This is a genomic window from Paenibacillus sp. sgz302148 (genome assembly GCF_056120465.1).
The window spans coordinates 1-51,005 of sequence record NZ_JBVYOJ010000033.1; the positions used below are offsets into that span (position 1 = coordinate 1).

Consider the following 51,005-nt stretch of genomic DNA (forward strand, 5'->3'; position numbering starts at 1 on the left):
TTCCGTGTATTGGTTACGTTGTTGCTTTTCCATGTGGGACACCCCTTCTCGTAAATACCATTATCCTAATTCACTTAACGGGTGTCCACTTTTTATTCTAGCTACAAACCTACAGTTAATTTTTTGACTTTCATCTGAAAATTGGGAAAGTAGTAGAAATAACTACATGTTTTCCATGTAATGAACCCAAAAAAGCGAAAACTGGTGAAAATAAGTACATGAATTCCAGTTATTCTTGAAATTCATTCCTTAACTAGTTACCTTCAACACCTCTGACCTTGATCCCAACCGTCAGCAATCAACGTACTCACGCCCCACTCGCCGAGCCCCACCAACCGAGCCCTACCCGCCGAGCCCTACCCGCCGAGCCCCACCAACCGAGCCCCACCAACCGAGCCCCACCCGCCGAGCCCTACCCGCCGAGCCCTACCCGCCGAGCCCCACTCGCCGAGCCCCGCCAACCGAGCCCTACCCGCCGAGCCCCACTCGCCGAGCCCTACCCGCCGAGCCCCACCAACCGAGCACTACCAACCGAGCCCCACCAACCGAGCCCTACCCGCCCGTACCACCCGCCGCCTGTCCGTTTTCCGTAAATACCGAGTCGTTTTCGGTAAATACAACCTTTACGGTCTTCGTTTATGCTGGGTAGAGTGAGGAGTGATAACTATGTCGAAAGAACAACCATTCGAAACCCGACTATTAAGCTCGCTGGCGAAAGTGTTCGCCGATGAGGATTTGAAAGACCCCGCAATCACACAAGGCTCTGCCTTGCTTGGCGAATCGTACGCTTTTCAGGTCGCATACCGCCGCAACGGCTGGGCGATCCGGCCGCTTCGCGTGCGCGCCGAATCGGCGCTCGGCGATCGCGTGTCAATTCGCGCCGTCGGACTAGTGCCGTCGGAGATGCCATGCTATGCCGATCCCGACGACAACGTCGTACGCACGACGCCGGGATTATATCCCGATCCGCTGTATCCGCTGGAAACGGTAGAGTTATCCGCGAATCCGGGGCAATGGCGCTCTGTGTGGGTAACCGTCGAGGTAACGCAAGACGTGCAGCAGGGCGTTTATCCGATTACCGTCGTATTCGAAACGAACGATGGGGATGCGCTAGGAAAGGAAACGTTCCAACTGAGCGTAGTAGCGGCCGCATTGCCGCAGCAGAAGCTGATTCATACCGACTGGTTCCATACCGACTGCATCGCTTCGGTATATGGTGACGAAGTATTCAGCGAAGCGCATTGGAGCCGCATCGAGCAATTCATCGAAACCGCGGCCAAGCACGGGATGAACATGATTCTGACGCCGCTGTTCACGCCGCCGCTCGATACGGCCGTTGGCGGGGAACGTCCGACCGTGCAGCTCGTCGACGTCAAGCAGACCGGGCCGGATACGTACAGCTTCGGCTTTGATCTGCTGAAGCGTTGGGTAGACCTTTCGCTTGCGCGCGGCATCGAATATTTCGAGTTTTCGCACCTGTTCACGCAATGGGGCGTCAAGCACGCGCCGAAAATCGTCGCCGAGGTAGACGGAGAGACGAAGCGAATTTTCGGTTGGGAAACCGATGCAAGCGGACAGCCGTACCGGACGTTCCTCGGCCAATTTTTGCCGGAGCTCGTAAAGTTCATTAAGCAGCACGGGTTGGAGCAGCGCAGCTACTTCCACGTATCCGACGAGCCGGGCATGGATCATCTGGAAGCGTACCAAAGCGCAAGTGAAATCCTGAATGAATACTTAAGCGAATTCCCGGTCATCGACGCTTTGTCCGATTACGCCTTCTATGAAAATGGACTCGTCAAAAACCCGATCCCGGCGAACAACCATATCGAACCGTTCCTCGCGAACGAAGTGCCGAACTTGTGGACGTATTATTGCTGCTCGCAGTACAAGCAAGTGTCGAACCGTTTCTTCAGCATGCCTTCGGCCCGCAACCGGATTATCGGCTTACAATTGTACAAGTTCAAAATCGCCGGCTTCCTGCATTGGGGTTACAATTTCTACTACTCCCAATACTCGATTCGCCAGATCGACCCGTTCCGCGAAACGGCTGCCGGCAACGCGTTTCCGTCCGGCGACGCCTTTCTCGTCTATCCGGGCGAGAACGGCCCGATCGAATCGCTGCGCCTCGAAGTGTTCAACGAAGCGCTTCAAGACTTGCGCGCACTTGAGCTTCTGGAAAGCTACATCGGCCGCGACCGCGTCGTCGCACTGCTCGAAGAAGGGCTGGAGAAGCCGATTACGTTCAGCGAATATCCGCACGATCCGGAGTGGCTGCTTGCGAAGCGCGAGCAGATCAACAAGTTGATCGCGGAGCACCAATAAACGATAATACCCGACAGCAAAGCAAACCTGCACCGTTCATTCGATGCAGGTTTTTTTCAAACCATATCTTATGATCCTTGATCGGTTTGAAATGATTCAAAAAGGAGTGGGGATGTTGAGCAAAATCATCGGTATTGACGCCGGCAGTACAAAAATGCTGATGACGGCCATGTGGAATGGCGAAACCATCGATCGAACCGTACCGACAGGCCTGAACGTGACACCCGAATATTTGAAAGATGAAATCGAGAAATTTATCGATAGCCTGCCGTTTGAGCCGGAGGGCATCGGGATGGGCGTTGTCGGGCTGGTGGAGGGCAACCTATTAAAAAATAGTCATCTGCGGCATTTATGCGGCATGAAGGCGGAATTTTTCGATACGGAGCATGCAAAGACGTATTTTATCAATGATGTCAAAGCCGCCATGGTCTGCGAGGAGCAATGGTATGACAGGGATACGACATTTGCGCTTATTATGGCGGGTTCGGGTTTTGCCATGTCCGTTCGAACGCAAGGCGTTCACGTATTGGGCCGGAATGGCTGGGCGGGGGAGCTCGGCTCCAATCCGTACCCCATCAACGGCAAAGTCGAAACATTGGATGCAATATCCGGAGGCTACGGCATTCTTAACAAAGCGGGCTGCAGTATCGACGAGCTGCTGGAGGCTCTGGAGCGCGGCGAGAAATTCGCGACGGATGTCATCGAACAGGCCGGGTTTTATTTTGGCCTGGCGCTAAGCGATGTTATCCATACGTTTAATCCGGAATACATTGTCGTCGGCGGCAGTTGCGCCAAATTCAAGGGGTATATGGATAAAGCGATCGAGGTGGCCAAGCAATATACGCTGCAAGAGATGTTTCATTCGTGCAGTATTGTCGGGCCGCGCGACGCCAAAAGAATCGTGGCTCTAGGCGCCATGAAATTTGCGGAAAGCCAGATGAACCCTACCGTTTCGTAAACAAGGTTCATCAATAAATCGAATATGAGTAAAACAAAACCTGCACCGTTCTTCGGAGCAGGTTTTTTACGCTTTTATAGGTGAATCGAATCCGGTTTCGGAAAATAATGCCTACCGCAGAAGCCGTTCATTTCTTGCTTTCTCCACCGCTTCTTCACGTCCTTGAACTTGCATTTTCAAATAGATGGAGGAGATGTAGTTTCGGATCGTCCCTTCGGACAAATACAGCTTCTGCGCTAGCGTTTTGTTGCGAAGTCCTTCGGCTAAGCCTTGCAAAACATCCATTTCCCGCTCGGTCAGCTGATACGGATTATGCTCCGCATTCCCTGCGGCGGCTGGTTGCCCGTGAAACAACCGATGGGCTACATCCTTCGAAATCATCGTTCCTCCGCTGTAGACGAGCCGGATCGTCGCCGCCAATTCTTTGGGGTGAATCGACTTCAACAGGTATCCTTCAGCCCCGGCGCGAAGCGCTTCGGACGCATAAGAAACGTCCTCGATGGTCGTCATCATGATGACACGGATGTCCGGCCATGAATCTTTAATGGCTTTTGTGGCCGCGATGCCATCCATTTCCGGCATGTTAATGTCCATCAATACGATATCGGGACGTTCCTTGCCGCATTGTTCAACGGCTTGTTTGCCGCCTTCGGCAATCCCGACTTGTAAATCTTGTTCTTCCCCTAACAGCAGCCGCAAGCTTTCGCGGATTAACGGTTGGTCGTCAGCCAGCAATATTTTGATTTGCCCGGTTCCCTCGATCGCCTGATTCGGAATCGTGCAGGTTACGATCGTACCCTCGTCCCGCCGGGAATGAATGTAGAGCTTGCCTTGCAGTGCAGAGAGGCGCTCCTTCATGCCGGATAGCCCAAACCCCAATTGAATCTCATCTCGGCCTTCTCCATTATCCTGCACCTGCAGCATGATCTGGGCATGATCGTACTGGAGCAGAACTTGAATCGAGCTTGCGCGGCCGTGCCGGCTCGCATTGGTCAAAGCCTCCTGCAAACAGCGGTATAAAGCGAGCTTGGCTTGCTTCATCACGGGGTACGGTTCGCCCATCGTCCGGAAGACGGTTCCGATGCCGGTATTTGTTTTGAATTCATCGATGATCCCAAGAAGGGATCGGTCCAAAGGCAGGGCCTCTTCGATCGGATCCATCTGATGCACCTGGCGCCGGATATCGTCCAGTCCCGATCTGGCCCGCTTTAGCATGGCTTGCAGCTTGTCGTTTCCTTCTTGCGATTGAATATGCGGGCTGAGCGTCTCCATCCCGAGAATGATCGAAGTAAACGTGTGTCCGATCGTATCGTGCAGTTCGCGAGCCATCCGATATCGCTCTTCAAGCAGCGTCATGCGTTCGATCTGCGAAGAATATTGCTCCAGAATCGTATATTGCTCCTTGATCAATTGCAGCTTTTGTTTAATCGCGTCGATCGAAGCAGCCCCTTTCTGCAGGGCGAAGCTAATTCCATAGAAGACGAGGGCATCCATCAGGCTTTGCCAGAAATAACGCTGAGACAGCGAGGAAGCTGCCGATTCGCCGACGCTGAATACGAACAGCATGACGGCAGCAGGCAGCGAGAGCCAATGCGCCTTGCCGCGGCTATAAAATGCGATCGTAAAGAGCGCGGGGGGAAATAACCGGGTTAGCCCGTACTGGTAAGCAAGGAACAGGGCTAAGCCGCCTGCGAACAAGCACTCCGCAATGATGTAACGGGCATAAGGTCCCTTCACGAATGCGAATGGAATCGTATTGCAAACGAGGAGAGCCGCCAGCACCGCCCATAAAGAAAAATCCGGATTGTTCCTGTACATCAAAATGATGACGGCAACGACCCAGAAGGTACGAATCGTAAATTGGGTCCAATCTTGCCAAGACCACCGACCTTTAAAATAAGACATTGTGCAACTCCCAACTCTCGTCAACAAATTTGAAACGGTCATCATCGGCTGACTGCTTAGAAAGCCCGGTTTTCCTTGTCATATCAACGTTATGACTCTTTGTCACTATGTATTATGACAGCTATTTTGATAGCTTGATGGGGGATGAGACGATCCGAATGAACACGGAAAATTATATCTCATTCACATCTGGAATTAAAGGAGAGATAGCCGTTGAAGCTGCTGCAAATTCGTGATCTGACCAAAAAAATAGGCGGCAAGACCATCGTAGACCACCTATCGCTGGATATGGAAAGGGGCGAAATCGTCGGACTTCTCGGTCCGAACGGAGCGGGGAAAACGACGACGATCCGGATGATCGTTGGCCTGATCTCCAAATCGGGTGGGCAGGTGCTGATTGACGAGGTGGATGCCTCCGCTCATTTTGAAAAGGTGATGAAGCATGTGGGAGTCATCGTGGAAAACCCGGATTTGTACAAATATTTGTCCGGATACGACAATCTGGTTCATTTCGCAAGAATGACCCCGGGCGTAACGGAGCAAAGAATTCGCGAAGTGATTTCTTTGGTAGGACTGGAACAAAGCATACACGATAAAGTCGGGACCTATTCGCTCGGCATGAAGCAACGCCTGGGCCTTGCCGTTGTTCTGGTGCATAAGCCATCCTTGCTCGTGCTTGACGAACCGACGAACGGGCTCGACCCGGCCGGCATCCGCGAATTGAGGGGGCATTTGCGAAACCTGGCGCAGAAGGAAGGCGTTGGCATCTTAATTTCAAGTCATCTGATGGCCGAGATGGAGATGATGTGCGATCGGGTCGCTATTTTGCAGCGAGGGAAGCTTGTTGGCATTCATAACATGTCGGAGCTGGCGGGTGACAAGCAAACGCAGGTCCGATTTGAAGTCGATCGCCCGGATCTTGCCGTACAGGTTCTGCAGGCTTTGATGGCAGGCAAAGAAATCGTCACGGACCGGAAAGAGATCCAGATCGGCATTCCAAAAGCGCGTATTCCGGAAATCAATCAGAAGCTGATGGCGGCCGGAATTCATGTGTTTGGCGTCCAAACGGTGAAAAAGACGCTGGAGGACAAATTTATGGAAGTTACGGGAGGCGAAGAGCGTTGAACCTGTTGATCCGCAACGAAAACATGAAAATATACAAGCGGAAGCGCACCTGGGTCATGGTCGCATTGGCCGTAATCTATGTGTTGCTCCAGATCGTGAATCTGAAAACGTCCGGCGGCGGCGTCGAAAGCGAGCAATGGAGACAGCAGCTGGAGCAAGAAAACATCAGGCTCCATGAAGAAGCGGTGAAGCCGGATGCATTAAATATTGAAGTCAGGCAAGCGGAGAAGAACATACTGCTGAATCAATATGTTCTCAATCACAACATTCCTCCGAAAACGAGCGCATGGAGCTTTGCGGTAAGCCAGGCCGGCAATATCGTGTTTGCGGTGTCCCTCATTTCTATCATTATCGCCGGTGAAATCGTTGCGGCCGAGTTTGTTTCCGGCACGATCAAGCTATTATTAACAAGGTCGGCCAGCCGTACGAAAATTTATTTGTCCAAGTATATTGCCTCTATTGGATTTGCATTATTTCTGACTTTGGCCGGCATTGTGGCATCCATCCTGTTCGGGGGATTTATTTTTGGCTTTGACGGCATCGGCGACAGTTATTTGTTCGTTAAGGATCATGCTGTAAAAGAAGTTCCCATGCTGCAAGCTCTGCTCGGCGGGTTTGCACTCAATTTGCCGCTTATGCTGCTTGCGGTCACGCTTTCGTTTATGATTTCCGCGGCATTCCGGAGCACGACGTTTTCCATTGTCATTTCCCTTCTCGTATCGATTACCGGATTCATTCTCTCCATCGCGATGATTGGCTGGGCCTGGACCCGATATTTCGTGTTTTCTCATACGAATCTAACCCAGTTCGTATTTGGCGATCCTTCGATCGACGGAATTACGCTTGGATATTCCATTGCATTCGTCGGGCTCCATCTCGCGGCGATGCATCTTGTATCGTACCCTTTATTCGTCAAACGCGACGTGGCGTAGAAAGGGGAGTACGAAATGAAAATGTTGCGACTCATGATCATCGGATCGTTGCTGCTGCTTGTCGCGGCATGCGGCACGAAGCAGGAACAATCCGTGACCAAAGAGCTTGAATTGGAAGCGGGTCATCTCACGAAGCTTGTAATTGACAACCGGAACGGGGAGATCGAAATTGTCGGCCGCACGGATTCGGACCAAATTGAAGTGAAGGCTCAAGCGAGGGCTAGCGGCGTTAGTTTGGACAAAGCGAAGCTTGCGCTGGAGGAGCGGGGAGAATCCGCTTATTTAAACGCTTCATTCGAGGCTCAATTTTTTTCGATGGGCTCAGGGTCCGTAGATCTCGAAATCAAAGCACCGAAGCATCTTCGGCTGGATATTTCCCACCGGGACGGCAAGGTCAACATCTCCGGCATGTCCTCGGAAGTGAGGATCGACAATATTAACGGAGACCTGCAGGTGGCTGATACGGCGGGGCCGATTGATATCGGGAACAGAGACGGCGACATTGATGTCCGCGATATCGCCTCGGACGTGAAGATTGATAATATTAACGGGCATATCTCGATAGATCGGGTGGGCGGATCGGCTGAAGTCCATGTCGGCGACGGTTCGCTGGATATCGGTCACGTTGCTAAAGACGCCTCGATAACGCAGTCCGGGAATGGAAAGGTCAACATCGGAGAGGTTAAAGGCAAAGTAACTCAAAATAAATAACAGTAACGTTCGTTAGATTCTACGGGCCAAGCGGGTCGATTCATACAAAATATTAACTAATCGTGTTACCATAATAGCAAAAAGGAGTTGATCCGCATGGTGATAGCGATGGACGACTTGGAGGTCTCCTGTCCGGAATGCAACAGAGAAGGGGAAATCGAAGGGAAACGGTGCGAAAAATGCGAGGGAAAAGGCGTTATCCTGACGGCGCTTGGACAAACTCTTCTTCATTTTGTTAAGAAGCATACCCAGCAATAATTTTCCACAAAAAAACAGTCAAGGCCGTTATTCACGTGCCGGACTGTTTTTTTTGATATGATCCGGCAACGTCCGGCTATAGCCTGCCTCAGCCCGACCGCCACAGCAAAGCGACCGACAGCTTGCAGCACGGGATCGCATCGGAGGTGCTGGAGCTAAGTTCGATCCGGATGCTGTCTGGATTATATTTTACCTCGATATCGGACGCTACTCCTGTTGAACGCAGCAGCCGCTTGACCTCATCGGTTTGACTCCGCTGCGCCGCAACCATGATGCGATGCGACAGATCTTCGGAGCTGGACAGCTTAAGCAGCATTTGGTCAGCCTGTTTCAACAAGTTTTGATGAGTTAGCAGTGCGGAGCGTCGTAAAACCGTTGCATCGACCGGCAGATAAGAAGCCGGAGCCGGGCGGGGGATCAGCGGTCTGAACGGCGTATGCAGGTGATGATGAAAAGGCGCAACCGGACAAGTCGGCCGCACCTGTTGAATGTGATGGGGCGGATCTTGATATAGGCGCGAATAGCGCAACAAGTGGTTGTTCGTGCCATACATGTACGACATAGCGACCTCCTGCGTCAGGCATTCCTATATCGTATGCGGTATGGAACGGGAAGTTAACCGATTCCCGGCATATCGAATTTGCCCGGCGTTACGCCCCTTGCCCTTGTTCCGATGCGCTATGTTCCGAAGCTGCAAGCTTCGTCCGCTTGCGCTTACGGATGACTTCGGCCAATTGCACGAATGCATACGAGGCGAAGATGATCAGGATGAACATGACCGTGTACCCGTAACGCGAGAAGGTCACGAACGGCAAGTAGATCAGAATGAAATAGACGAATGCGAGCATCGTCGCCATAACCGGGATTTCGAAAAATTTCCTTCGCGCGAGCGCGATCGCCATGCCCGCGAAACCGGCAGCAACGAGGATATAGTTGAAAGCGTTCATGACGATGTTGCTGACGCCGAAGATAGGCCGCCAATAAAAGGCGTTTTCGAACAAGCCCATCACTTTGCCGGCGGTGTACCACCATGCGTACTTCAACGGCTCATGCGTGAATCCGTAACGAATAATCCGCAGCGCCGATTCCTTCTGTCCCTTGTCGTAGCCAATGAAGAAGTCGGCCCGTTCCTTATATTGCGGGTATTGATCGAAGAAGCCTTGCGACGGCATGTGCCTATTGACAAAAGCGCCGAGCAGCAGCGGGTTGCCTGACGATTCGGTCAGCAGGACGACTTTGTTGAACGTAACGTAGTTCCTTATCCACCACGGCGACATCAGCGTACAGCAGACTACGGCCATGATGACCCCGTACTTTGCCATCTCTTTGAACGTATATTTCTCCCGCAGCCACATGAACAGGAAAATAACCGGGAAAAATGCGGTTTGCGGCTTGAAGTAACAGGAGGCCGCCCACAGGATCGCCACCACGACGTACAGGCCGGTTCGTTTACCTTGAACCGCGGCGATCGTGAATAGGAGCAGTAGAAGGAAGAGCAATTTGAACGTCGTTTCGGTCAGTATGACCCCGGAAGAGAAATAATCCGGCAAAAACACGACGCTGATCAGACAAGCGCCGATACCGGCCGTACGCCCGGCGATCGCGCGCCCCAGAATGAAAATCAAATACACCGAGAAGGCTTGCATTGCCGCTTGGAGCAGGCGGAACGCGATAACCCCGCTGTCATCTTGGCCGAACAGAAGCATCATGCCCGAAATGAGGAACGGCAAACCCGGCATAATAAACGTTGTCGGCCCTTTGCCGCTGTTATAGGCGAGTGTGTGGTAGTCCAGCAGCACTCTTGCGCTGTTAACGTATTTCACGTCGTCATTGTTTAATTTCTCATACGTTCCGAGCAAAAAATAATCTCCGTACAACAATACGGTGCAGGCGCTTAAAGCAAATACGAACAGCGTGGCCCAAATGACGAGCCGCCGCACCGCTTTGCTTTCGCCGCGCAAGCTAAATAAACCCAGCATGAAATAACTCCCTTTATCCTATATTATCTCGTCTGTGAAAAACTTTAACACAAAATATGACGAGACTCCATGCCCGAAAGTTCCCTTGTTGTACATTTTTCCCTGCCTGGCAGGAAAACAGACATGCGGCGTAGAAGTGAACAGGACTTCACAATAAAGCCGAGGTGTCGAATTTCATGAGTCAAGTTCAAGTTATAGAAACAAACGATTCGCGTTGGGGGGCATGTCTTGCGATTTCCAACGGAACGATCGAAATGCTCGTAAGCGTCGCGTTTGGCCCGCGGATCATGCGGTTTCATTTGGCCGGAGAGCCGAATATGTTTTTTGAGGATGTCGAAGGGGCCATCGGGCAATCGGGAGACCAGTTTGCGCCGGTTGGCGGAGGAGAATGGAAAATTTACGGCGGACATCGCTTATGGACGAGCCCGGAATCGGTGCCGCGGACGACTTATCCGGATAACGAGCCGGTCGAATGGCGGAAGACGGATCGGGGAGTCGTGCTGACCGCTCCGGAAGAACGTTGGAATCAGCTGCGCAAAGAAATCGAAATCGAAGTAACGGGGGATAACGTGGTTCGTCTGACCCACCGGATTACGAACACGGGGCCTTGGGCGGTGCAATTTGCGCCATGGGCGCTATCGGTTATGGCGGCGGGAGGAACGGCGATCGTGCCGCAAGTCAGACGGGAAACCAATTTGCTGCCGAACCGCGTATTGTCCGTATGGCCATATAGCAAAATGAACGATCCTCGCGTCACTTGGGGAGACAAGTTTATTGTGCTTCGCCAAGACACCGAACGGCCGAAATTCAAATTCGGCACGAATAACGAAGCCGGTTGGGCCGCATATTACAACTACAATACGTTGTTCGTAAAAAAATACGACCACGTTTACGGCGGAACGTATCCGGATTACGGCGTTTCGTTCGAGACTTACACGGACGAGCGCATTCTGGAGCTGGAAACGCTGGGCGAGCTGCAATCGGTCGCGCCACAAGCAACCGTCACGCATATCGAGACGTTGTCGCTGCATAAGAACGTGGAACTGCAATTTGCCGATGAAGACGCGCTGGAGCAAGCTCTCGCTAAATATGCATTATAATTTTCATCGTTAGATTGCCCAATCATTCGAGAGCAATCCGGCAGGACGGCAAAAAACCGATTTCCAACCTGATTCGGTCAGGTGAGGAAATCGGTTTTTTCATTTGTCGTCAGGCATATCGTCAAGCCGGCAAGTCAATCAGCATGAAGCGAGTGTCGGCCGAAGCTTGAATATCAAGATTCGTCACTTCATTGATTCTAGCCGAGTCGCGTTTTTGCAAGGTGGCGTCCCCGTTCAGTTTCAGCTCGCCTTCAATGACGAAGACGAAGATGTTGCGGCCCTGGGGCTGCGTGAACGTCAGACTATGGCCTTGATCCAGGTCGGACAAGTATACCGTCATGTTTTGATGAATATGAGCGATGCCTTCTCCGGAGTTATTGGAAACGACCGGCAGCAGGGCGTTTTTCATTTGGCCGACATTGTAGGACGATGTTTCGTAAGAAGGTGCGAGTCCTTTGGTATCGGGATGAAACCACATTTGCAGCAGGTTCATCGGTTCGGTCTGCGAAGGGTTAAATTCGGAATGGTATACGCCGGTGCCGGCGGACATCCGCTGAATTTGGCCGAACGACGTGACCGCCACGTTGCCCAAGCTGTCGCGATGCTCAAGCTGACCTTCGAGCACGATCGAGACGATCTCCATTTCCCGGTGCGGGTGCGTGTCGAAACCGCCGCCCCCTTGAATGATATCGTCGTTCAATACGCGCATCGGACCGAAGCCCATGTTCGACGGGTCGTAATAATCGGCGAACGAAAAGCTGAAATTGGATTGAAGCCAGCCATGGTTGGCGTGGTAGCGAGAATTTGCCGGAAAAGTGCGGATCATAACGATCACTCCTCTACATTGTTTGCGCTACTTCCTATGATACCCTACATCTTACAAAATAGCGTCAATGGAATATTGTCCTGCGCCGATAAAGGCGATGCCAAGCGCGACGACCAACAGGACAAGGTTGTACTCGTAGCCGTTTTTCGTAATCCAGAGACCGTTCGCCGCGTGAACTTTGGCAATCGAGACCAACATTGTTGCGATGATGAACGCTGCCCCGAGAACGGTCCACAATCCTGCGGCGAACAACAAACCTCCGACAATCTCTCCGAGTCCGGCCATCAGCACCATCAGGACGCCGGGCTTCATTCCGATCGATTCGAACCAGCCTGCGGTTCCTTTAATGCCGTATCCGCCGAACCATCCGAATATTTTTTGAGCGCCGTGCCCAATAAACAATAAACCGATGACCAAACGAATAATCAAAATACCTGTGTCCAACATCATAACCTCTCCTTTAGTAACTTTATTTTTGTTTGTAACTTATGAAAGTATCATAAATCATTTGACTTACTTTTGTCAAGTATCTATATTTATTTATGAAAGTGACTTACGTTTTGTAGTTCAGTATGCTACAATACAATTAACGATTAGAGGTGAATTCGTATGGACTTTTCAAGAATGTGCCCCAAATACGAGTCTGCAGTCGATATATTAGGGAAGAAATGGACAGGACTCATCATACGCGTTTTGCTTGACGGTCCGAAGCGCTTCAAAGATATTAAGGAACAAATTCCGGATATGAGCGATAAAATGCTGACGGACCGGATCAAGGAGCTGGAGGGCAATGGCGTGCTGAAGCGCAACGTATATCCCGAAACGCCTGTCCGAATCGAATATGAGCTGTCCGACAAAGGCAAAGACTTGGAATCGGTCATTGAGAAGATTCAAGTATGGGGCGAGAAGTGGATGTAAGTCGGCAGAAATTAAGACGCGAAAACGCGGCAGAGGAGCGAACTCCTTGCCGCGTTTTTTTGTGGCATGCTTATTAGGTTTGTCGCTTATTGCCCTAAGCCACGATGATGAGTTGGATGAGTGCCTGGGAAAGTGTATTTATTGCCGCCGCGACGATGTTGGATGACTACCTGCGAAAGTGCAGTTATTGCCCTAGGTTACGACGATGTTGATTGAATACCTGCGAAAGTGCAGTTATTACCCTAGGTTACGACGATGTTGATTGAATACCTGCGAAAGTGCATCTATTTCGGCGGGAAATTAGCGATTGTGCTAAAACGCTTGAAATTACTGCACATTTGCAGGTATTTGCTTCGAAAGGGGCGTTCCGTCAGAAAAAGAATGCACTTTTGCAGTTATCTAAATTTTGCATCTCTCTAGTATTGCATCTCTCCATAACCACAACGCCTCAGTCCACGTCGAGCACGTACCGCTCGTCCTTGACCTCGGCCTGCAGCGCATGAAGCTCATCCTTCAACGCTTTGACGACGCCTTCGTATTCCGGATGCGCATATACGTTGTTAAGCTCCACCGGGTCATGCTGCAAGTCGAACAATTCCCACTCGGGCTTGTTCGTTTCGTTAAGCGTCCCCGGAACTCCCAAGCCGTCCGCGTAATAATAAATTAGCTTGTAGCGATAGGTCCGCAGCCCGTAATGCGAAAACACGTTATGGTCGATGCGGTGCATCCAATAACGATAATACATCGACGTGCGCCAGCCTTCCGGCCGCTCGCCTCCGAATATCGGCCGCAGGCTGTGGCCCTGCATGTCGTCTGGAATCGGCAAACCGGCATAATCGAGGAAGGTCGGCGCGAAATCGACGTTCAGCGCCATCGTTTCCGTGACCCCGCCCGGCTTGATTTCTTTCGGATAACGAACGATAAACGGCATCCGAAGAGATTCTTCGTACATGAACCGTTTGTCGTACCAGCCGTGGTCGCCGAGGAAGAAGCCTTGGTCCGACGTATAGATGACGATCGTATTGTCCGCAAGCCCCGTCTCGTCCAAATAATCAAGCAAGCAACCGACATTTTCGTCGATGGAAGCGACGCATCGCAAATAATCTTTAATATACCGCTGATACTTCCAGCTTTTTGCTTGCTCCGGCGTCAAATGCTCCGGAGGTTCTTCCTTCAGGTCGATCAGCGTCAAGTCCCGGTCGACGCGCATCGTCGCTTCGGCCGCTGCCGTTGCTCGGGTAGCGTAATCGTCGTTAAATGTTTCCGGTTCGGGAATCGTTTCGTTTTCGTACAGCGTTGCGTATTTGGCGCTTGGCACCCATGGACGGTGCGGCGCTTTATGGTGGCACATCAGGAAAAACGGCTTGTCCTGGTCCCGCCGGTTCAGCCAATCCAATGACAAATCGGTGATGACGTCCGTGACGTAGCCTTCGTAGGCGCGATCCTCGCCCATCTCCGAGAAGGTCGGATTGTGGTATTCGCCTTGGCCCCAGTTGCCGATCAGCACGTTCCAATAATCGAAGCCGGTCGGGTCGTAGTTACCTCCTTGGCCGAGATGCCACTTGCCGATCATGCCGGTTTCGTAGCCGCCGGCTTGAAGCATTTTGGCTACATGGTCCTGTCGGCCGTCGAAGCCTTCATACAATGTACGAACTCCGTTCAGGTGATTGTATTTGCCTGTCAGGATCGTTGCCCGGCTCGGCGCGCAGATGGAATTGGTGCAGAAGCAATTGTCGAAACGGATGCCTTCCTGCGCGATCCGATCGATGTTGGGCGTTTGGTTGATCCGGCCGCTGTAACAGCTCATGGCGTGTGCGGCATGATCGTCGCTCATGATGAACAAAATATTCGGTCTGGCGGTGCTGCTCATATTTGTTTCAACCTCCCAGGGTAGTTTGTGTCTAGCATAATAGAGCTAAAAAATATCTTTCTTACCACAATAGAATTTAAAAGTTTTCCGCAGATAACGAAGTGGATAATAAATTCTATGGCAAGAAAAGCATCCTCTTACGCAGGGTCATTCATCGTGGAAAGGACTCCGAATAGGAGCTTTTCTTACATTATATAGATTTGCACCGCCCGGCACGATGTACGCAATGTCGGTTTCATGTACGAAACAACTGCGATTTTAGAAGAACGAGCCTTAGATGAACGCTTCCCGGTTTGCATGCCAATCGAGAGATTGCTATGCTGGGGTTAGAATTTTCAAGTGGAGAGGATCGTTGCCATGTTTGCGCTGCTGGCGGTACATTATGACGATTGCATACCGGGCTGGAATACGGTACGCGAAGCAATTCCATACCATGTTATCGTTCTTGTAGCGGAAGGAACGGTGGCGTATTCCATTAACGGCGAAACGCATCGGGCGGAGGCGGGCGATTTCTTGGTTATTCCGAGAGGCACGGTCAGAGCGGGAATCAATACCGAAGCGCCGCACAGGAAATATACCGCCTTGTTCAATCCGATAGACGAAACAAGCACCGAAGCCCAACTTTTGCTGCAAAGCCATTTTCTGCGGATGAAAATAAGCAATTACGATTACGCGTACAAACGATTTTCCCGCCTATTCCATGAACGCTGGGAAGCGAAGCCGTTTCATGAGCAGATCTGCCTCGGCATTCTGATCGAGCTGCTTGGAATCGCGAAGCGGGAGTCGGAGAGCCCGGCCGTGGAGCCGATTAAATTTTATTTGGCGCGAAAAATGAAACAGGAGCTTCACCGTCGTTATAGGGAGACTGTTCAAGTAAGCGATCTGGCGGAGCTCATCGGCCGTTCTCCGAACTATACGATCGCCATGTTCAAGGAGGCGATGGGGGTTACGCCCATCGAATACGTTCAACAGCTTCGGGTTCAGGAAGCTAGCCGTTTGCTGCTGGAATCGACCATGTCGGTCACCGAAATTTCCGATTACTTGGGCTTCTACGATACGTCGCATTTCTATCGCGTCTTCAAAAAAATGATGAAGGAATCCCCTTCGGCCTATATCGCCCAGAAGAAGAGCTTCTAAACGGAGCTACGACCATTGGCGGCTGCTCCGTTATCTTGCGTTTCAGCTGTTCTAGCGCTTCCGCCGGATACAAGGTACAATAGACGGTATATTATAGGGCACAACCAGTCCATTATTTCCCGGGTAATGTCGCAATTTGATGAAGCCCGATGCATCACGATCCAAGCCATTAAAAACTTTAATACACAAGGAGCGACACAATCCGTGCAACCTTTGTTCGAAGCACGCGGGTTCATAGGAACGCATAATGACGAATGGTATGACGAAGGTTTCCATACGAATTATTCGCTTGAAATCAGCATCGTCATGGAAGGCCGCGGCATGTTCGAGTGGACGGAGCGAAAGCATTATATCGAAGCCGGGCATGTCATCGTCGTAGCTCCCGGCGTACCGCACCGTTTCGAAGCCGTGACGAAGGTCCGGTTCGGCGTCATCCATTTGGCGAACGTTCCGGCGAGGCTTGCCGAGCTGACGCAGCGGTTGTCCGGAAGCAGCGGCGCTCCCGGCATAACAACGTTATCCCGTCTCGATAAAGAACGATTCGAGCGGTTGTTCCGTGAATGGCTGCGTCTCGCCTCCTCGCCGATCCAAGAGCTGGAGCGGACGCATGCCGCATGGATGGAGGTGCTGCTGCTTTTCTTGCTGGAGCACTTGAAGGCCGATTTGCAGGCGATGACGGTAACGAAGGCCGCAGATTTCATTCGCGAAAATTTGCGTGAAAACGTCCATATGGCGGACTTGGCGACGCTGGCCGGTTTGTCGGAATCAGCGTTTCGCCGGCTGTTCGAGATGACGTACCGGATGAGTCCGAAGCAATATCAGCAGCAGTGCCGAATGAACGAATCGAAATGGCTGCTTAGCGCAACCGACAAAGACATGAAGGAGATCGCCGAGCAGGTCGGTTTTTACCGGCTTCATTCATTTTCCCAATGGTTCAAGGAAACGGAAGGGGTTTCGCCGTCGGTATGGCGGAAGCGTCAGCAAATGAACGACGATATAGCGGCTACGTAAAGCGAGAATCCGTGGATTTCGCGCCGCATACAGCCACGGCCGCGAGCAATGGCGTACGGCGTACAAGCATTGTATAGGACCTAAATAACGGGCTTTCTCAACACGCCGAGGCGGTGTTTAGGGGAAAGCCCGTTTTGCGTAAATTGTTATGCGTTTCCAATAAATACTTTTGCGGCCGAATCGGTTATCTTCGGAGTAGAAGACTCCATACGTTGCGCGTAACAAGGAGCTTCTCATTCGAGGAGGGAATCGGAATGGATCATGTACGAATCGGATTTATCGGCGTTGGCGGAATTGCGGAACACCATCTGAACATGCTCAAAAAAATTGAGCATGCCGAAATCGCGGCGTTATACGACATCAATCAGGAAAGATCGAGACAAATGGCGGAGAGTTATGAAGCGGAGTCGTTCGGGAGCGTCCACGAACTGCTAGATTCCGGCAAGGTCGATGCCGTATTCGTTTGTACGCCGCCATTCGCTCGCGAAGGGCTTGAGGAAGCGATCGCCGAGCGAGGCATTCACTTGTTCGTGGAGAAGCCGGTCGGCCTCGATATGGAAGCCGCCAGGCGCAAGAGCCGCATCATTCAAGAAGCCGGCATCATCAACTCATCGGGCTATTGCCTGCGCTACATGGATATTGTGGAGCAGGCGAAGCAATATTTGGCCGGCAAGAAGGCCGATCTTGTCATGGCAACCCGTTTCGGCGGCATGCCCGGCGTCCGGTGGTGGCGAATGATGGAGCAATCGGGCGGTCAGTTGGTGGAGCAATCGACGCACCAGCTTGATTTGATCCGTTATCTTGTCGGCGAATTCCGGGAAGTGCAGGCCTATCATGAGCAGCGCCACATTCGGGAAATCGACCCGGAAGCGACCGCATATGACGTCGGCACCGTATCGTTCGTGCTTCAATCGGGAGCCGTAGGCAACATCACAAGCACATGCCTTGCCAATTACGGAGGCCGCAGCGATGTGGAGATTTTCGGCCATGACTTCTATGTTTCGATCAACGGCTCGACACTCCGGATCATCGATGCACATCAGAATATTACGGCGACCTCGGAGGTCGATTTTTATTACGAGCAGGATCGCGCCTTCGTTGAGGCGGTGCGCACGGGCGATCAGTCGCTCGTCTTGTGCAGCTATGCGGATGCCGTCGCAACGCTCGAAGTTACGCTGGCCGCGAACGAATCAGCGGATCGCCGGCAGCGTGTGGCGCTGCCGCTTGGGGGAGGGGCTGCCGAATGCTGAAGGGGGTCAACCAGTGGTGTTTCCCCGACGGCATGCCGCTTGACCTGGTGCTCCAGGCAAGCCGCGACGCGGGATATGACGCGATCGAGCTGAATGTGAACGGACCGGGCGGGATCGGGCTGACGATGGAGACGACGGCGGCCGAAGCCGAGGTGATCGGCCGGCAAGCGCGGGAGCACGGGCTGCAGCTGCGAAGCTTGTCGACGGCGCTCCTATGGCACAGCCCGCTCAGCTCTGCGGACGCTTCCGTTCGCGAGCAAGGGCGCCGCGTCGTCATCAAGCAACTGGAGCTGGCCGAGCTGCTCGGCATGGACACGGTGCTTGTCGTTCCAGGCGTCGTGAACGCCGATACGGCTTACGAGGATTGCTACGAGCGATCCCAGCGGGAGCTAATTACGCTGGCCGAGGAAGCGGAGAAGCGCAAGGTGCGTATCGGCATCGAAAACGTATGGAATCAATTTTTGCTTTCACCGGTGGAAATGGGCAGGTACGTGGACGAGATCGGCTCGCCGAACGTCGGCGTATATTTCGACGTGGGCAATATATTGCTCTACGGCATTCCGCAACAGTGGATCCGCTATTTGAACCGTCGTATTTTCAAAATTCATGTCAAGGACTTCCGGCGCAGCGTCGGCAACGGGAACGGCTTCGTTCCTCTGTTGTCCGGCGACGTGAACTGGCAAGCGGTGCGCGAGGCGCTTGAGCATATCGGCTATGCCGACACGCTGACGGCCGAAGTCGGCACCTATGCGGCGGACCCGCTGCAGCTTGCATTCGATACGTCCCGACATCTGGACATTATATTGGGACGGGCGCCAAAATAACGGCATAGGCGGCTTCATGTGAGAAATGAACTAACTTGTAAGGAGAACAAAATGGGGAATCCAAACGCGGATTGGCTGAAAAATGCCAAATACGGAATATCGCATCATTTTTTGTCGAATTACATCAATCGCGTCGCAGTTCATGAAGGAGAACAATGGCACGCGGCGGAGAGCTGGAACGATGTCATCGGCGGTTTCGATGTCGAAGTTTACGCAAAGCAGGCTGCTGAAGCCGGGGTCGGCTTCGTCCTGTTGACGTTAGGACAGAATAGCGGCTACTACCTGTCGCCGAATTCGACTTACGACGGCATTGCAGATGTACGGCCGGGCGAGCGTTGTTCGGTCCGCGACTTGCCGATGGAGCTCGCGGGAGCCTTGGGGCCTTACGGCATCAGGCTGATGCTGTACTTGCCCGCTAATCCTCCGCATTCGGCACACCGGGAAGACGGCGATTATGCGATAACGACGGCTTTCGGGTATACGCCGGGCATCGACGGCCGGCCCTCGCAGGACACGTTGCAGAAGTGGCAGGCTGTCATACGGGAATGGTCGGACCGATACGGGGAAAAGCTGGCAGGCTGGTGGTTCGACGGGTTGTTTCCGGGTGTCGTGCAAGGCACGTACGCGGATTTGTCCAACCGGTACAACTACCGTACGTTAGCCGAAGCCGCCAGGTCCGGAAATCCGCAGCGATTGATCACGTTCAATCCGGGGTTGGAACTCACGAATGCGACGTATACGCCATACGAGGATTATTCGGCTGGAGAAACGAATACAATCGGCCATTTGCCGTCGGGCGGGAGATGGGTGGACCGGGACGAGCGCGTCCAATATTTTATATTTACGTATCTTGGGGAGTTCGATCCGCATTGGGCGGGGTGGGGAAACCGTGGAACCTCGAACGATACGAAAGCGCTGACTGATTGGGTTCAGGAGGTGACCTCCCTGGAAGGGGCGGTTTGCCTAGACGTGAAGGTGAACCGGTTCGGACAAATCGATCCCGCGCAGCATGAGCAATTGTGCGCGATCAAGAAGCGGATTCGGGGTTAGTCTTATGTAGCGCATCATAGCGCAGGATTGCAAGAAGCGTTAGGCTGCCGGGGAATTGTTGGCGGCCTTTCCTGCATTGCGGTCTTCTCCGGTGTTGCGGCCTTTCAAGGCTTCGAAGCACGGGTCTACGCGGACGGTGAACATACGAGGTTTTCTCAGCGGCGGTGATCGGCTATACTGAATCATATCTGGATACTAAGATTGCTTAATTGAGGTGCCGAATGATTCGAACGTTAGCGTTCACGAACGACCGGAACGTCTTGCTGGACATTCCGCTGGAACGGCTGTCGGAGCCGGAAATTGCATGGTATTGGGTCGATTTTGATTCGCCGGACGAGCAGGAGTCGCTGTTGCTCGACACCCATTTTCATTTTCACCCGCTTGCGATCGAAGATTGCATACATTTGCTCCAGCGTCCGAAGCTCGACCACTATGAAAACTTTCATTTTCTTGTCCTGCATGCGATGAACGACAAAACGCTGGAGGCCGAAGAAGTCAATTTATTCATCGGCGCTAACTTTCTCGTCACCTTTCATCAGAAGAGCTTGCCGGAAATCGAAGGAGCCTGGAAAAAATGCGCTCAGCCGCACCTTTGCGCAAGAGGCCATATTTACGGCGCTTATTTATTGATCGACAAGCTGGTCGATCAATATTTTCCCGGGGTGCAAAGGCTTGAGGATCAATTGGACGAAGTCGAGGGCAATACGGCGGACGAATCGATCGATCAGCTCATGAAGCAAATCTACGATGTGCGCTCGAAGCTGCTGATGCTGCGCAAAACGATAACGCCGATGCGCGACTTGCTGTACCGGCTTCTGAACACGGAGAAAATCATCGGGCTGAGGGAGCAGCATGCGTATTATACCGATATTTACGATCATTTGCTCAAGCTGACGGAAATGATGGAGTCGATCCGCGACATGACCGCCGATATGCGGGACAACTATATTTCGATCAATTCCAATCGAATGAATCAAATTATGAAAACATTAACGGTCATTACGACCATCTTCATGCCATTAACGTTTATCGTCGGCATCTATGGCATGAATTTCAGCTTTATGCCGGAGCTGACCTGGCATTTCGGTTATTTTGCCGTGTTAGTTCTGATGGCCGCGCTCGGCTTTGGAATGTACATATGGTTCGTGCGAAAAGGCTGGTTCAAGTGATTTTCGTCAGAAACGTCATTTTGCGTTTGCCTATTTTGAGTTGACCTGACCTGGCGTAACGGTGGTGGCTGATTTTATGCTCCTTGGTCGATACGATTGCTACGACGGAGAGCTCTGCTAAATGCGGCAGCAGGTTGTCCAGCGCCGAATGGATCGGATCCGCTTCGTGAGTTTGCCACTCAACGATTTGGCCGTACGGCACGTCCGTAATGACGATGTCGAACGTTCCGCGAATGGTGCCGCTGCGGGTAAAGTCAGCTGCATAGATGTCTACCGGAATGTCCGCCGCCGCTCCTGCGCCTCGGCGTTTGACGATTGCCGATTGCAATCGGGCAGCGCTTGAAAGCGCGGCTTCATGCGACGGTTTGCCGTATTCCTCGTACAGCCGGCGCAGCTGCTCTGTCCGGACGTGCAAGCCTTCTTCGGTCAGCAGGGACATGTTTTTACGAGCAAGCTCGACAGCGGTTTCGCTAATATCCGAACCTGTGATCGATTGCAGTCGCTCGCCGTGCAAGAAGCCGATAGAGGCAAGCAAATAACCGCCGCCACAGCAAGGATCGCAAAGGCGGTATGGACCTTTGTTACCGCTGCGGATTAACATTTCGGCGCAGCGCTGGAAAATTTGGCTCGCCAAACCTACGGGAAAAGCGGTCGTCCCCTGCTGGTTGTATAGGACGCGGCCGCTGCCCAAATCCTCGAACGTAAGTCCGTTGTTGTCTTGCGTTTCATTCATTTCGTTATTCCTTCGCTTCCGAACAAGATTTAGTCTTACAAGATTTAGTCCTAATTGTACTACAAACCGCAAATCAATGAAATGAAGGGCTGCGACGTTTGGCCAGCGGCAGTATCTCGCTCTTTACTTTCACCTAACGTGAAGGTTTACAATAGAAAACGGGTGAATGCAATGAAAATTCAAGAAATCGCCGATAAATTGAATATTTCGACGCGAGCGATCCGGTTCTACGAGGAGAAAGGGCTGATCGCTCCGGTCAAGCAGGAGCACAACCGGTATCGTTCTTTCCATGAGGAGGACGTGTGGCGGCTGCAAACGATCGTTGCGCTGCGCGAAGTGGGCGTTCCGATCGACGATATCCGTCGAATCGTCGACGGCATCGACCGCGGCGACACCGAGGAGGTGCGACATTTCCTGGAGCTGCAGCGGGCGGCCGTCGTCGCGGAGTGGGTGGAGCTGAAAGGGATGATCGCGACGATCGACAACATGGTCGGATCGCTGGACCGGGATGAACGGTTCGACCAAGGGGACCTGTACCGGCTTGCCGATGTTTCGAAGCGGCTGCGGGAAAACCGCAAAACCTGGAGCGACCGCTGGGGCTACGACCGAAAAGCCGCCCGGTTCGACGAGGATGTCCGGTCCATGGAGGAGACGTTCCACAAGTATCGCGACTATGATGCCGCTTTGGATGCGATCGTTCGCTCGGTCGCCCCGCGTTCGGGCGAAATCGGGCTGGATGCGGCAACCGGAACGGGCAACCTTGCGGGCCGGTTCGTTGCGCTCGGCATACCGATGCAAGGGATGGACCAGTCCAAAGCGATGCTCCAGCGCTGCCGCATCAAATATCCGGAGCTTACGACAAAGGTCGGCAACTTGCTTGCTTTGCCGTATTTTGACGGCCAGTTCGACTTTGTCGTCACAAGCTTCGCGCTCCATCATTTAACCGACGAGCAGAAGCTGCTTGCGCTGGAGGAGATGATGCGCGTACTGAAACCGCATGGCCGGTTATGCATCGCGGATTTAATGTTCGAGCATGCGCAAGGCGGGGAAGATTACAAAGCGACGCTTCGGACCGCCCGGCGCCACGAGGAGCTGCAGCAAATCGAAGACGCCTTCTATGCCGACCGTTCGGCTTTGGTGGACTGGCTCGACGCTCACGGCTGCATGACGAAACACGCGCAGTTGAATCCGCTGCTTCATCTTATATTTGCGGTCAAGCTCCGTTGAGGGGGCCAAGCGGGAGCGGTAGCGCCAAAAAGGCGCGCTTGCCGGTGGAGCGGTGACGGTCGCGCCTAAGTGTCGGTTAGCCTCTCTTTACAATCTAAGAAAATAGTTTCTGAAATTCAGAAACTATTTTCTTAATTTTGCGGGAAAAAGAGGGGATTAAGCGGAATTCAGAAAAGATTTTCTGAAATTAGCCAAAATTTTCTGTTTTTCAGAAAAAACTTTCTGAATCCCTATACGAACATGAAAATCCATAAGATTTTCAGAAATTATTGGCTGAATTTCAGCCATTTTTTTCTGAATGCCATGAATTTGCGCTGTTTCGAAAGCTTTTTCTTGTCCAGCACTTGAGTTTCACGTCGCGTCAGAGTGTAGGATGTACGTGAATCTAATGGATAAGGAGCGAATTGCGCATGAATGTATGGATTCAAAATGCAACAATTGTCACAATGGTCGGGGAAAAGGCGGAGCCTCCGTTCAGCGGCGATTTATTTCTCGAAGGAGGAAGGATCGCCGCAATCGGCAAGGTCGACGATAACATGTCGCGCCGGGCGGACGAAGTGATCGACGCAACCGGCATGGCGGCGATGCCCGGCCTCGTCAACGGCCACAACCATTCGCCGATGTCGCTGCTGCGCGGCTTCAGCGACGATCTGAAGCTGATGGACTGGCTGAATCGCAAAATGCTGCCCGCCGAAGCGAAGATGACCCCGGACGATATATACTGGGGTGCGATGCTGGCGATTGTGGAAATGATCAAATCCGGCACGACGTGCTTTGCCGATATGTATATCCATATGAATCGAATTGCCGAGGCCGTAAGGGACACGGGGATTCGAGCCTCGCTATCGCGGGGGCTTGTCTTCGTGGAAGACGACGGCGGACGCAGATTGAAGGAAGCGATGGAGCTCATCGAGACGTGGTCCGGCGCGGCGGACGGCCGCATTACGACGATGCTGGCTCCGCATGCGCCGTATACGTGCCCGCCGGAACCGCTCGCGAAAGTAGTCGAGCTTGCGAGGCAGCTTCAGATACCGCTCCATACCCATCTTGCGGAAACGGTGGAAGAGACGGTGAAGATCCGGGCTCAATATGGCAAATCGCCGACCCGCTACCTGCATGACCTCGGCTTATTCGACGGCTCGCTGCATGTGCTGCTGGCGCATGCGGTGCATCTGGACGAAGCCGATATCGAGCTGCTCGCGGCGAATCGCGGCGGCGTCGTCCACAACCCGACGAGCAATATGAAGCTGGGCTGCGGCATCGCGCCGATTCAAGCCATGCTTGAGCGCGGCATCACCGTCGGTTTGGGCACCGACGGTGCAGGGAGCGCCACGACGCTGGATCTGTTCAAGGAAATGAAGGCGGCAGCCGGACTGCAGAAGGTCACGAGCGGCGACCCGACGCAGCTGGATGCTTACACCGTGTTGCGCATGGCGACAGCCGAGGGGGCGAAGCTGCTCGGTATCGGCCATGAAACGGGAACGCTTGAAGCCGGCAAGGCGGCCGACCTCATTCTCGTGGATTTGAACCAGCCGCATCTCGTGCCGCAGCATAACATCCACGCGCTGCTCGCCTCAGCCGTTCAAGGCGCTGATGTCGATACGACAATCGTAAACGGCCGCGTGCTTATGCGGAGCCGCAAGCTAAGAACGATCGACGAACGGGCACTGTTGGAGGAAGTCCAAGAGCGGTCGCAGCGGATCGTTCAGGGAATCTAAGCGTTACCGCCGATCAAGATGTCAAATGATTCGAAAGTTAACGAACCATCCGTCGGATTGAAAAACAGTTGAATCGATGGATCCAACGTTATTAATTTGGAAAAACACCGTTACCGTAACGGAAGTGACGCTAGCATTGGCAAAAAGAATAAAGTTCGGTCTTTCCTCCGCACAGTTCGAATTCGATTGAAAAGGTTGGCCGCCTGTTATAGACGGAGTGACGAGCAAGCGATTTTTGGGGCTGTCCAGGCAAAACCTCGCAGTAGTCAGGATCAGCCTTTTCCCTGCCGGAACTCGAATGGCAATGTGCTGCCGAGTCGTGTTAAACCCTGGCGGAAGCACGAAGTCCTGCGTTCCGCCAACGACTCCGCTAACTCCGAAGTTGATTCCGGTTTGCGTTCTTACAAGCGGCTTTATTCCGCCTTTGCGCTTACCTTTGCGTGCAGCTTTAGCTATAACATTGCCTTTGCCTGCAGCTTTAGCTATAGCTTTGCCTTTGCCTATGAAGAGTTTTGAACCTGCAGCTCTGTTTTTGCCGTTTCGGTTTGTTTTTCGTACCGTTTTATTGTTCATGACGCAGCCCTCTCTATATTGGATTTTTATATAAAATATTGCTAGATTCGTAGATTTGACACGGCGCTCGTATTTGATTTTCGCTCGATCGCAAAATTTCGCCTTAGTTTTGTATAAATGAACGTTAATTTTATGCATCGCAAACCGCTTGGGATGGAAGGTACAATAGAGTCATCCTGATCCAAAATGAGAGGAATGTGATTATGGCACAGAACAATATTCCGACGCCGGAGCCGCGGATCGCCCATTTTGAACAGTTGGGCTTCGGTATGTTTATCCATTGGGGCATATATTCGCAGCTTGGACAAGGCGAATGGATCCAGCATCTTGGCGGCATTCCGATGCCGGAATACGTAAAGCTGCAGGATACGTTCACCGCAGCCGACTTCGATGCCAGAGAAATTGCCCGCATCGCCAAAAAGTCCGGCATGAAATACATTACGATCACGACGCGCCATCACGACGGCTTCTCCTTGTACGATACGCGGGGATTGAACGAATACGATGCGCCGCATAGCCCGGCCGGGCGGGATTTGATCGCCGAATTCATCGAGGCGTGCCGCGAGGAAGATTTGCTGCCGATGCTGTACCATACGACGCTCGATTGGCACGAGGAAAGCTTCAATACTGATTTTGACGCGTACCTTGAATATTTGTACAAGTCCGTTGAAATTTTGTGCACCCAATACGGAAAAATCGGCGGGTTATGGTTCGACGGCAACTGGAGCAAGCTGGACGCGGACTGGAAACTTGACGAGCTGTACGGCATGATTCGCCGGCATCAGCCGGATGCACTCATCATTAACAATACGGGGCTCGACATGCGCGGGGCGACGGGGCATCCGGAAATCGACAGCGTGACGTACGAGCAGGGGCGGCCGGAGCCGATGAACCGGGAAGGCATGCCGAAATACTTGGCGGCTGAAATGTGCGAAACGATCAACGACCATTGGGGGATCGGCAAAATCGATTTTGCCTATAAATCGGTGCCGTATTTGATCGAAAGCTTGTGCGCCTGCCGCAAGGTCGGGGCGAATTATTTGCTCAACGTGGGGCCGACGGCGACGGGCAAGATTTTGCCGATTCAACAGCATTTGCTGGAGACGATCGGGGAATGGATCGCGCTTCACAGCAAGCCGGTTTATGAAGGAAAACCAAGCACGGTCAAGGGCGAAGGCAGCAATTTCGTATTGGAGACGCCGGACGGGAAGCTGTATGCATTCGTATACCACTTGAAAATCAGCGGCCACGACAATGTGACCGTCGGTGGAGGCGGCGCTGGGGACAAAACCTTCACGGGTTTAACGCGCAAGGTCGCTTCCGTTCGTTGGCTCGATAACGGCGAACAGCTGCAATTCAAGCAGGACGAGTCCGCAGGCACGCTCACGTTCCATGCGACGGGATATCCTTATGGGATTAATCTCGTTGTGCGGGTGGCGGAAATCGAAGCGGAATCCAATTAATTTGAGGAAGGAAGCCGGAAGGAAAATGCCGATTGCGGGTTTTCCTGTTTTCCGGCTTTTTTTTAACCGTAACAGCCAAGTAAAAACAATAAATAATAATTGAAACCACGGGGGTGCTGGCATATAATCAACTTGAAACAAACGGAATATTTCATGATGTCATGACATGATGTCAAAAAAGGAGTCTCATGCTGATGGAGCACAAACGATATGCCGCTGCCTTGGGGCTCATTACCGCCATCTGCCTGATGGGCGATTCCATGCTGTATATCGCTCTCCCCGTGTACTGGAACGATATCGGGGGCGATGCGCTATGGCAGGTCGGCGTGCTGCTGTCGGTCAACCGGTTCGTCCGGTTGCCATTGAATCCCGTCATCGGCTGGTTGTATGCGAATATTAGCGTCCGTACTGGCCTGCTGGTCGCCATCGGGCTAACTCTCCTTACAACAAGCGGTTACGGCTTGCTGTCCGGTTTTGCCTGGTGGATTGTGCTGCGTAGCGTTTGGGGATTGGCTTGGGCGCTGCTGCGAACGGGGGCGTATTTGGGCATTTTGAACGCAACCGGCGAGCACAATCGAGGGGCTGCGCTCGGCATGTACAGCGGCGTATATCGGCTCGGCAGTTTGGCCGGCATGGCCGTCGGCGGATTTTTCGTCGGCTGGCTCGGTTTTCAGCCCGTGGCGCTTGTGCTGGGGGGACTGGCTCTGCTTGCCTTGCCGGTATGCCTGATTCTTGTCCCGCGCGGTCAAACGAATGACGTGTCGCCGGATATGAAGGGGAAAAATTCCGAAGCACGAATGTCGATCCTGGCACAACTGCGGCTGCTGTGGACGCATACGAACGTAATCCCGCTCGTAACGACCGGCCTACTGACTGCGATGGTGTTCGACGGCCTGTTCGGCTCTGCGCTGCCGCATCTCATTGACGTGCAATTCCCGGTGATCGCCGTCGCCGGGATGACGTTCGGCGCGGCAACGCTGGCGGCGGTGCTTCAAGCGATCCGCTGGGGCGGGGGATCGTGGCTGTCCGTCTGGTTTGGCGGCAAGCTGGACACGGTGAACCGCCGAGCGGTTGTCATCGGCGTATTGCTGTCATCAGGCGCCTTGTTGTTCGCGGTTATGCCGTTCCGCTCGGTGCTGCCGGTCTGGGGTTTGCTCGTCGTGGGCGTGTTTGCCGTGTCGACGATGCTGAATACGACGATGGACGTTTTCGTAGCCAAATCGGTGTCGCCGGCGACGAAGGTTACGGTCGTGACGATTCATACGCTTGCCTTGGATTTAGGAGCCGCCCTTGGACCGGTTATCGGCTATTCGTTCGACATCCGCACGGCGCTTTGGTTTTCGTCGGCTCTGCTCGTGCTGCTTGCCGGAGCCTGGTGGATGGCGGCACTGAAGCAGCGGCGCCAAGCAACGCTTTCTTCTTGACACAAACAATGAATAAGAGGAGAAAACACGGATGCGCAATCGACTCAAATTTCGCGAGGACGGCACCTTCGTCATCGTCCAATTTTCAGATACGGAATTTACGGACCGGGCGGCAGGCTGCAATGACGGTACGCTTGCGACGATGGAACGGATCGTGGAAGCGGAGCGGCCGGATCTGATCGTATATGCCGGCGATGTTACCGCAAGCGAAGGGTGCGTCAACCCTGCGGTCGCGATGCGCGAAGCCGCTTCCGTCGCCGAACGGCGCAACATTCCGTGGGCGGCCGTGTTCGGCAACCACGACTCGGAAGCGCATATTACGCGGGAGCAGCTTCATATTGCGCAGCTGGCGATGCCGAATAACGTTGCGCTTCCCGACCCTCCTGGCGTAAGCGGCGTGGGTAACTATACGCTGGACGTGCTGGGCAGGGACGGCAAGCCCGCTGCCGGTTTATATTTCCTCGATACGGGCAGCTATTCGCCGCTGTCCGAGGTCAGCTTGCGCGGCTACGATTGGATTCGCCGCAGCCAGATCGACTGGTACGTCGCGGAATCTCGCTTGCGGACGGAGCGCAACGGCGGCAATCCGCTGCCTTCTCTGGCGTTTTTCCACATTCCGCTGCCCGAATACAAGGAGGTATGGGATTTCCATGTCTCCTACGGCCGAAAGAATGAAAATATCAGCTCGCCGCAGATTAACTCCGGATTTTTCGCGGCAATGGTAGAGATGGGCGACGTTATGGGCACGTTCGTCGGACATGACCACGACAACGATTTTCGGGGCACTTTGCACGGGATTGAGCTATGCTACGGCCGTTCGACCCAATACACGTTAACCGAGGGGATGCCAACGGGGGCCCGCGTTATTCGCCTCCATGAAGGCGAACGCGGATTCGACACGTGGATTCGCACCCGGGACGGGGGAGTCGCCGAAGAGCCGGTGCATGAGCCGGAAGGACGCAAAGCTTAATGAACGTTGGCGTTAGATAAGGCAAAAATCGTTGCGAGATTTTACATCATTCTGCGATCGAAATAGAGGAGGCAACCCCAATGAAGCACAATTTAACTTTTCGCGAAGACGGCACTTTTAAAATCGTTCAATTTTCCGATACCGAGCTGCTCGACGAGTTCGATTATGATCCGGACACGCCCGCGATCGACGCCGAAACGCTGCGCACGATGGAGGCGATCCTGCATGCCGAACGGCCCGACCTGGTCGTATTTGCCGGTGATGTGGTCGCAAGCAACCGGGCAAAGGATCCGATCAAGTCGTTCCGCGAGGCCGTTTCCGTCGTGGAGCGTCTGGGCTACCGCTGGGCGGCCGTGTTCGGCAACCACGATTCCGAAGGCGAGGTTCCGCGCAAAGCGATGCACGAGGAGCAGCTGAAGCACCCGCACAACGTCGCGCTGGAAGACCCGGAGGGCGTCAGCGGCGCCGGCAATTACGTGCTGACGGTTGCCGATGCGGAAGGCCGCGCGGCGGCTGCGCTTTATTTTCTCGATAGCGGCGATTATCCCGTCCCCGGCAGCCGCGTCGGCGGTTACGCCTGGATCGCGCGCGACCAAATCGATTGGTACACGCGGCAATCGCGCGAGCTGACGCTTCGCAACGGCGGCAAACCATTNCAGCCGCGTCGGCGGTTACGCCTGGATCGCGCGCGACCAAATCGATTGGTACACGCGGCAATCGCGCGAGCTGACGCTTCGCAACGGCGGCAAACCATTGCCTGCGCTGGCCTTTTTCCATATTCCGCTGCCGGAGTACAACGAAGTGCGGGATTTTCACGTCAGCCGTGGATATTGTTACGACGGCTATTGCTCGAGTCCTCAGATCAATTCCGGATTTTTTGCGGCGATGCTGGAAATGGGCGACGTAATGGGAACGTTCGTCGGTCACGACCATTCGAACGATTTCATTGGCGAGCTGCATGGCATTAAGCTCTGTTACGGGCGTTCGACCCGGTACGTCAGCTACATTGACGGCGTGCGCGATGACTTTATGCCTGTAGGCGCCCGCGTCATTCAGCTGAAGGCGGGCGAGCGGAAATTCGACACGTGGATTCGCGAGTTTGACGGCAACGTGGTGCATGAGCACGAGCAGCCGGAGCATTTGCCGGAAGGACGCAAAGCATAGCGCTTGGCGATAGGCTTTTATTCAAATCCTAGCCCAAAAAGGTGATGAGCGATGATTCAATATGAAGTATTCTCGGCCAACGAATGGTTGTACCCTGATAGCATCGTTTCAGCAAGCGGCGGACGAAAAGTATCCCTTGCGACGGCACGGGGCTCGTTTGCCGCTTGCCAGATTCTGCTCGCCGGCGTTCCGGAAGGAGCTTCGATCGGTTGGAGCTATGTGCCTTCCGCCGTTGCCGGCCTTTCCGAGGCATGGACGGACTCGGTCGAGTTGTACCAGCAGTTGGATGCGCTCGTGAACGAAAATACGGCACCGGCGTATTCCACGCTTCCGGTTGGGACGCCGGCACCGCGATCGACGCGGCAAGCGCCGTTTCGCGTATACGATGCGCTGAAGCCGATCGCCGGCGGCACCTTCGATTCCCGCAGCGCCACGGAAGCGCTGTATGCTTGCTGGCCTGTTCCGGTCTCCGCGGCGCCGGGGACGTATGAGGGCGAGCTTGTTTTCGATATCTGCGGGGAGCGGGTCCATGTGCCGGTATCGATTGAAGTTTTCGCTGCCGTTGTGCCGCCGCAGGAAACGTTATCGATCACGAATTGGTTCTCCCTTGGCAACATTGCTAGTCGCCACGGGCTTGAGATGTGGTCTGACGCGTATTGGGATATGCTGCGCGAATACGGCAAAGCGATGCGCCGGGGGCGGCAGACCCACTTTTTGGTCGGGTCCGGTCTGGCGAAAGTGGAAAAGATCGGCGATAACCGGTATGCGTTTGATTTTACACTTACCGAGAAGCTGATTCGCCTATTCCTCGATCTTGGGTTTACGACGATTGAAGGCGGACATATTGCAGGCAGAACGGACTGGGAAGCACCGCATTTTGTGCTAAATTACGATAAGGAGATTCAAGCGACAAGTCCGGAAGGCTACGCCTTCTTGTCGCAATATTTGACCGCTTGGCATGCGTTTCTCGAGCGGAACGGCTGGCTGGAGCGCACCGTGCAGCACGTAGCCGACGAGCCGATCGAAAGCTCGGGCGCCGACTATCGCATCTTGGCGGGCATCGTGCGCAAGTTTATGCCGGGCGTTCCGCTGATCGATGCGATCATCAAGCCGGATCTCGTTGGAGCGGTCGACATCTGGGTGCCGACGAACAACGAATACGAGAATCATCGCGAACGCTTCGAGCGCTGGCGGGAGCTCGGGGACACGCTCTGGTTTTATACGTGTTGGGTTCCGGGCTCCGATTATTTGAACCGGTTCATGGATTTGCCGCTGCTCCAAACGCGTTATTTGCATTGGGGCAACTACAAATATGATTTGACCGGGTATTTGCACTGGGGCTTAAATTATTATTTCTCCGATCAGGACCCGTTCGAACTGACCAATCCGCAGCTTGCGCCTGGGGTTCATTCCAAGCGGGTGCCTGCCGGCGACACGCACATCGTATATCCGGGCACGGAAGGGCCGTGGCTCAGCATGCGCTTTGAAGCGATGCGCGCCGGTATCGAGGATTACGAGCTGCTGCGCATGTTGGCTCGGCATGACAAAGCGCTGGCCGACGAAATCGCAAACTCTTGCATGACCAGCTTCAAGGAGGTAAACGCAGACCCGGCTGCATTTGCCGCTGCTCATCGGCGTTTGCTGGAGGCTGTTTCCGCACGCATGTGATCGTAATATGTTTCCTAGAAAATAACTGGAAAACATGTATATAAATTTGTGGACTGGCCGTAATTTAGGAGCAACAACTGGAAAACATGCATCTAAATTTATGTGTTCGTGCTCCATGAGCGTGAAATGGGAAAATTAGATGCATGAAATCCAGTTAATCCGATCTTCGTAGCTTATTGTCGAGAAATAAATGCATGTTTTCCAGTTAAAATTGTGGCGGGAGGCGTCGAAGTTACTGGTCGTACCGGAGTAACCAAAAGCGTCGAAGTTACTGCGTGCACCGGAGTGACCAAGAGCGTCGAAGTTACTGGTCGAACCAGAGTAACCAAGCAACTCGCAGCTACAGCCTGCACGAATCTGCCTTTTGCGAACCAGCCTACACCTCATCAAGTTACCTGATACAATCAGGCGCAAGGACAGCCGCCGGCTGTCCTTGTGTGATTCCTCCGAAATTCCGACTGAACATGACTGCAAAAATGAAATATATGCGGACGCAACAGGCATCTGCAAGACCGATACACAACCTGAAGGAGCAACAAACACCGGGCCAACAAACACCGGCAATAAGGAGGGCGGACTCCGTAGGACGAAGTTTCTTTGCAGCAGATCGTTCCTTGCCGGAACCTCCCCAACGAAGAATAACCCCGTCCAAAGAGGAACGGGGTAGCTCGAACCGCCAAAAACTACTTCGCCTCGCTGCCCACCATCCGCATGACGAGCTGCCGCAACGTATCCTGGCTCGCGAACGGGGCGAGGCCGGAAACCAACTCCGGGCTTAACTGCTCATCCGCCGCACGCAAAACGAGCTTGTCGACATGCTCTCTGTCGAGGAATGGCGCGAGCCCTGCAATACGGCCCAGCCCTTGCCCGTCTTCGATGACTTGATCGACGAGCAACGTTAGCGTCTCCCGGCTAATAAACGGCGCGAGCCCCTGGACGACGTCCCAGTCCAAGCTGCCGTCCGCCGCCAGCCGAACGAGCCGGTCGATCGTTTCCCTGCCGAGAAACGGGGCGAGCCCGACGAGGAGCCGCGCGTCCACCGAGCCTTCCACGGCCTTATTCGCCAGCTTGGATAGCGTCTCCCGGCTGACGAACGGCGCAATGCCCAAGACGATTTCCCATTTCATATGTTCGGTATCTTCGGCCAATTGCAGGGCCAGCACATCAAGCACATCCTGCCCGAGGAATGGGGCAAGCTGCAGCACATGCTCCGCGGAGAAGCGACCTTTGTCCACCCGTTCCGCAATTTTGTCCAGCGTGCTTGTTTTCACCATGGGGGCAATGTGAGCGACGGCGTCCAGTTCGATTTGGCGAGCGTTGATCATGCCTGATATTTTCTCAGGTCGGCCCAGCGCCAATTGTTCGATCGCCGCTTGAGCTCCATGAATATCGCTATCCTTCGCCACATTTCCGTTCAGCAACTCATCGACCGTGACCCCAAAAAACTTCGCGATCTGGGGGAGCGTTCCGATATCCGGCAGCGAGTCGCCGCGCTCCCACTTCGATACGGCCTGGTGGCTGACATTCAATTGTTCCGCAAGCTCCAGCTGCGTCAAGTCCATTCCTTTGCGCAGCGTTGAAATAAAAGCTCCGATTCTCCGCACATCCAACATATTCGATTCCTCCATTCGATTTAAGGAACAGTGCGCACTGTCTGGATTTAGACTACCACACAAACGTCGTTTTCCCTATCTCCTGTTAGTAGAATGCCGGACGTCCGGCGGATGTATCGCCATTCTACTATGGGTTGAAAAACAATCAGCTATAAAAATATAAACACTACCTTGCATTAGATAGTAGCTAATGGTATATTGTTTTCAGAAGTTCTTAACTATAGATAGGTACCTTGTAATGTATAATAGCAAATATGAAAAAAGCATAAGCAGTGATTTGAAAGAACGGGGTGAACGCTTTGAACGTGCAGTTCAAGAAAGGGGTATTGGAGCTTTGCGTGCTCGTGTTGACGCATGCCAAAGACCGGTATGGCTACGAGCTGGTTCATACGATTTCGGAGAAGTTTTCGATCGCGGAAGGGACGGTATATCCGCTGCTCCGGAGACTGACGCAGGACGGATATTTTTCAACTTATTTAAAGGAATCGCAGGAAGGGCCGCCGCGCAAATATTACAAGCTAACCGACGAAGGGCGAGTTTACATGTTTGCATTGGTCGACGAATGGAAGAAATTTTGGAGCGGCGTAAACCAAATTATCGGGGAGGCGTTAGAGGATGAGCAGCAACTTGAATCGTAAAGCCGTGTTTTTGGAGGAGCTCGAACAGCTGTTATACGAATTGCCGGAACGTGAGCGGCAAGACATCGTCATCGATTTCGCGGATCATTTCCGCGAGGCGCAGGAGCGCGGCAGAACGGAAGAGGAGACGGTGGAGTCGCTTGGCAGCGTACAAGCCATTGCCGAAGAAATCGTCTCGGAATATCGGGCACGGCCGATCGGCTTGCATGCTATTGTAAGCGAACCGTCGGCTCCGTCGCAGGATTGGATGGAACGGGAAACGGAAGCCATTGAGCGAATCGATATTCATGCCAGATCGGTGGATCTGATCGTGCGGTCCCATCGGTCAGACCGGATCGAATGCTGGCTAAGCGGCAACGATGACGAGGAAGTCGAGCTGAGACAATATACGGAAGGCAATGCCTACAAGATTGTTTTGATCGAAAAACAAGCGAAACGTTTTTTCGATTTGTTCAAGCTACTGGATCACCGTGAGCTGACGGTAAAAATTCCGGAGACCTATAATCAGGATGTAACGATCGAGATCAATTCGGGCGATGTGGAAATTAAGAAGCTTGCAGCGAACGCGCTGGAGCTCCGAACGCATTCCGGCGACATCGACATTTGCGAAAGCGTATGGAACTCAGCGCGAATTCAAGCCCACTCGGGCGATGTAAGCTTACAACGGATAACTGCCGGCGAGCTGTTCGTCAAGACGAGCTCCGGCGATTTGGAGGTCGAATATATTCAAGCGAATCAATTCAGCGTTGAATCGGACTCGGGCGATCTGGAAGGCAACTACCTGGAGTGCCGGAGATTCGACCTGAGCGCGAGTGGCGGCGATGTCGAGATTAGCCGGATTTCCGGGCAGGCCATGACAATCGAATTGAAATCGGGCGATGTGGAGCTGGAACAAGCGAATATCGGCGAGATTCGCATCAACACCGTTAGCGGTGACGTGGAGCTGGAGCGAATATCCGGATACTTGCAAGTGACGGCCGTAAGCGGCGACATCGAATTGAGCGCGGAGCCCGGTACGGCAGGCACGATCGAGGCGACCTCAGGCGACATCGAGATATGCCTTGACGGCGGGATGTACCCTCTTCAAATCGAAGCACATACGCGATCCGGTGATGTGGATGCGGATCTGCCGCATTTCACATCGCAACGAAACACCGATAATAGTTATATCGGGAGTTACGGCGCAGGCGGACCGTTGCTTTCCGTAAGAACGGTATCCGGGGACATTTCGATCAGCGAGCATTAACGGTTCAATATAAAGGGCTGTCACATGGACAATATCTTGAAGATATTGCGGTGACAGTCCTTTTGCTTTTAGAGAAAGCGGATATTGACGTGATGGTAGCCTTGCTTCATCGTTTTTTTGCGCATTTTGATTTGCAGGATGCCGTCTTTAAACGTTGCTCTTGCAGTATTTTGTACGACAGGGCACGGCAGCTTGACGATTGTAGCGGAGGAGGTTAACCCTTCGATTTTGACCAGATTCGTTCCGATTAAAATCATCAATGTACCCGGATCGATCTGTGAAGGGATGGTGAGTTTCACGATGACATATTGGTGCGTCTCGAACGTTTGCGACGGAATTTTCGGAGTCGAAGTCCTTCGCGCCTTGGGCACGGCGTTATGCAAAATATCTTGTACATAACCTTCAATCCACGAGGTGTCTTTAAGAATGTCCTGGTCCATGCCGGAATGAAAAGGAAATTTGTTATTTAAAAAGTTTTCGACGAAATCCGTTTTGGAAAGCTGATTCCGGTCATTCGAATCACGTGGCATATACTTCCCTCCATTCTTACCACACCGACAGTATATGATAGAAACCTATTCTTCGTTCCGTTTCCGGGTGGTCCGATAAGCAGGGAACCAATAGGCGCTTACCGTCATAGAATAAAATAAATTACGGATGCCTAGGGAGATTGCCGATGCCAGCGATCGTGGGTAACATTAAAATTTTGTCCGTCGGCCCGAGTTCTGTCGTTCAAATTGGCGACGTGATTCAAAATTCGCTTTCCAGCAACACCAAGACTTTTGCGGGGGCAGGGTCGTTCAATACGGGAGATTTTGCTCATACGTACAATGCGATAAGCGCCACGAATACGTTTGACGATGACATTGCGGACAGCAATACGACGAGCGTAGGCAACCAGGGGGTCGTCTGATGGGACTTGTCGTCCATCAAAACATCACGATCCAACAGCTGCGGGTAGAAGGCATTACCAATTCGTCGGTTCTCCAGATCGGAAGCGCCGGTATTATAAAACCGTTGTCGAATATATACAATACCGGCGGTTTTACCGGGCCTGCTCCCCAGATCGGCGCGGCTGCCGCTGCTACCTCACAACAATTTTTGGTGCCTCTGCCGGCCCCTAGATAACATTAGGCGGTGACTTGAATGTATCCAAGCTTGGAACAGTATATCCAGACCATCTTCGAGCAAATGCGATGGCAAACTGACAAATTGAATGCATTGGAGCAAACCGTGCTTGTTTTGCGGGCGGAAATCGATGTGCTTAAAAATCAGAGGAACGTCCATATCGATAAGGTCGAATACAAGTTCGACCAATTAAAGGTGGAGAAGCTCGAAGGTACGTTAAACATCGGCATATCGCCTGGAAACATCGACGATCTGGATATCCAGGACGATGACCCGGGCGAGCCGAACGCGATGCAGCAGCCGGAATTGTACAGGCAAATTTCCGAGCAGATTCACTCGCAGCTGCAGCAAGACGTACCGCAAGAAATCGAGGCGGCCGAACGAAAGATCAGCTTCAGCCTCGACCGAATCCATCGCAAGCTGGTTGAAGACGATGTTGCGAAGCAGTTGGATATGCGCATCCGGCATTATTTGGACCAGGCGATGCCAACGGTTTCGGCAGAAAATTCGCAGACGGTTCAGGGTTCGATCTATCAAAAGGTGAAACAGGACATCCAGGCTGCGGTTATGAATTATTTTGATAAATTTTCAAATGAGGAGAATGAATGATCGTGGATTTTCAAGTCGTCAATAAGGAAATCTGTGTCGGAAGCATTCGGGTTATCGGCGTGGCCAGCGCCTCCGTATTGCTCGTGGGCGATACCGAATCGATCACGCTTTCTTCGGTATTCGATACGCCTCCCGAATCCGTAATCGTAGGGCCGCTTGTTCCGTTGGCTCCGGAAAGATAGCATCGATGAGCCGAATATCCGCGGTCGATTGGATCAAAACAAGCAACGTCAGCAGCGCCTCGGTTTTTCAAATCGGCGACAGCTACATGTTGAACCTGAAGTCGCGTGTACTCGCGCTGCAGCGGGAGGTAGCGGTTTTTAGCGGCAAGGAAGGCAATTTCGAGGATTTTCCGATTTTTAAACGCGCGATTCCCGAGGTGAAATTGGAGGAGAACCTCACCATGTCGGTGAAAAACGAATCTAACTTCATCCGTGTCGGTTGCGTCGAAATATTGAGTATAACCGATTCCTCGGCGTTCCAGGCCGGGAGCAATCTTGCAATCGGGGCAGAATCGCGGAGAAAGCATATTCGTCAGTTTGTGCGGCAAGCAGGAAGCGGACAGCAGGGATAAAAGAAAGGCGACCGGAGCAGGCTCCCAGGTCGCCTTCTTGCTGTTTATTTCTCGTCGCGGAACGTATTCGTAATCGAGCCAAGCTTCTCGATTTCGACGGTAACGACGTCGCCGTCTTTTAGGTATACTTGTTTCTCCGGCGGGTAGCCGAGAACGACGCCGGCCGGCGTTCCGGTCAAGATGATATCTCCCGGATAAAGCGTCATATGCTGCGAAATGTAGCTGACGATTTCGTCGCAGTAGAAAATCATATCCGACGTATTGGAGCTTTGGCGTACTTCGCCGTTGACGATGCATTTGATATCCAGCGCGTTCGGATTGCCGACTTCGTCCGCCGTCACGAGATAAGGTCCTACCGGGCTGAAGCCGTCGCACGATTTGCCAAGCAGCCATTGATGAGTGCGGAGCTGCAGGTCGCGGGCGGAAACGTCGTTTACCGGCGTATAGCCGAATACATAGTCCAGGGCGGAAGCTTTATCGACGTATTTGGCTTGTTTGCCGATGACGATGACGAGCTCGGCTTCATAATCCACTTTTTGCGATACTTTCGGCAAATAGACATCGTGGCCGTGCCCGGTAATCGTATTGTCGAATTTGTTAAACAAAATCGGATATTCCGGAATCGGCGCGTTCGTTTCTTCGGCATGCTTTCGATAGTTTAAGCCAACGCAAATGATTTTGCTCGGATTCGTGACGGAAGGGCCGAACGTAATGGTTGCTTCGTCGAGCAATGCCGCTTGACGGGCAGCTTCGTTCGCCAGGGCTTGATCCGCAAGCGCCTGCAATGCCGCTACAGCGGCTTGTCCGCCTGCAATCGCCGCGTGAATATCCTTCGGCGCATTAGCCGCCGCACCGGCAGGGAGCGCAGCGGCCGCGGCAGCTACGTCGATGATGCCTTGCTCGGTTTTGATGCCGAGCGCGTTTTGTCCGTTTTTCTTGAACGTTAATAACTTCATGGATCAGTTCCTCCTTAAATATCAGGTTGCAAAGTACCTGAATGATCTTCGAAGCGAGACCCCTACTTTGTGGGGCTGCTTTATGCGTTTTTCCCGAAGACGACGCCGCCGTCAATGTAGAGCGGCGAGCCCATCATGAACTTGGAATCGTCGGAAGCGAGGAATACAGCCGCTTTCGCCACGTCCTCCGGGCGTCCGAGGTCGCCGCTTAGCTGGCGCGTTTTGAGCGATGCATAGGCCGCTTCCGGATCGTCGTACGATTTGCGCAAGTAATCTTCAACGAACGGCGTGAGAATCGTGCCTGGCAGCAGCGCGTTGACGCGAATGCCGTAAGGCGCGTAATCGACCTGCATCGATTTCGTCAGCGCGAGCACGGCGCCTTTCGTTGCCGCATAAGAAGCGCGGCGCGCAAGCCCGATTTCGGCGATGCAAGACGACATGTTGATGATCGAGCCGCTTTTTTGCTCCATCATGTGCGCGACGACATATTTGGACGGCAAGTATACGCCTTTGATGTTGACCGTCATGACGCGGTCCCATACCTCGGGCTCAACCTCATGCAAAGCGCCGACGCCGCTGATGCCGGCGTTGTTGAACAATACGTCGATGCGTCCGTAAGCCGCGATCGCCTGATCGACCATCGCTTTGACGGAATCGGGGTTCGTCACGTCCGCCTGAATGAGCAGCGCTTTGCCGCCCGCAGCCGTAATTTCTTCGACCGTTTCGGTTCCTTTGGCCGCGTCCAAATCGTTAACGATAACGGTGGCGCCTTCTTTGGCGAACAAGAGGGCCGTGCTTTTGCCGATTCCGGAGCCGGAGCCCGTAATGAGCGTAATTTTACCTTCCAATCTCATACCATTCATCTCCTAAAAGTAGAATAAGTCCGCAGCTTGCCGGAAGAAGATCAAGTATATCCCCTTGATAATTTTCTGGCCAAGCCGGAAGAATGATCAAGCTTAACTCCTTGATAATTTTCCGGCCAAGCCGGAAGAATGATCAAGTTTATTTCCTTGATAATTTTCCGGCCAACTTACAAATTTCCTGAACGACACTCTCTTTCTTCAGCTCCCATTGATGCTGCGGCATGGAGCTGCTGACGGCGGCGACGATTTTGCCGTTGACATCCCGGATCGGCGCGGCGGCGCAGCAGAAGCCGATGACCGATTCCTGCAAATCGAAGGCATAGCCCTGCCGCTTGACGGCTTGAAGCTGATCCCATAGCTGCTGCCTCGAGGACAACGTGTGCGGCGTCAGCATCGCCAGGCTTGCGCTTTCGTCTGGATACAGCCGCTCGATCGCGGCTTCCGGCAAGTCGGAGAGCATCGCTTTGCCAAGCGCGGTTGCGTGCGCAGGAAATCGCATCCCGGGCTCGGAAGCGAGCCTGACCGGCGTCGGAGCTTCTTCCTTGGCGAGATAGAGCACCTCGCTGCCGTCGAGCTTGGCAAGCTGGATCGATTCGCCGATCGTTTGCTTTACGACGGCGGCTTCCTGATGGAACGCATCAAGCAAACTGAACTGCTGAATCGAAGCCGAGGCCATCATGGCCAGAGCGGACCCGATCCGGTAGGTGTCATTTCGCTCCCGCGTCACCCAGTTGAGCTTTTCCAAAGTAGCCAGCAGCGAGAACATCGAGCTTTTGTTAATGTCCAGACGTTTCGCGAGGTCGATCAGCCGCAATTGTCCCGGCTGCTCCACGATGGCTTGCAATATAAGGTCGGCTCTGGCGATGGCCGGCACCCAATATTTTTCGCTCATCACCACACCTCTCTTTACGTCGGTTTATTATAATAAACCTGGTTTATAAAATGCACACCTTCATCATACCACCCGCGCGGAGTAGGGTCAATGCGATCGATCGGATTACGATCCGTGATCTCAGACCGGGTTACGCCGCATACAGATAGCTTTGTTTGAATTCAAAATGTTGTACAAATTGCAGGAACTGTAGTGTAAATCCGCATTTTGGAGAGGGAATCTTGCATTCCATACAACAATATCGTCAGAAATCTCCCGGTTCCGCTGAAAATGCTGCACGCGGTACAACTTTTCGTAATCATCCGCTTAGGTTTCGATCGATTGTTGCACCATTTACAACATCTCAAATTACAACATTCAAAACGAACAACATCTGTATTGACGAAAAAGAGAAACTGGATGTATGATCCAATTAACATTCATTTTACCTTTTAGCGAAGGGGCGGTTCGGATGAGGCTGCTGACTCATTACCTCAACATGCGCCAATATGCTGCACAAGCTGTTGAAGGGGAATCGGCGGAGATTACGATGGAAGAGCTGACGCGTGTTTTTGACTGCACGAAGCAGAATGCGCGGCATATTTTGCGTCACATGGGAGAGCACGGGTGGATCGAATGGCACCCTGGCAGCGGGCGCAGCAACCGTTCGCGGATGACGCTGCTGAAATCGCGCGAGCAAGTCATCTACGAAGCGGCGGAGATCACGCTTGCGCGAGGCGACTGGCTGGAGGCGATCGAGCTGGTGGAGCCGCTCGGCGAGGACTATCGGGTTCAACTGCGGGGCAAGCTGTCTGGGCAGCTCGGCTGCCGAATGGAGGAGTCCGGGGGCAAATCGTTGTATGTTTTACGGCTCCCGGTCGCCGATTTGGACGGGTTTGCGGATAGCTTCGCGAAAGAAACTTTCGACGGGCTTGTACGTTGGAACCGAAAAACAATGGAGATCGAACCGCTGCTGGCGCACGACTGGGAGTGGAATGAAGAGCGCACGACCATCACCTTGTTTTTGCGAAACCATGTAAGGCTTTCTCATGGCAGGGAACTAACGGCCCGCGACGTCGTGCACACGCTGCAAGGAATGAAGAATCCTGCTGCGGATTTTCCGATTCGCTGGGTATTCGAACGGGTACTGGAAATTAGCGCGGTTGACGATTTAACGGTGCACATCGCATTGAACGAACCGGACGAGCTGCTGCTCCCACTGCTTAGTACTATGCCAATCTTCGCTGCACCGGGCGATTCCGAATCCGAGTTGTCCGAACCCCGCATCGGAACCGGGCCCTTTCAAATCGTCGAGCAAAAAGCAGACAAACTTGTACTCGCCGCGAATCCAGCCTATTTCCAAGTAAGTCCGCAGATCGACCGGATCGAGCTGTGGAGGGTAGGGAACGCGGAGGTCGATGCGACGGCCAAGGCTGCCGGATGCAGAACGTACGACCTGGAGGCGGGCGTATTCCGTTTCCTGACGCTGAACCTGCGGAAGCCGGGAATGATGCAGCGGCACGAGCTGCGCCAGGCGTTATTGTACGCGATCGATCGCGAGGCGGGGGCGAATGAGCTTGGCATGCGATGCCCGGTGCATAGGCTGGTCGCAAAACCGGGAAGCGAAGAAGAATCGGACTACCACCCGAAAAAAACGCGAAAGCTGCTGCGCGAGAGCGGGTATCAGGGCGAGAAGCTGTTGCTTCTCGCAGAGGATACGGCGGAGAACCGGAGTTTGTCCGCATGGCTGCAGGATGTTTATTCGCAGTTCGGCATTGGGATCGAATGCGCTTTTATCCCCGGAGCGGAATGGGGATCAGGGCAGGGATGCCAGGAAGCGGATATGATCATTTCCGACGTGCGCACCGACGGTAACCCGGAGTTGGCTTTGTTACGTTTGCTGCATGACGAGCATTGTCCGCTGCTGCACTGTTTGGACGGCGCGACAACGGCTTATATCAATCAGGCGCTGCAGGCGATACGGACCGAAGCGGCGGGCAAGGACCGCCACAAGCTGTTGGCCAAGCTCGAAAACAAGCTGAATGCGCTTGGCGCTTTCACCGGATTGTTCCATGAGCGGTTGTCGGTCCGTGTTCCAGGCGAGCTTCGAGGCATGCCTGACAAGGCGCACACCCCGATTGATTGGAAGAACGTATGGTTTCGCACCGGTTAAATGATAAAGAGGGGCAATCCTAAAGCCATAGATGTGGCTCAGGATAGCCCCTTTCTGCTATCTTCTCAGCAAAATATCGTCGAATTAAGACGGAGCGAGCCGTTTATCCTTGGCGGGAAGCTTGCTTTCGGCTTCCAATCCGAGCTTTTTCAGCAAAACGATCGCCTGCCGCTTCTCCTCTTCGGACAAGCCGCTTAACGTATCGCAGATCAGATCGGCGTGCTGAGGGAAGATCGCCTCCATCGTCTCCTTGCCTTTGTCCGTTAAGGCGGCGTGAATGACGCGGCGATCGGTGGGGCAAGGCTCCCGGCGCAATAAGCCGCTCTGCTCCAGCTTGTCGATGACATACGTCGTATTGCCGGAGAACAGCAGCACCTTGCTGCCGATTTGCTGCAGCGCTTGCGGCCCTTTATGATACAGCAGTTCCAGCACGGCGAACTCGGTCGGATTCATGCCGTATGTTTTGATGCTGCCCGTGGTCCGTTCCGCGATGCTTTTGAACGCCTTGGCCATGACGCGGTACAAGTGCAGCGATGTCTCCGTTTCCGGACTGTGCCTTATATCCAAATCAAATCACCCTTGAGTTCATCATAATTAGTCATATATTAGGCTATCCTCTTCCCTAAGTCAATGATCGCGCACAACCGGAAATCCGACGGATACGGGACTACATGCCTCCGTGTTATCTCGTATTGACAGTGGCATTTTATTTCGGTAGAATTTGATTAAATTTTAATATATAAAATTTTAAATAATTAATTTTGAGGAAATAAGGAGGATATCAAAATGAGTAACATTCTCGTGGTGTATTACAGCGCATACGGTCACATTTTCCAAATGGCAAACGCGGTGGCAGAGGGGGCTAAGGGAGTTCCGAATACGCAGGTCAAAGTCGTGCGCGTGCCTGAATTCGAAGCCGTGAAAAAAGCGATGTCGGCACAGGAGTATTATGTCAAAGCACAAGAAGCGCAAGCGCATATTCCCGAGCTGACGCAGGAAGACTTGAAGTGGGCCGACGGCATTATTTGGGGCATTCCGACACGGTACGGCATGATGCCTGCCCAAATGAAGCAGGTGCTCGATGCGGCCGGGGGATTGTGGGCGACCGGCGCGCTTGAAGGCAAAGCAACATCCGTCTTCTCCAGCTCCGGCTCCATCCACGGCGGTCAAGAAGCGACGATTCTCACCTCGATCGTTCCGCTGCTGCATTTTGGCTTGATCTACGTTGGCCTGCCTTACGGCGAAAATCCGGAGCAGTTGACGTCCCACGGCATCGGCGGATCGCCTTACGGCGCTTCGACCGTTGCCGGGCCAAGAGGGGAAAACTCGCCGGATGTCCGCGATTTGACGATGGCCGGACGTTTGGGCGCCCGTGTCGCCCGCATAGCGGAAGCGTTGAAAGCGGCGAAGCAATAAACTTCGTCGGCCGACGGCATTCATATTGCAGACGATGCGATAAATTCTGCAGCAAGGCTGTAGGTGAAACAAGACATTCAAACGGAAGGCGATAAGCCGATCCAGCTTGGATGTCTTTTTTGCATGCGCGTGAGTCGTCCGCCGTGCAGTACGAGCAATTACATTAGTGCGAACTCTTGTACGGTTTGGTATAATGAACAGTGGTTAATTCACGTCATATTCATGTCTCATATCTCATATCTTGTACATAGGCGGTGGACGGGTTGATGCAAAAGAAGGAGCAATTGATTCAAGCGTTCGAATCGTATATCCCGTGGTTGCGCCAATTGCAAAGCGTGCCGGAAGCGCGCTTGCGCGAACCGATCGCGGAGGGCAAATGGTCTCCCACGGAAATCGTCGCGCACTTGCTGTTCTGGGACCGAGTGATGCAGCGGCAGTTTTTTCCGTTTATCGCAGAAGGCGCCCATATCGAAAGCAAGGACTTCGCCGACTACGAATCGGTCAACCGCGAGGCGGGCGCGTATGCCCGAAGCGGCATCCCGATCGCGGCGATCCTCGATGAGTCGGCACGGGTCCGCGGCGAGCTAGTCGCATGGCTTGCGGGCAAATCCGAAGAGGAATTCGTCCTGCCGTTTACGATTAACGGCCACGACGAAAGCCTCCAACATTTGCTCGAAGATTTCACGGGCCATGACCGCCATCACCGCGAACAGATCGACCGCTTTCTCCAGGCAGCGGACGCATGAGCACACGTTCGATCACTTACGCGCAAGGCGTCGCGTTATATATGGGCGCGGTGCTCGGCTCAGGCATCCTGATCCTGCCGGGATATACGGCCGACGTGGCGGGACCCGCCTCGATCGTATCCTGGATCATCCTATCGCTGCTTAGCATCCCGCTGGCTTATACGTTCGCGAGGCTGGCGCTTAAAGCGCACGATTTCGGGGGCGTCTCGACGATCGTGCAGCAAGCGTTCGGAAGGACCTGGGGCGCGCTCGTCGGCTGGTTCTTCTTCGTTTGGGTCGCTACGGGGCAAACGGTTGTCGGCTTGACCGGAGCGGGGTACATCGTTGCCGTATTCGGTCTGCCCCATGCGTGGTACTACATTCTCGCATTTGCGTTTCTTGTCGTTGCGCTTGTCACAAACCTGCTCGGCATGCGGGCAAGCGGATTCGTATCGCTTGTGTTAAGCGGCGCGGTGCTCATTCTGCTGCTCGCGACGATCGGATTCGCGCTGCCGGTCACCGAGGCGGCTAAGTTCGAGCCGTTTGCGCCGCATGGACTAACCGGCATCGGCAAAGCGTGCGTGCTCATCTTCTGGGCGTTTTTCGGCTGGGAGAGCATTACGCATCTCGTGCCGGAGTTTCGCAGGCCGGAGCGGGACGTCATGCGCAGCACGTGGACGAGCGTATTCGTGATCGGGGCCGTGTACACGCTGCTGTCGTTCGTGACGGTGGGCACGCATACGTACGGCGATCAAGGCAAGCTGGCTCCGCTCGCGGTGCTGATGAGCAATTCGCTTGGGCTCAGCGCAAGCTTGGCAACCGCCGTCATCGCTTGCATCGTGTGCCTCGGCACGCTGAACGTCTACTTGGCCAGCTCGGCGCGGCTCGGCTACGCATTGGCGCGCGACGGCAACCTGCCGGGATGGTTTGCCGGGCTCAGCAAACGCGGCGTGCCGCAGCGAAGCGTATACTTCCTGTTCGGCACGAACACGCTTGTGCTCGTTATCAGCTATGTCGCCAGCGTACCGGTCGACCAGTTGATCATGGTGCCGACGACGCTGGGCATCTTCGTGTACATCGTCGCATCGCTCGCCTGCGTGAAGCTGCTGTGGCGCGACCGGATCGGACGATGGTCGGCGATCGCCGCATCGGCATGCTGCATCGGCATCGCGCCGTTTTCGACGGGATATTTGGCCGTTCCCATATTGGTCGCCGCCGGATGTTTACTATATTTGCGATGGAAACGCAGAACGGCGGAACTCGGTGGAACAGTAAATAATTGAAAAAGCGTATTCTCTCTTTGGCCGAAGACACGGTATAATCAAAGCATTCTAAAGGCCATGCTACCGATAAGGTACAACTTCGAATCGCACGTTCGGGTTGTGCCTTTTTTGCATTTCATTTCCCACATGTGGAAATGAGCTTGAATATTGAATTCAGTAAATAATTTCTGAATTTAAGAACCTATTTTCTTAATTTACCAAAAACACAAGGGTGCAATCGGAATTCAGAAACGATTTACTGTTTTTAGCCAAAATATTCTGAATTTCAGAAATTTTTTTCTGAATCTAAAGTTTAACGCGAATTTTTATCAGATTTTCAGAAATTATCTGCTGAATTTCAGCCAAAACTTTCTGAGTGGGATGATTGATTTGAGATTTTAGAAATTTCAGAAAATATAATTGATTGCATCGTCCACGCACTGTAAAATAAAGCTAAGACAAGACACGCAGCTTCTCACTCTTCATACAAGTGATGCTCTCACTGCCGTATTTCCTCGCAAAAAGGCTTCATCTTTTACGATGTCGCAACATATGACATTACAAACCGAACCTTTCGCATGAACAAATCGAGGAAGGGAAGATCGAGATGAAACCTGTCATCGGCATTTCCAGCACGAAAAAATCGCTGCGCCCTAATTCCGAGGGATGTTACGTCGGAGACGGGTATTTCAACGGCATCGCCCAGTGCGGCGGCGTTCCGTTCGTTCTGCCGCTCGTAGATGATGACGAGATGGTCTCTGAAATGGTCGACCGTATCGACGGCTTGCTGCTGTCCGGCGGCGAAGACATCGCGCCCCACCATTTCGGCGAAATGCCGCACGCCCAGCTTGGCGACGTCTACCCGCTCCGCGACCGCATCGAACTGGCGATGACACGTCAGGCGTTAGCCGCGGGCAAGCCGGTACTCGCGATCTGCCGCGGCATCCAGACGTTGAACGTTGCCGTCGGCGGCACATTGTACCAGGACATCGCCTCGCAGCTTCCGGAGGCCGGGCAGCATGTGCAGAAGGCGCCATACGCGGAGCCGACGCATTACGTTACCTTGAAGAAAGGAAGTCAGCTGCGCGATATTTTCGGAAACGATCGAATTTTTACGAACAGCTTTCATCACCAATCCGCCAAGGATGTTCCTTCCGGGTGGGAGGTTGTCGGGGAATCGGACGACGGGGTCATCGAAGCGATTGAAAGCGCTAACCATCGGTTCGCGATCGGCGTTCAATGGCACCCGGAGATGATGTGGGGCCGCGACGATGCAATGCTCGGTCTTTGCCGGAGATTCGTCGAGTCCGCCGCGCAGTGGTATAAGACGGTAGGATTTTAAATTAACATGAACTACGCCCATGACAAATGTCATCCGAAAGGAATGACGTTCATGCATTTCCTTTCATCGCCCCGCATAGTACGATACAAACATAAACATTCGGTGAAGGGGAAATAATTCAATGAACAATATGTCAATCCTGATCATGGTGCTCGTATTCGGGCTTATTTTATGGCGGAGGACACGCGCGATGCACGTCCCGATCAAAGGCTCGGGCTGGAGAATGCTGATTCCGGTTCTGATCTTGTCCGCCGGATTTACACAGCTCGCGAATCCGGAGCTTCATTTCACAGTCACGGAGGAATGGGCGGCCGTAGGCCTTGGGCTTCTGTTGTCGCTGCCGATGATTATGACGACCAACTTTGAAGTGCGGGAAGACGGACATATTTACGCGAAGAAAAGCGTTGCTTTCATCATTTCGCTGGTCGGATTGCTCGTATTCAGGCTCGTGCTGCGCAGCTATATCGACGGAATCGACGCGATGACGCTTTCCTACTTGTTTTTCTTAGTTGGTGTCAGTTATATCGTCCCATGGAGACTCGTCAGCTTCATCAAATTCCGCAAGGTCATGCAAGCGAGAGCAAACGCTTAAACCTTTTGGCGTGGCAATGACCGTACCCAATTGCATAATTCTCCGTCCCTGTCTAATAAAGCTAACGAATTCCAGTGGAGTTCCTTAGCTTTTTTTAGTATCCTTATATTCGCTAGCCTTTACAAAGTGAAATCATGGAAAGGAACACAATTCACCGAATGGGTCACGACTATCGATGCGATGACAGGGTGGGATCGGAATGGACAAACTAGAGCTAACTAAACTTCAAGATCTTCAAGATGCCTACGCTTCACTGTGTGGAATGACGTTACACATTACCGACAAATATGGAAGGTTCGTTACACGCCCGTCGGGCCTTAACGATTTTACGAGGTTGCTATTCGAACAAAAGCTATTCAGCCTTACGATACAGGAAGGCTACATCTATGTGATACGACAAACCTCGCAGCTGAAGCAGCCGATTTTTTACGATCAATTCAGCGGCATCAAATTCGCGCTCGCTCCTATCAAAGCGTTTAATCGGACGGAAGGGTACATATGGGCTGGACTCATTATCGAAGAGCAGACGAAGGAACTGGTCAAGCATAACAAAGAGCTGTTTATTGAACCTAGCGAAACCTGGCAGGATGCGTTCGACCGGCTGCCTGTCGTTTCGGCGGAACAGAAGGAGCTGCTGCTGAAACGGATGGGCTTGTTGGCTGAGATTGTTGCCGACATTATGGAATCTTCCAAGCAAGCGGACCAGCGCCGCCGCGAAATCGCGATCATGTATGAAATGGCGAATGCCCGCCCAACCCAGCGCTTGCTGGATGAAAAGATGAGCAATCATTTGTTCGGCGTATTCGGCGAGGCCGATTTTGTCGGTTATGCGGAAAAATTCGAGGACGAGCGGTACAAGCTATCGTACGTATACGGCAACAATGTGGAATCGCTCAAAAATGCCGTTTTTTCTGCGGGCGAAGGTTTTCTCGGGCAAATCGCGATGACGGAAAAATATGCGTATTGGGAGCATATCCAATGGGACCCCCGCGTATTGTTTTTTAAAATGCGCCATATCGAGCCGAAATGTCTCGCCGCATATCCCGTTCATCAAGACGGAACGATCGTCGGTATCTTGTTCGTAGGCAGCACGTGGAGCGAGCGGCTGGATTTCCGGCATATCGAATACGGCGAAATCTTTTCGCTGCTGCTCGGTTCGAACATCACGATTCAAGGGCTTCGCGAAGAGCGGCAGAAGCAGACGGAAAGGCTGTATTCCATTTTTAATATTTGCCAGGTTGTTTCTTCGATTCAAGATATTAAAAGAATTCTGCTCATGTATGTTGAGGTTGCAAACAATACGTTTGGCGGAGAGTTCGCTACAGTCATATACCGCGCGCCGGATTCCGGGGAGATGACGGTCATTTCCCGCAACATGGATGCTGCCTTGTCACAGCGTTACGTTAAATCGGTAACGGACCGGTATTTGGGCAGGCAGAGCCAAGCATCGTCCAGCGGGCCGCCGTATTATTCGGAAATGCCGGATGTCGTCGTCATGGAAATTCCGATCGTTTGCGAGGGCGTCGTCTTAGGCGTATTTGCAGCGGCTGCGGCGAATAAAAGGAAATTTGCCGAATACATATCGTTTTTCACCGCGTTAAATCTAGTGGTGCAATTTTCCGTCGGCCGGATTTTGGAGAAAGAGCAGCTGGAGAAAAGCCGTTTCCTGAGCCATGAATATATGGCCGAGCTTAAAGAGCTTGCGCTGAAGTTCGCCGAGGAACTGAACTTATCGGCCGAGGAGACGGAACGTATCCAGCAGGCTTGCCCGTATATTCAATATGAACCGGGATATTTGTACGCGATCATTAAAAACGAAGAAGTCATTCGGATTGTCAAGGACTGTCAGCTCCTCTTGAATGACGCTTTACCGCCGAACTCCTGCCAGCGATTAAGCACGAACATGCCTGTGCAGATTATTGCGATCGCGTGGAAGTATATCGCTTCCGGCAAAAAGCTTGAGGCGCTCGATAATTCATTCGCGTCGATCGAACCGGAGCTTCGCAAACGATTTTTCGATTTTATCAATGGACGCACCGTTCATTCATGGTATGGCCGCCCGCACTCCGCAAGCCCGGACAAACACGAAATTGCGCTTACGCCAAGGGAAAGTGAAGTGCTTAATTTGGTCATTCACGGGATGAGCAATACGGAAATTGCCGCGAGGCTGTTCATCAGCTCGCACACGGTCAAAAACCACATTACGAAAATTTTCGAGAAGCTGGGCGTCAACGACAGAACGCAGGCGATGGCGAAAGTGTATCGGAAGGGACTTGTTCGTTAAATGTATGCCAATGGACGGTGCCAGCCGTTCTTTTGTGGGAAGGGAAGGGCTCTTCGAGCAATCGAAGGGCCCTTTTTGGGCTGTGAGGGCCTTTTTTGTCTGAGAAGGGCCTTTGCTATGTGGGACTTTTTTGTCTAAGAAGGGCCTTTTTTGGTTGGTGAGGCTTTTTTGTCTGGGAATGGTCTTTTAGGTTATTAAGGGCCATTTTAGCTCGAAGGACCTTTTAGAGGTTTGCAGTGATTTTGTGGGCAGAAGTAATTTTCGGATTCTACCTTGTTCAGAAAATAATTACTGAAATTCAGAAGACATTTTCTTTTTTTGGTAGCGTCAAGAAGTTTGTGTAAGTCAGTAGGGTAGTGCGTCGAGATAATGGATAATCTCTGTTACTTTGCGAATATTCAGAATACATGGTCGGCGGCGAGCGTAGC

50 protein-coding genes are annotated in these 51,005 nt (G+C 53.0%); 36 read left to right on the forward strand and 14 right to left on the reverse strand.

Annotation, left to right across the window (positions count from 1 at the left end; all coding sequences use genetic code 11):
* The first annotated feature begins 666 nt into the window (after positions 1-666).
* Both AC0LWM_RS30535 and AC0LWM_RS30540 read left to right on the forward strand, forming a co-directional pair.
* Complete coding sequence (locus AC0LWM_RS30535; RefSeq protein WP_474678820.1) at positions 667-2,322, forward strand: DUF4091 domain-containing protein; 1,656 nt, start codon at positions 667-669, stop codon at positions 2,320-2,322.
* 115 nt (positions 2,323-2,437) lie between these two features.
* On the forward strand, positions 2,438-3,280 hold the full coding sequence (locus AC0LWM_RS30540; protein ID WP_474678821.1) for an ROK family protein: 843 nt from the start codon (positions 2,438-2,440) through the stop codon (positions 3,278-3,280).
* A 111-nt stretch (positions 3,281-3,391) separates the two neighbouring features.
* Here the strand turns inward: AC0LWM_RS30540 and AC0LWM_RS30545 are convergent, their stop codons facing one another.
* Positions 3,392-5,185, reverse strand: coding sequence for a response regulator (locus AC0LWM_RS30545; protein ID WP_474678822.1), 1,794 nt, complete (start codon positions 5,183-5,185; stop codon positions 3,392-3,394).
* A gap of 213 nt (positions 5,186-5,398) precedes the next feature.
* On the opposite strand from AC0LWM_RS30545, the gene AC0LWM_RS30550 reads away from it, so the two are divergent.
* From AC0LWM_RS30550 to AC0LWM_RS30565, 4 genes are all read left to right on the forward strand, one after another.
* The gene (locus AC0LWM_RS30550; protein WP_474678823.1) at positions 5,399-6,310 is read left to right on the forward strand and encodes an ABC transporter ATP-binding protein; all 912 of its coding nucleotides are present in this window, start codon (positions 5,399-5,401) and stop codon (positions 6,308-6,310) included.
* Positions 6,307-7,242 (forward strand): ABC transporter permease, encoded by a 936-nt coding sequence (locus AC0LWM_RS30555; RefSeq protein WP_474678824.1) that lies wholly within the window; start codon positions 6,307-6,309, stop codon positions 7,240-7,242. The genes AC0LWM_RS30550 and AC0LWM_RS30555 overlap by 4 nt, the downstream gene beginning before the upstream one ends.
* A 15-nt stretch (positions 7,243-7,257) precedes the next feature.
* Positions 7,258-7,953: a DUF4097 family beta strand repeat-containing protein gene (locus tag AC0LWM_RS30560; RefSeq protein ID WP_474678825.1), complete on the forward strand. Its 696-nt coding sequence runs from the start codon at positions 7,258-7,260 to the stop codon at positions 7,951-7,953.
* Positions 7,954-8,049: 96 nt separating this feature from the next.
* Positions 8,050-8,211, forward strand: coding sequence for a tryptophan RNA-binding attenuation protein (locus tag AC0LWM_RS30565; RefSeq protein WP_474678826.1), 162 nt, complete (start codon positions 8,050-8,052; stop codon positions 8,209-8,211).
* Positions 8,212-8,299: 88 nt separating this feature from the next.
* Here the strand turns inward: AC0LWM_RS30565 and AC0LWM_RS30570 are convergent, their stop codons facing one another.
* The gene (locus AC0LWM_RS30570; protein ID WP_474678827.1) at positions 8,300-8,773 is read right to left on the reverse strand and encodes a YuzC family spore coat inner layer protein; all 474 of its coding nucleotides are present in this window, start codon (positions 8,771-8,773) and stop codon (positions 8,300-8,302) included.
* A gap of 88 nt (positions 8,774-8,861) precedes the next feature.
* Positions 8,862-10,190, reverse strand: a complete 1,329-nt coding sequence (locus tag AC0LWM_RS30575) for a glycosyltransferase family 39 protein (RefSeq protein WP_474678828.1) — start codon at positions 10,188-10,190, stop codon at positions 8,862-8,864.
* A gap of 176 nt (positions 10,191-10,366) precedes the next feature.
* Here AC0LWM_RS30575 and AC0LWM_RS30580 point away from each other — a divergent pair, with 176 nt between their 5' ends.
* Entirely contained in the window at positions 10,367-11,290 is a 924-nt protein-coding gene (locus AC0LWM_RS30580; RefSeq protein WP_474678829.1) for a hypothetical protein, read from the forward strand.
* A gap of 121 nt (positions 11,291-11,411) precedes the next feature.
* On the opposite strand, the gene AC0LWM_RS30585 is transcribed toward AC0LWM_RS30580, so the two are convergent.
* Complete coding sequence (locus AC0LWM_RS30585; protein WP_474678830.1) at positions 11,412-12,116, reverse strand: pirin family protein; 705 nt, start codon at positions 12,114-12,116, stop codon at positions 11,412-11,414.
* Positions 12,117-12,167: 51 nt separating this feature from the next.
* On the reverse strand, positions 12,168-12,563 hold the full coding sequence (locus AC0LWM_RS30590; RefSeq protein WP_474678831.1) for a DoxX family protein: 396 nt from the start codon (positions 12,561-12,563) through the stop codon (positions 12,168-12,170).
* A 162-nt stretch (positions 12,564-12,725) separates the two neighbouring features.
* Here AC0LWM_RS30590 and AC0LWM_RS30595 point away from each other — a divergent pair, with 162 nt between their 5' ends.
* Positions 12,726-13,034: a winged helix-turn-helix transcriptional regulator gene (locus AC0LWM_RS30595; RefSeq protein ID WP_474678832.1), complete on the forward strand. Its 309-nt coding sequence runs from the start codon at positions 12,726-12,728 to the stop codon at positions 13,032-13,034.
* Between the two features lie 448 nt (positions 13,035-13,482).
* On the opposite strand, the gene AC0LWM_RS30600 is transcribed toward AC0LWM_RS30595, so the two are convergent.
* On the reverse strand, positions 13,483-14,904 hold the full coding sequence (locus tag AC0LWM_RS30600) for a sulfatase family protein (RefSeq protein ID WP_474678833.1): 1,422 nt from the start codon (positions 14,902-14,904) through the stop codon (positions 13,483-13,485).
* Between the two features lie 357 nt (positions 14,905-15,261).
* On the opposite strand from AC0LWM_RS30600, the gene AC0LWM_RS30605 reads away from it, so the two are divergent.
* The 6 genes from AC0LWM_RS30605 to corA all read left to right on the forward strand — a co-directional run bounded on the left by AC0LWM_RS30605 (position 15,262) and on the right by corA (position 21,345).
* Entirely contained in the window at positions 15,262-16,041 is a 780-nt protein-coding gene (locus AC0LWM_RS30605; protein WP_474678834.1) for a helix-turn-helix domain-containing protein, read from the forward strand.
* 204 nt (positions 16,042-16,245) lie between these two features.
* Complete coding sequence (locus tag AC0LWM_RS30610; RefSeq protein ID WP_474678835.1) at positions 16,246-17,052, forward strand: helix-turn-helix domain-containing protein; 807 nt, start codon at positions 16,246-16,248, stop codon at positions 17,050-17,052.
* 254 nt (positions 17,053-17,306) lie between these two features.
* On the forward strand, positions 17,307-18,302 hold the full coding sequence (locus tag AC0LWM_RS30615; protein ID WP_474678836.1) for a Gfo/Idh/MocA family protein: 996 nt from the start codon (positions 17,307-17,309) through the stop codon (positions 18,300-18,302).
* Positions 18,296-19,126, forward strand: coding sequence for a sugar phosphate isomerase/epimerase family protein (locus AC0LWM_RS30620; RefSeq protein WP_474678837.1), 831 nt, complete (start codon positions 18,296-18,298; stop codon positions 19,124-19,126). Before AC0LWM_RS30615 ends, AC0LWM_RS30620 begins: the two co-directional genes overlap by 7 nt.
* Before the next feature lie 51 nt (positions 19,127-19,177).
* Positions 19,178-20,176: a hypothetical protein gene (locus tag AC0LWM_RS30625; RefSeq protein ID WP_474678838.1), complete on the forward strand. Its 999-nt coding sequence runs from the start codon at positions 19,178-19,180 to the stop codon at positions 20,174-20,176.
* 221 nt (positions 20,177-20,397) lie between these two features.
* Positions 20,398-21,345 carry a magnesium/cobalt transporter CorA gene (gene corA / locus AC0LWM_RS30630; protein ID WP_474678839.1) on the forward strand — a complete coding sequence of 316 codons (948 nt, stop codon included), beginning with the start codon at positions 20,398-20,400 and terminating at the stop codon, positions 21,343-21,345.
* On the opposite strand, the gene AC0LWM_RS30635 is transcribed toward corA, so the two are convergent.
* A complete protein-coding gene (locus AC0LWM_RS30635) occupies positions 21,338-22,078 on the reverse strand; it encodes a hypothetical protein (RefSeq protein ID WP_474678840.1) in 741 nt (246 codons plus the stop codon). The two genes, corA and AC0LWM_RS30635, sit on opposite strands and share 8 nt — an antisense overlap.
* 171 nt (positions 22,079-22,249) lie before the next feature.
* Here AC0LWM_RS30635 and AC0LWM_RS30640 point away from each other — a divergent pair, with 171 nt between their 5' ends.
* Together AC0LWM_RS30640 and AC0LWM_RS30645 are read left to right on the forward strand one after the other, a co-directional pair.
* On the forward strand, positions 22,250-23,305 hold the full coding sequence (locus AC0LWM_RS30640) for a MerR family transcriptional regulator (RefSeq protein WP_474678841.1): 1,056 nt from the start codon (positions 22,250-22,252) through the stop codon (positions 23,303-23,305).
* Between the two features lie 410 nt (positions 23,306-23,715).
* On the forward strand, positions 23,716-25,023 hold the full coding sequence (locus AC0LWM_RS30645; RefSeq protein ID WP_474678842.1) for an amidohydrolase: 1,308 nt from the start codon (positions 23,716-23,718) through the stop codon (positions 25,021-25,023).
* 21 nt (positions 25,024-25,044) lie between these two features.
* Here AC0LWM_RS30645 and AC0LWM_RS30650 read toward each other — a convergent pair whose 3' ends face one another.
* Positions 25,045-25,596: a hypothetical protein gene (locus tag AC0LWM_RS30650; RefSeq protein ID WP_474678843.1), complete on the reverse strand. Its 552-nt coding sequence runs from the start codon at positions 25,594-25,596 to the stop codon at positions 25,045-25,047.
* 203 nt (positions 25,597-25,799) lie between these two features.
* Here AC0LWM_RS30650 and AC0LWM_RS30655 point away from each other — a divergent pair, with 203 nt between their 5' ends.
* From AC0LWM_RS30655 to AC0LWM_RS30680, 6 genes are all read left to right on the forward strand, one after another.
* On the forward strand, positions 25,800-27,059 hold the full coding sequence (locus tag AC0LWM_RS30655) for an alpha-L-fucosidase (protein WP_474678844.1): 1,260 nt from the start codon (positions 25,800-25,802) through the stop codon (positions 27,057-27,059).
* Between the two features lie 194 nt (positions 27,060-27,253).
* Positions 27,254-28,483 carry an MFS transporter gene (locus AC0LWM_RS30660; RefSeq protein WP_474678845.1) on the forward strand — a complete coding sequence of 410 codons (1,230 nt, stop codon included), beginning with the start codon at positions 27,254-27,256 and terminating at the stop codon, positions 28,481-28,483.
* Positions 28,484-28,514: 31 nt separating this feature from the next.
* Complete coding sequence (locus tag AC0LWM_RS30665; protein ID WP_474678846.1) at positions 28,515-29,453, forward strand: metallophosphoesterase family protein; 939 nt, start codon at positions 28,515-28,517, stop codon at positions 29,451-29,453.
* Positions 29,454-29,533: 80 nt separating this feature from the next.
* Positions 29,534-30,421: a metallophosphoesterase gene (locus AC0LWM_RS30670; protein ID WP_474678847.1), complete on the forward strand. Its 888-nt coding sequence runs from the start codon at positions 29,534-29,536 to the stop codon at positions 30,419-30,421.
* Positions 30,348-30,617 (forward strand): hypothetical protein, encoded by a 270-nt coding sequence (locus AC0LWM_RS30675; protein WP_474678848.1) that lies wholly within the window; start codon positions 30,348-30,350, stop codon positions 30,615-30,617. Before AC0LWM_RS30670 ends, AC0LWM_RS30675 begins: the two co-directional genes overlap by 74 nt.
* 51 nt (positions 30,618-30,668) lie before the next feature.
* Complete coding sequence (locus tag AC0LWM_RS30680; protein ID WP_474678849.1) at positions 30,669-32,285, forward strand: DUF4091 domain-containing protein; 1,617 nt, start codon at positions 30,669-30,671, stop codon at positions 32,283-32,285.
* A 683-nt stretch (positions 32,286-32,968) separates the two neighbouring features.
* Here AC0LWM_RS30680 and AC0LWM_RS30685 read toward each other — a convergent pair.
* Positions 32,969-33,898, reverse strand: coding sequence for a helix-turn-helix domain-containing protein (locus tag AC0LWM_RS30685; protein ID WP_474678850.1), 930 nt, complete (start codon positions 33,896-33,898; stop codon positions 32,969-32,971).
* 299 nt (positions 33,899-34,197) lie between these two features.
* Between AC0LWM_RS30685 and AC0LWM_RS30690 the strand changes: the two genes are divergently transcribed.
* Positions 34,198-34,536: a PadR family transcriptional regulator gene (locus AC0LWM_RS30690; protein ID WP_474678851.1), complete on the forward strand. Its 339-nt coding sequence runs from the start codon at positions 34,198-34,200 to the stop codon at positions 34,534-34,536.
* The gene (locus AC0LWM_RS30695) at positions 34,514-35,782 is read left to right on the forward strand and encodes a DUF4097 family beta strand repeat-containing protein (protein WP_474678852.1); all 1,269 of its coding nucleotides are present in this window, start codon (positions 34,514-34,516) and stop codon (positions 35,780-35,782) included. The genes AC0LWM_RS30690 and AC0LWM_RS30695 overlap by 23 nt, the downstream gene beginning before the upstream one ends.
* Positions 35,783-35,850: 68 nt before the next feature.
* Here the strand turns inward: AC0LWM_RS30695 and AC0LWM_RS30700 are convergent, their stop codons facing one another.
* Positions 35,851-36,312 carry an Hsp20/alpha crystallin family protein gene (locus AC0LWM_RS30700; protein WP_474678853.1) on the reverse strand — a complete coding sequence of 154 codons (462 nt, stop codon included), beginning with the start codon at positions 36,310-36,312 and terminating at the stop codon, positions 35,851-35,853.
* 146 nt (positions 36,313-36,458) lie between these two features.
* On the opposite strand from AC0LWM_RS30700, the gene AC0LWM_RS30705 reads away from it, so the two are divergent.
* Genes AC0LWM_RS30705 through AC0LWM_RS30725 form a run of 5 tightly spaced genes read left to right on the forward strand, consistent with a single transcriptional unit; the run spans position 36,459 to position 38,093 of the window.
* Positions 36,459-36,695: a spore germination protein gene (locus AC0LWM_RS30705; protein WP_474678854.1), complete on the forward strand. Its 237-nt coding sequence runs from the start codon at positions 36,459-36,461 to the stop codon at positions 36,693-36,695.
* Positions 36,695-36,910, forward strand: coding sequence for a spore germination protein GerPB (locus tag AC0LWM_RS30710; protein ID WP_474678855.1), 216 nt, complete (start codon positions 36,695-36,697; stop codon positions 36,908-36,910). Before AC0LWM_RS30705 ends, AC0LWM_RS30710 begins: the two co-directional genes overlap by 1 nt.
* An 18-nt stretch (positions 36,911-36,928) precedes the next feature.
* Entirely contained in the window at positions 36,929-37,519 is a 591-nt protein-coding gene (gene gerPC / locus AC0LWM_RS30715) for a spore germination protein GerPC (protein ID WP_474678856.1), read from the forward strand.
* Positions 37,520-37,521: 2 nt separating this feature from the next.
* Positions 37,522-37,701 (forward strand): spore gernimation protein GerPD, encoded by a 180-nt coding sequence (locus AC0LWM_RS30720; protein WP_474678867.1) that lies wholly within the window; start codon positions 37,522-37,524, stop codon positions 37,699-37,701.
* A gap of 5 nt (positions 37,702-37,706) precedes the next feature.
* On the forward strand, positions 37,707-38,093 hold the full coding sequence (locus AC0LWM_RS30725) for a spore germination protein GerPE (RefSeq protein ID WP_474678857.1): 387 nt from the start codon (positions 37,707-37,709) through the stop codon (positions 38,091-38,093).
* Positions 38,094-38,137: 44 nt separating this feature from the next.
* On the opposite strand, the gene AC0LWM_RS30730 is transcribed toward AC0LWM_RS30725, so the two are convergent.
* From AC0LWM_RS30730 to AC0LWM_RS30740, 3 genes are all read right to left on the reverse strand, one after another.
* Positions 38,138-39,049 (reverse strand): fumarylacetoacetate hydrolase family protein, encoded by a 912-nt coding sequence (locus AC0LWM_RS30730; protein WP_474678858.1) that lies wholly within the window; start codon positions 39,047-39,049, stop codon positions 38,138-38,140.
* A gap of 80 nt (positions 39,050-39,129) precedes the next feature.
* Positions 39,130-39,903, reverse strand: coding sequence for an SDR family NAD(P)-dependent oxidoreductase (locus tag AC0LWM_RS30735; RefSeq protein WP_474678859.1), 774 nt, complete (start codon positions 39,901-39,903; stop codon positions 39,130-39,132).
* A gap of 148 nt (positions 39,904-40,051) precedes the next feature.
* Positions 40,052-40,804 (reverse strand): IclR family transcriptional regulator, encoded by a 753-nt coding sequence (locus AC0LWM_RS30740; protein ID WP_474678860.1) that lies wholly within the window; start codon positions 40,802-40,804, stop codon positions 40,052-40,054.
* A 451-nt stretch (positions 40,805-41,255) separates the two neighbouring features.
* On the opposite strand from AC0LWM_RS30740, the gene AC0LWM_RS30745 reads away from it, so the two are divergent.
* A complete protein-coding gene (locus tag AC0LWM_RS30745; RefSeq protein WP_474678861.1) occupies positions 41,256-42,956 on the forward strand; it encodes an ABC transporter substrate-binding protein in 1,701 nt (566 codons plus the stop codon).
* An 84-nt stretch (positions 42,957-43,040) separates the two neighbouring features.
* Here AC0LWM_RS30745 and AC0LWM_RS30750 read toward each other — a convergent pair whose 3' ends face one another.
* Complete coding sequence (locus AC0LWM_RS30750) at positions 43,041-43,469, reverse strand: MarR family winged helix-turn-helix transcriptional regulator (protein WP_474678868.1); 429 nt, start codon at positions 43,467-43,469, stop codon at positions 43,041-43,043.
* A gap of 273 nt (positions 43,470-43,742) precedes the next feature.
* Here AC0LWM_RS30750 and wrbA point away from each other — a divergent pair, with 273 nt between their 5' ends.
* From wrbA to AC0LWM_RS30780, 6 genes are all read left to right on the forward strand, one after another.
* Positions 43,743-44,372, forward strand: coding sequence for an NAD(P)H:quinone oxidoreductase (gene wrbA, locus AC0LWM_RS30755; protein ID WP_474678862.1), 630 nt, complete (start codon positions 43,743-43,745; stop codon positions 44,370-44,372).
* A 266-nt stretch (positions 44,373-44,638) separates the two neighbouring features.
* Positions 44,639-45,118 carry a DinB family protein gene (locus AC0LWM_RS30760; RefSeq protein WP_474678869.1) on the forward strand — a complete coding sequence of 160 codons (480 nt, stop codon included), beginning with the start codon at positions 44,639-44,641 and terminating at the stop codon, positions 45,116-45,118.
* A complete protein-coding gene (locus AC0LWM_RS30765) occupies positions 45,115-46,380 on the forward strand; it encodes an APC family permease (RefSeq protein WP_474678863.1) in 1,266 nt (421 codons plus the stop codon). The genes AC0LWM_RS30760 and AC0LWM_RS30765 overlap by 4 nt, the downstream gene beginning before the upstream one ends.
* Before the next feature lie 586 nt (positions 46,381-46,966).
* A complete protein-coding gene (locus tag AC0LWM_RS30770; RefSeq protein WP_474678864.1) occupies positions 46,967-47,701 on the forward strand; it encodes a gamma-glutamyl-gamma-aminobutyrate hydrolase family protein in 735 nt (244 codons plus the stop codon).
* A gap of 121 nt (positions 47,702-47,822) precedes the next feature.
* Positions 47,823-48,293: a CcdC family protein gene (locus AC0LWM_RS30775; RefSeq protein ID WP_474678865.1), complete on the forward strand. Its 471-nt coding sequence runs from the start codon at positions 47,823-47,825 to the stop codon at positions 48,291-48,293.
* 199 nt (positions 48,294-48,492) lie between these two features.
* Positions 48,493-50,577: a LuxR C-terminal-related transcriptional regulator gene (locus tag AC0LWM_RS30780; RefSeq protein WP_474678866.1), complete on the forward strand. Its 2,085-nt coding sequence runs from the start codon at positions 48,493-48,495 to the stop codon at positions 50,575-50,577.
* Positions 50,578-51,005 lie beyond the last annotated feature (428 nt).

Excerpts from the sequence above, each read along its gene's own strand:
- AC0LWM_RS30535 (WP_474678820.1), top strand. The coding sequence starts at position 667 with ATGTCGAAAGAACAACCATTCGAAACCCGACTATTAAGCTCGCTGGCG.
- AC0LWM_RS30545 (WP_474678822.1), bottom strand. The coding sequence starts at position 5,185 with ATGTCTTATTTTAAAGGTCGGTGGTCTTGGCAAGATTGGACCCAATTT.
- AC0LWM_RS30560 (WP_474678825.1), top strand. The coding sequence starts at position 7,258 with ATGAAAATGTTGCGACTCATGATCATCGGATCGTTGCTGCTGCTTGTC.
- AC0LWM_RS30565 (WP_474678826.1), top strand. The coding sequence starts at position 8,050 with ATGGTGATAGCGATGGACGACTTGGAGGTCTCCTGTCCGGAATGCAAC.
- AC0LWM_RS30570 (WP_474678827.1), bottom strand. The coding sequence starts at position 8,773 with ATGTCGTACATGTATGGCACGAACAACCACTTGTTGCGCTATTCGCGC.
- AC0LWM_RS30575 (WP_474678828.1), bottom strand. The coding sequence starts at position 10,190 with ATGCTGGGTTTATTTAGCTTGCGCGGCGAAAGCAAAGCGGTGCGGCGG.
- AC0LWM_RS30580 (WP_474678829.1), top strand. The coding sequence starts at position 10,367 with ATGAGTCAAGTTCAAGTTATAGAAACAAACGATTCGCGTTGGGGGGCA.
- AC0LWM_RS30585 (WP_474678830.1), bottom strand. The coding sequence starts at position 12,116 with ATGATCCGCACTTTTCCGGCAAATTCTCGCTACCACGCCAACCATGGC.
- AC0LWM_RS30590 (WP_474678831.1), bottom strand. The coding sequence starts at position 12,563 with ATGTTGGACACAGGTATTTTGATTATTCGTTTGGTCATCGGTTTATTG.
- AC0LWM_RS30595 (WP_474678832.1), top strand. The coding sequence starts at position 12,726 with ATGGACTTTTCAAGAATGTGCCCCAAATACGAGTCTGCAGTCGATATA.
- AC0LWM_RS30600 (WP_474678833.1), bottom strand. The coding sequence starts at position 14,904 with ATGAGCAGCACCGCCAGACCGAATATTTTGTTCATCATGAGCGACGAT.
- AC0LWM_RS30605 (WP_474678834.1), top strand. The coding sequence starts at position 15,262 with ATGTTTGCGCTGCTGGCGGTACATTATGACGATTGCATACCGGGCTGG.
- AC0LWM_RS30615 (WP_474678836.1), top strand. The coding sequence starts at position 17,307 with ATGGATCATGTACGAATCGGATTTATCGGCGTTGGCGGAATTGCGGAA.
- AC0LWM_RS30620 (WP_474678837.1), top strand. The coding sequence starts at position 18,296 with ATGCTGAAGGGGGTCAACCAGTGGTGTTTCCCCGACGGCATGCCGCTT.
- AC0LWM_RS30625 (WP_474678838.1), top strand. The coding sequence starts at position 19,178 with ATGGGGAATCCAAACGCGGATTGGCTGAAAAATGCCAAATACGGAATA.
- corA (WP_474678839.1), top strand. The coding sequence starts at position 20,398 with ATGATTCGAACGTTAGCGTTCACGAACGACCGGAACGTCTTGCTGGAC.
- AC0LWM_RS30635 (WP_474678840.1), bottom strand. The coding sequence starts at position 22,078 with ATGAATGAAACGCAAGACAACAACGGACTTACGTTCGAGGATTTGGGC.
- AC0LWM_RS30640 (WP_474678841.1), top strand. The coding sequence starts at position 22,250 with ATGAAAATTCAAGAAATCGCCGATAAATTGAATATTTCGACGCGAGCG.
- AC0LWM_RS30645 (WP_474678842.1), top strand. The coding sequence starts at position 23,716 with ATGAATGTATGGATTCAAAATGCAACAATTGTCACAATGGTCGGGGAA.
- AC0LWM_RS30650 (WP_474678843.1), bottom strand. The coding sequence starts at position 25,596 with ATGAACAATAAAACGGTACGAAAAACAAACCGAAACGGCAAAAACAGA.
- AC0LWM_RS30655 (WP_474678844.1), top strand. The coding sequence starts at position 25,800 with ATGGCACAGAACAATATTCCGACGCCGGAGCCGCGGATCGCCCATTTT.
- AC0LWM_RS30660 (WP_474678845.1), top strand. The coding sequence starts at position 27,254 with ATGGAGCACAAACGATATGCCGCTGCCTTGGGGCTCATTACCGCCATC.
- AC0LWM_RS30665 (WP_474678846.1), top strand. The coding sequence starts at position 28,515 with ATGCGCAATCGACTCAAATTTCGCGAGGACGGCACCTTCGTCATCGTC.
- AC0LWM_RS30675 (WP_474678848.1), top strand. The coding sequence starts at position 30,348 with ATGGGCGACGTAATGGGAACGTTCGTCGGTCACGACCATTCGAACGAT.
- AC0LWM_RS30680 (WP_474678849.1), top strand. The coding sequence starts at position 30,669 with ATGATTCAATATGAAGTATTCTCGGCCAACGAATGGTTGTACCCTGAT.
- AC0LWM_RS30685 (WP_474678850.1), bottom strand. The coding sequence starts at position 33,898 with ATGTTGGATGTGCGGAGAATCGGAGCTTTTATTTCAACGCTGCGCAAA.
- AC0LWM_RS30695 (WP_474678852.1), top strand. The coding sequence starts at position 34,514 with ATGAGCAGCAACTTGAATCGTAAAGCCGTGTTTTTGGAGGAGCTCGAA.
- AC0LWM_RS30700 (WP_474678853.1), bottom strand. The coding sequence starts at position 36,312 with ATGCCACGTGATTCGAATGACCGGAATCAGCTTTCCAAAACGGATTTC.
- AC0LWM_RS30705 (WP_474678854.1), top strand. The coding sequence starts at position 36,459 with ATGCCAGCGATCGTGGGTAACATTAAAATTTTGTCCGTCGGCCCGAGT.
- AC0LWM_RS30710 (WP_474678855.1), top strand. The coding sequence starts at position 36,695 with ATGGGACTTGTCGTCCATCAAAACATCACGATCCAACAGCTGCGGGTA.
- gerPC (WP_474678856.1), top strand. The coding sequence starts at position 36,929 with ATGTATCCAAGCTTGGAACAGTATATCCAGACCATCTTCGAGCAAATG.
- AC0LWM_RS30725 (WP_474678857.1), top strand. The coding sequence starts at position 37,707 with ATGAGCCGAATATCCGCGGTCGATTGGATCAAAACAAGCAACGTCAGC.
- AC0LWM_RS30730 (WP_474678858.1), bottom strand. The coding sequence starts at position 39,049 with ATGAAGTTATTAACGTTCAAGAAAAACGGACAAAACGCGCTCGGCATC.
- AC0LWM_RS30735 (WP_474678859.1), bottom strand. The coding sequence starts at position 39,903 with ATGAGATTGGAAGGTAAAATTACGCTCATTACGGGCTCCGGCTCCGGA.
- AC0LWM_RS30740 (WP_474678860.1), bottom strand. The coding sequence starts at position 40,804 with ATGAGCGAAAAATATTGGGTGCCGGCCATCGCCAGAGCCGACCTTATA.
- AC0LWM_RS30745 (WP_474678861.1), top strand. The coding sequence starts at position 41,256 with ATGAGGCTGCTGACTCATTACCTCAACATGCGCCAATATGCTGCACAA.
- AC0LWM_RS30750 (WP_474678868.1), bottom strand. The coding sequence starts at position 43,469 with ATGGCCAAGGCGTTCAAAAGCATCGCGGAACGGACCACGGGCAGCATC.
- wrbA (WP_474678862.1), top strand. The coding sequence starts at position 43,743 with ATGAGTAACATTCTCGTGGTGTATTACAGCGCATACGGTCACATTTTC.
- AC0LWM_RS30760 (WP_474678869.1), top strand. The coding sequence starts at position 44,639 with ATGCAAAAGAAGGAGCAATTGATTCAAGCGTTCGAATCGTATATCCCG.
- AC0LWM_RS30765 (WP_474678863.1), top strand. The coding sequence starts at position 45,115 with ATGAGCACACGTTCGATCACTTACGCGCAAGGCGTCGCGTTATATATG.
- AC0LWM_RS30770 (WP_474678864.1), top strand. The coding sequence starts at position 46,967 with ATGAAACCTGTCATCGGCATTTCCAGCACGAAAAAATCGCTGCGCCCT.
- AC0LWM_RS30775 (WP_474678865.1), top strand. The coding sequence starts at position 47,823 with ATGAACAATATGTCAATCCTGATCATGGTGCTCGTATTCGGGCTTATT.
- AC0LWM_RS30780 (WP_474678866.1), top strand. The coding sequence starts at position 48,493 with ATGGACAAACTAGAGCTAACTAAACTTCAAGATCTTCAAGATGCCTAC.